General features: G+C 70.5%; 56 protein-coding genes and 1 pseudogene. 38 read left to right on the forward strand and 19 right to left on the reverse strand.

What is annotated here, in order from left to right; translation table 11 throughout:
- The first annotated feature begins 1150 nt into the window (after nt 1–1150).
- The 3 genes from ASF41_RS11420 to glmS are packed head-to-tail and all read left to right on the forward strand — an operon-like array spanning nt 1151 to nt 4722.
- Nucleotides 1151–1927 carry a sugar phosphate nucleotidyltransferase gene (locus tag ASF41_RS11420; protein ID WP_244479630.1) on the forward strand — a complete coding sequence of 259 codons (777 nt, stop codon included), beginning with the start codon at nt 1151–1153 and terminating at the stop codon, nt 1925–1927.
- A 4-nt stretch (nt 1928–1931) separates the two neighbouring features.
- Nucleotides 1932–2861, forward strand: coding sequence for an NAD(P)-dependent oxidoreductase (locus ASF41_RS11425; protein WP_056493324.1), 930 nt, complete (start codon nt 1932–1934; stop codon nt 2859–2861).
- Between the two features lie 34 nt (nt 2862–2895).
- On the forward strand, nt 2896–4722 hold the full coding sequence (gene glmS / locus ASF41_RS11430) for a glutamine--fructose-6-phosphate transaminase (isomerizing) (protein ID WP_056493327.1): 1827 nt from the start codon (nt 2896–2898) through the stop codon (nt 4720–4722).
- Nucleotides 4723–4908: 186 nt separating this feature from the next.
- On the opposite strand, the gene ASF41_RS11435 is transcribed toward glmS, so the two are convergent.
- The 3 genes and pseudogenes from ASF41_RS11435 to ASF41_RS11445 all read right to left on the reverse strand — a co-directional run bounded on the left by ASF41_RS11435 (nt 4909) and on the right by ASF41_RS11445 (nt 6152).
- The gene (locus ASF41_RS11435; protein WP_056493330.1) at nt 4909–5166 is read right to left on the reverse strand and encodes a hypothetical protein; all 258 of its coding nucleotides are present in this window, start codon (nt 5164–5166) and stop codon (nt 4909–4911) included.
- 35 nt (nt 5167–5201) lie between these two features.
- A pseudogene (locus ASF41_RS11440) lies at nt 5202–5787 on the reverse strand (amidohydrolase family protein); the annotation flags it as partial.
- A 116-nt stretch (nt 5788–5903) separates the two neighbouring features.
- The gene (locus ASF41_RS11445) at nt 5904–6152 is read right to left on the reverse strand and encodes a hypothetical protein (protein WP_056215611.1); all 249 of its coding nucleotides are present in this window, start codon (nt 6150–6152) and stop codon (nt 5904–5906) included.
- Between the two features lie 158 nt (nt 6153–6310).
- Here ASF41_RS11445 and ASF41_RS11450 point away from each other — a divergent pair, with 158 nt between their 5' ends.
- Both ASF41_RS11450 and ASF41_RS11455 read left to right on the forward strand, forming a co-directional pair.
- Nucleotides 6311–6523 (forward strand): hypothetical protein, encoded by a 213-nt coding sequence (locus ASF41_RS11450; RefSeq protein ID WP_056215615.1) that lies wholly within the window; start codon nt 6311–6313, stop codon nt 6521–6523.
- A 157-nt stretch (nt 6524–6680) separates the two neighbouring features.
- The gene (locus ASF41_RS11455; RefSeq protein ID WP_056493336.1) at nt 6681–8099 is read left to right on the forward strand and encodes a phosphatase PAP2 family protein; all 1419 of its coding nucleotides are present in this window, start codon (nt 6681–6683) and stop codon (nt 8097–8099) included.
- A 46-nt stretch (nt 8100–8145) separates the two neighbouring features.
- Here the strand turns inward: ASF41_RS11455 and gcvA are convergent, their stop codons facing one another.
- The gene (gcvA, locus tag ASF41_RS11460; protein ID WP_056215621.1) at nt 8146–9030 is read right to left on the reverse strand and encodes a transcriptional regulator GcvA; all 885 of its coding nucleotides are present in this window, start codon (nt 9028–9030) and stop codon (nt 8146–8148) included.
- A gap of 94 nt (nt 9031–9124) precedes the next feature.
- Here gcvA and ASF41_RS11465 point away from each other — a divergent pair, with 94 nt between their 5' ends.
- On the forward strand, nt 9125–10372 hold the full coding sequence (locus ASF41_RS11465; protein WP_082504300.1) for an MFS transporter: 1248 nt from the start codon (nt 9125–9127) through the stop codon (nt 10370–10372).
- A gap of 47 nt (nt 10373–10419) precedes the next feature.
- Here the strand turns inward: ASF41_RS11465 and ASF41_RS11470 are convergent, their stop codons facing one another.
- Nucleotides 10420–10926, reverse strand: coding sequence for an ureidoglycolate lyase (locus ASF41_RS11470; protein WP_056215630.1), 507 nt, complete (start codon nt 10924–10926; stop codon nt 10420–10422).
- A complete protein-coding gene (locus ASF41_RS11475) occupies nt 10923–11162 on the reverse strand; it encodes a hypothetical protein (RefSeq protein ID WP_056493339.1) in 240 nt (79 codons plus the stop codon). Before ASF41_RS11475 ends, ASF41_RS11470 begins: the two co-directional genes overlap by 4 nt.
- Nucleotides 11163–11698: 536 nt before the next feature.
- Here ASF41_RS11475 and ASF41_RS11480 point away from each other — a divergent pair.
- The 7 genes from ASF41_RS11480 to ASF41_RS11505 all read left to right on the forward strand — a co-directional run bounded on the left by ASF41_RS11480 (nt 11699) and on the right by ASF41_RS11505 (nt 18354).
- Complete coding sequence (locus ASF41_RS11480; RefSeq protein WP_056270072.1) at nt 11699–12379, forward strand: cysteine hydrolase family protein; 681 nt, start codon at nt 11699–11701, stop codon at nt 12377–12379.
- Nucleotides 12380–12465: 86 nt separating this feature from the next.
- Nucleotides 12466–13479, forward strand: coding sequence for an isopenicillin N synthase family oxygenase (locus ASF41_RS11485; RefSeq protein ID WP_056493342.1), 1014 nt, complete (start codon nt 12466–12468; stop codon nt 13477–13479).
- Nucleotides 13480–13653: 174 nt separating this feature from the next.
- Nucleotides 13654–14739: a BMP family ABC transporter substrate-binding protein gene (locus tag ASF41_RS11490; protein ID WP_056215646.1), complete on the forward strand. Its 1086-nt coding sequence runs from the start codon at nt 13654–13656 to the stop codon at nt 14737–14739.
- Between the two features lie 62 nt (nt 14740–14801).
- Nucleotides 14802–15248: an ATP-binding cassette domain-containing protein gene (locus ASF41_RS25600; protein WP_200941268.1), complete on the forward strand. Its 447-nt coding sequence runs from the start codon at nt 14802–14804 to the stop codon at nt 15246–15248.
- A complete protein-coding gene (locus ASF41_RS11495) occupies nt 15218–16294 on the forward strand; it encodes an ATP-binding cassette domain-containing protein (protein ID WP_200941269.1) in 1077 nt (358 codons plus the stop codon). Before ASF41_RS25600 ends, ASF41_RS11495 begins: the two co-directional genes overlap by 31 nt.
- Nucleotides 16295–16304: 10 nt before the next feature.
- Nucleotides 16305–17426: an ABC transporter permease gene (locus ASF41_RS11500; protein WP_156653270.1), complete on the forward strand. Its 1122-nt coding sequence runs from the start codon at nt 16305–16307 to the stop codon at nt 17424–17426.
- Nucleotides 17419–18354 carry an ABC transporter permease gene (locus tag ASF41_RS11505; RefSeq protein WP_056215652.1) on the forward strand — a complete coding sequence of 312 codons (936 nt, stop codon included), beginning with the start codon at nt 17419–17421 and terminating at the stop codon, nt 18352–18354. Before ASF41_RS11500 ends, ASF41_RS11505 begins: the two co-directional genes overlap by 8 nt.
- Nucleotides 18355–18492: 138 nt before the next feature.
- On the opposite strand, the gene ASF41_RS24785 is transcribed toward ASF41_RS11505, so the two are convergent.
- A complete protein-coding gene (locus ASF41_RS24785) occupies nt 18493–18648 on the reverse strand; it encodes a hypothetical protein (RefSeq protein ID WP_210166981.1) in 156 nt (51 codons plus the stop codon).
- Nucleotides 18649–18898: 250 nt separating this feature from the next.
- A complete protein-coding gene (locus ASF41_RS11510) occupies nt 18899–19270 on the reverse strand; it encodes a transposase (protein ID WP_056215731.1) in 372 nt (123 codons plus the stop codon).
- A gap of 250 nt (nt 19271–19520) precedes the next feature.
- Between ASF41_RS11510 and ASF41_RS11515 the strand changes: the two genes are divergently transcribed.
- From ASF41_RS11515 to ASF41_RS11540, 6 genes are read left to right on the forward strand one after another with little or no spacing between them, the layout of a single operon-like run.
- Nucleotides 19521–20747 (forward strand): transporter substrate-binding protein, encoded by a 1227-nt coding sequence (locus ASF41_RS11515; RefSeq protein ID WP_056493348.1) that lies wholly within the window; start codon nt 19521–19523, stop codon nt 20745–20747.
- Nucleotides 20740–22380 carry an urea ABC transporter permease subunit UrtB gene (gene urtB / locus ASF41_RS11520; RefSeq protein ID WP_056493352.1) on the forward strand — a complete coding sequence of 547 codons (1641 nt, stop codon included), beginning with the start codon at nt 20740–20742 and terminating at the stop codon, nt 22378–22380. Before ASF41_RS11515 ends, urtB begins: the two co-directional genes overlap by 8 nt.
- Nucleotides 22377–23492, forward strand: coding sequence for an urea ABC transporter permease subunit UrtC (gene urtC / locus ASF41_RS11525; protein WP_082501113.1), 1116 nt, complete (start codon nt 22377–22379; stop codon nt 23490–23492). Before urtB ends, urtC begins: the two co-directional genes overlap by 4 nt.
- On the forward strand, nt 23489–24199 hold the full coding sequence (locus ASF41_RS11530) for an ABC transporter ATP-binding protein (protein ID WP_082504302.1): 711 nt from the start codon (nt 23489–23491) through the stop codon (nt 24197–24199). The genes urtC and ASF41_RS11530 overlap by 4 nt, the downstream gene beginning before the upstream one ends.
- On the forward strand, nt 24196–24924 hold the full coding sequence (locus tag ASF41_RS11535; protein ID WP_056493355.1) for an ATP-binding cassette domain-containing protein: 729 nt from the start codon (nt 24196–24198) through the stop codon (nt 24922–24924). Before ASF41_RS11530 ends, ASF41_RS11535 begins: the two co-directional genes overlap by 4 nt.
- A gap of 23 nt (nt 24925–24947) precedes the next feature.
- Entirely contained in the window at nt 24948–25904 is a 957-nt protein-coding gene (locus ASF41_RS11540; protein ID WP_056349096.1) for an acetamidase/formamidase family protein, read from the forward strand.
- Between the two features lie 87 nt (nt 25905–25991).
- On the opposite strand, the gene ASF41_RS11545 is transcribed toward ASF41_RS11540, so the two are convergent.
- The 3 genes from ASF41_RS11545 to ASF41_RS11555 form a co-directional block, all read right to left on the reverse strand.
- On the reverse strand, nt 25992–27188 hold the full coding sequence (locus tag ASF41_RS11545) for an FAD-dependent monooxygenase (protein ID WP_056270041.1): 1197 nt from the start codon (nt 27186–27188) through the stop codon (nt 25992–25994).
- A 413-nt stretch (nt 27189–27601) separates the two neighbouring features.
- Nucleotides 27602–28477 (reverse strand): trypsin-like peptidase domain-containing protein, encoded by an 876-nt coding sequence (locus tag ASF41_RS11550; protein WP_056270037.1) that lies wholly within the window; start codon nt 28475–28477, stop codon nt 27602–27604.
- Between the two features lie 43 nt (nt 28478–28520).
- Complete coding sequence (locus tag ASF41_RS11555) at nt 28521–28820, reverse strand: hypothetical protein (protein ID WP_244476291.1); 300 nt, start codon at nt 28818–28820, stop codon at nt 28521–28523.
- Nucleotides 28821–29203: 383 nt separating this feature from the next.
- Here ASF41_RS11555 and ASF41_RS11560 point away from each other — a divergent pair, with 383 nt between their 5' ends.
- The 14 genes from ASF41_RS11560 to ASF41_RS11625 all read left to right on the forward strand — a co-directional run bounded on the left by ASF41_RS11560 (nt 29204) and on the right by ASF41_RS11625 (nt 41723).
- Entirely contained in the window at nt 29204–31087 is a 1884-nt protein-coding gene (locus tag ASF41_RS11560; RefSeq protein WP_056215682.1) for a methanol/ethanol family PQQ-dependent dehydrogenase, read from the forward strand.
- 317 nt (nt 31088–31404) lie between these two features.
- Entirely contained in the window at nt 31405–32271 is an 867-nt protein-coding gene (gene moxJ, locus ASF41_RS11565) for a methanol oxidation system protein MoxJ (protein ID WP_056270035.1), read from the forward strand.
- Nucleotides 32272–32435: 164 nt separating this feature from the next.
- Nucleotides 32436–33029, forward strand: coding sequence for a cytochrome c(L), periplasmic (moxG, locus tag ASF41_RS11570; protein ID WP_056217638.1), 594 nt, complete (start codon nt 32436–32438; stop codon nt 33027–33029).
- Nucleotides 33030–33124: 95 nt separating this feature from the next.
- Nucleotides 33125–33415 carry a methanol dehydrogenase [cytochrome c] subunit gene (locus ASF41_RS11575; RefSeq protein WP_056349100.1) on the forward strand — a complete coding sequence of 97 codons (291 nt, stop codon included), beginning with the start codon at nt 33125–33127 and terminating at the stop codon, nt 33413–33415.
- 171 nt (nt 33416–33586) lie between these two features.
- Entirely contained in the window at nt 33587–34618 is a 1032-nt protein-coding gene (locus tag ASF41_RS11580; RefSeq protein WP_056493415.1) for a MoxR family ATPase, read from the forward strand.
- Nucleotides 34615–35469, forward strand: coding sequence for a DUF58 domain-containing protein (locus ASF41_RS11585; protein WP_056493357.1), 855 nt, complete (start codon nt 34615–34617; stop codon nt 35467–35469). Before ASF41_RS11580 ends, ASF41_RS11585 begins: the two co-directional genes overlap by 4 nt.
- An 8-nt stretch (nt 35470–35477) precedes the next feature.
- Nucleotides 35478–36404: a hypothetical protein gene (locus ASF41_RS11590; RefSeq protein WP_056493361.1), complete on the forward strand. Its 927-nt coding sequence runs from the start codon at nt 35478–35480 to the stop codon at nt 36402–36404.
- Nucleotides 36401–37456 carry a vWA domain-containing protein gene (locus tag ASF41_RS11595; protein WP_056493364.1) on the forward strand — a complete coding sequence of 352 codons (1056 nt, stop codon included), beginning with the start codon at nt 36401–36403 and terminating at the stop codon, nt 37454–37456. The genes ASF41_RS11590 and ASF41_RS11595 overlap by 4 nt, the downstream gene beginning before the upstream one ends.
- A complete protein-coding gene (locus ASF41_RS11600) occupies nt 37453–38097 on the forward strand; it encodes an MxaK protein (protein ID WP_244476290.1) in 645 nt (214 codons plus the stop codon). Before ASF41_RS11595 ends, ASF41_RS11600 begins: the two co-directional genes overlap by 4 nt.
- On the forward strand, nt 38094–39083 hold the full coding sequence (locus ASF41_RS11605) for a VWA domain-containing protein (RefSeq protein ID WP_056217657.1): 990 nt from the start codon (nt 38094–38096) through the stop codon (nt 39081–39083). The genes ASF41_RS11600 and ASF41_RS11605 overlap by 4 nt, the downstream gene beginning before the upstream one ends.
- Nucleotides 39084–39086: 3 nt before the next feature.
- On the forward strand, nt 39087–39620 hold the full coding sequence (locus ASF41_RS11610) for an SRPBCC family protein (protein WP_056217662.1): 534 nt from the start codon (nt 39087–39089) through the stop codon (nt 39618–39620).
- Complete coding sequence (locus tag ASF41_RS11615) at nt 39617–40591, forward strand: YncE family protein (RefSeq protein ID WP_056493368.1); 975 nt, start codon at nt 39617–39619, stop codon at nt 40589–40591. The genes ASF41_RS11610 and ASF41_RS11615 overlap by 4 nt, the downstream gene beginning before the upstream one ends.
- Nucleotides 40588–41088, forward strand: coding sequence for a hypothetical protein (locus ASF41_RS11620; protein ID WP_056493372.1), 501 nt, complete (start codon nt 40588–40590; stop codon nt 41086–41088). Before ASF41_RS11615 ends, ASF41_RS11620 begins: the two co-directional genes overlap by 4 nt.
- Nucleotides 41085–41723, forward strand: coding sequence for a response regulator transcription factor (locus ASF41_RS11625; protein ID WP_056493375.1), 639 nt, complete (start codon nt 41085–41087; stop codon nt 41721–41723). Before ASF41_RS11620 ends, ASF41_RS11625 begins: the two co-directional genes overlap by 4 nt.
- A gap of 539 nt (nt 41724–42262) precedes the next feature.
- Here ASF41_RS11625 and ASF41_RS26060 read toward each other — a convergent pair.
- From ASF41_RS26060 to ASF41_RS11655, 7 genes are all read right to left on the reverse strand, one after another.
- On the reverse strand, nt 42263–42526 hold the full coding sequence (locus ASF41_RS26060; protein WP_056493379.1) for a hypothetical protein: 264 nt from the start codon (nt 42524–42526) through the stop codon (nt 42263–42265).
- 12 nt (nt 42527–42538) lie between these two features.
- Nucleotides 42539–42835 (reverse strand): alpha/beta hydrolase, encoded by a 297-nt coding sequence (locus ASF41_RS26065; protein WP_244479632.1) that lies wholly within the window; start codon nt 42833–42835, stop codon nt 42539–42541.
- Nucleotides 42781–43674 (reverse strand): ABC transporter substrate-binding protein, encoded by an 894-nt coding sequence (locus ASF41_RS26070; RefSeq protein ID WP_244479631.1) that lies wholly within the window; start codon nt 43672–43674, stop codon nt 42781–42783. The genes ASF41_RS26065 and ASF41_RS26070 overlap by 55 nt, the downstream gene beginning before the upstream one ends.
- Before the next feature lie 121 nt (nt 43675–43795).
- Nucleotides 43796–45334 carry an amidohydrolase family protein gene (locus ASF41_RS11640; protein WP_056493381.1) on the reverse strand — a complete coding sequence of 513 codons (1539 nt, stop codon included), beginning with the start codon at nt 45332–45334 and terminating at the stop codon, nt 43796–43798.
- 49 nt (nt 45335–45383) lie between these two features.
- Nucleotides 45384–46199, reverse strand: a complete 816-nt coding sequence (locus ASF41_RS11645) for an ABC transporter ATP-binding protein (RefSeq protein WP_056493384.1) — start codon at nt 46197–46199, stop codon at nt 45384–45386.
- Nucleotides 46196–47125, reverse strand: a complete 930-nt coding sequence (locus ASF41_RS11650) for an ABC transporter permease (RefSeq protein WP_056493387.1) — start codon at nt 47123–47125, stop codon at nt 46196–46198. Before ASF41_RS11650 ends, ASF41_RS11645 begins: the two co-directional genes overlap by 4 nt.
- A 51-nt stretch (nt 47126–47176) precedes the next feature.
- Complete coding sequence (locus tag ASF41_RS11655) at nt 47177–48232, reverse strand: ABC transporter substrate-binding protein (RefSeq protein WP_056349145.1); 1056 nt, start codon at nt 48230–48232, stop codon at nt 47177–47179.
- Between the two features lie 534 nt (nt 48233–48766).
- On the opposite strand from ASF41_RS11655, the gene solA reads away from it, so the two are divergent.
- The 5 genes from solA (at nt 48767) to ASF41_RS11680 (ending at nt 53315) form a co-directional block, all read left to right on the forward strand.
- Nucleotides 48767–49936, forward strand: coding sequence for an N-methyl-L-tryptophan oxidase (solA, locus tag ASF41_RS11660; RefSeq protein ID WP_056493390.1), 1170 nt, complete (start codon nt 48767–48769; stop codon nt 49934–49936).
- A gap of 131 nt (nt 49937–50067) precedes the next feature.
- A complete protein-coding gene (locus ASF41_RS11665; RefSeq protein ID WP_056493396.1) occupies nt 50068–50898 on the forward strand; it encodes a transporter substrate-binding domain-containing protein in 831 nt (276 codons plus the stop codon).
- Between the two features lie 40 nt (nt 50899–50938).
- On the forward strand, nt 50939–51685 hold the full coding sequence (locus ASF41_RS11670; protein ID WP_056493399.1) for an amino acid ABC transporter permease: 747 nt from the start codon (nt 50939–50941) through the stop codon (nt 51683–51685).
- Nucleotides 51682–52533 (forward strand): amino acid ABC transporter permease, encoded by an 852-nt coding sequence (locus tag ASF41_RS11675; protein ID WP_056493402.1) that lies wholly within the window; start codon nt 51682–51684, stop codon nt 52531–52533. The genes ASF41_RS11670 and ASF41_RS11675 overlap by 4 nt, the downstream gene beginning before the upstream one ends.
- Before the next feature lie 29 nt (nt 52534–52562).
- The gene (locus ASF41_RS11680; RefSeq protein ID WP_056493405.1) at nt 52563–53315 is read left to right on the forward strand and encodes an amino acid ABC transporter ATP-binding protein; all 753 of its coding nucleotides are present in this window, start codon (nt 52563–52565) and stop codon (nt 53313–53315) included.
- A 364-nt stretch (nt 53316–53679) separates the two neighbouring features.
- Here ASF41_RS11680 and ASF41_RS11685 read toward each other — a convergent pair whose 3' ends face one another.
- On the reverse strand, nt 53680–54126 hold the full coding sequence (locus ASF41_RS11685; RefSeq protein WP_056493407.1) for an ABC transporter permease: 447 nt from the start codon (nt 54124–54126) through the stop codon (nt 53680–53682).
- Between the last annotated feature and the right edge of the window lie 347 nt (nt 54127–54473).

Here is a 54473-nt window from a genome sequence, read left to right on the forward strand (position 1 = left end):
AGAGCGTGAAGGAGATGCCACTGCGCATCCCGCCAGACTCGCAGGACAGGCCTCAAACCGAAACCCCACGCGGACTCAACCGTCAGACCTTAACCACTAGCCGTCGGATCGAACGCCGGACGGTCGGCCCTGGCCGGCGGCGGATCGCGGATGGGTCGCCGGGCTGGTCGCCCGCGGCCGGCCGTAGGGCGCGAGCGCCGCCGCGCATGCGGCGGACCGGCGGGCCGGCATCCGCGCCGCGCCGCCGGCGGAAGGTCTCGGGCCCGGCCTGCGCGATGCGCCGCTCGTCGCGGCCGTCGAGGGCGCGGCAGGCGTCCGAGAGCGCCGTGAAGGCGAGCGTCCCCGCCGATGAGACGCGGCTGTGGGCCTCGAAGCGCAGGCCGTTGCGAGCCTCCTCGGTCTCGGCCTCGTGCAGGAAGCGCGTGTCCAGTTCCTCTGCGAAGGCCAGGAGGAGGCCGGTGGTGCGCGGCGCGCCGATCAGGGCGACGATCTCGTCGTACGACCATCTCGTTTTCGATGCGGCGATCGACGAGGCCGGATTCCGCGACCGCCTGGTCGGCGGGCGGCATCGCCCCTGCCCCCGACGACAGCCATTTGTCGACCATCCGGTCGAGGGCGGCCCGGTCGAACGGCTTGCCGATAGGGTCGTCCATCCCGGCCTCCCAGAACATCCGGATCTGCTCGGGCAGGACGTTGGCCGTCATGGCGATGATCGGCGCCGCCAGGCGTTCGGCTTCGTTGGATGTGATCGGCGACCTGCGCGCGAGCCGGCCTGGAGCGGAGCCGTGACCGGGCAGGCCACGCATCAACCTCGTCGACGAATGTCGGTCCATGCGACGTTGCGGGAGGGGCGTCCCGGCGGCACGTGGGAGCCCGGAGCGATGTCCGGGCTTCACGCTTTGGAGGGGCTCCCCCCAACTGCCCTACACCGTAGCGAAATCGGGTTAGTGCGCGCGTCCCTTGGATGCGGCCGCTAAGCCCACCATGGCGGTTGCTATGAAGTCTTAAAAATCCGTTAATCATTTCTGCGGGGACAATATTCGAGAGCCACAAATTCAATTTCAATCGGAAAATTTAGGAGGGCGCAATGCTTGAAGTCGTTCCAGACCGGGCAGATCATCATCTGAGATCTTCGGAATCTGCGCATGCGTTGCATCTCTACGACGCGGCATCCGAGCGCCTGACGCCGCAGATCACCTCGACGCCGGCGATCAAGCAGGCAGTGGTGATGGCCGGCGGCAAGGGGACGCGGCTCCATCCCTACTCGGCGCTGTTCCCCAAGCCCCTGATGCCGCTCAACGACATGCCGGTCCTGGAGCTGCTGCTGCGCCAGATGAAATGCGCGGGCATCACCGACGTGATCCTGGCGGTGAACCACCTCAGTCACCTGCTGGAGGCGTTCTTCCGGGACGGCGAGCGTCTGGGCCTCAACATCCGCTACCGGCTGGAGGACCAGCCCCTCGGCACCGCCGGCGCCCTCGGCGCCATGCTGGACGACCTCGACGAGGCCTTCTTCGTCACCAACGGCGACCTTCTCACGACCCTCAACCTCAAGAACATGATGGCGGCCCATCGGGAGGCCGGGGCCGACATCTCGATCGGCGTGTTCGAGCGCGAGGTGAAGATCGATTTCGGCTTGATCGAGATCGACGAGCGCAGCCGCATGACGGCCTATCGCGAGAAGCCGAAGAGCACGCACTTCGTCAGCATGGGCGTCTACGCCCTGTCGCGGGAGGCGGTGCGCCAGCACCTCGTGCCCAACACCTTCCTCGACATGCCCAACCTCATCGCCCAGGTGAAGGCGGCCGGCGGCGACGTGGCCTGCTTCCACGAGGATTGCGTCTGGCTCGACATCGGGCGTCCCGACGACTTCGCCCTCGCCCAGCAGATGTTCGTCTCGGATCGCAGCCTGTTCCTGGCCTCGTGACCCGATGTCGTCGCACCAGCCGGGTGGCGGCATCCTGATCAGCGGCGCGGGGGGCTTCATCGGCCGGGCCCTCGCCACGCATCTCGACGGGCGCGGACTGCCCGTCGCGTCGGTCGGCACCCGGCGGGATGTCCGGGCCGAGCACTGGACCGTGGCGCCCGGGCACTGGAGCGTCGCGACCTGGGGGAAGGCCCTCGACCATTTCCGGCCCGCCACGGTGTTCCACCTCGCCGGCGCGACGCAGGGGACGCCCGAGGGGTTGCAGGCGGTCAATCTCGGCCTGGCCCAGGCGCTCTTCGCCGCCCTGCGCCGCACCGGGCTGCGCCCGACCGTCATCCTGGCGGGAAGCGCCGCCGAATACGGCGAGGCCGTGGTCGACGGGGTTCCGGTGCGGGAAGACGCGCCCTGCGCACCGCTCACGGCCTACGGCCGGAGCAAGCTCGCCCAGACCCGGGCCGCCCTCACCTTCGCGGCCGAGACCGGAATCCGCGTGCTCGTGGCGCGGATCTTCAACCCGATCGGGCGGGGATTGCCCGGCCATCTCGCGCTGGGCGACTTCGCCCGCCAGATCGACGCGTTCGGTGCCGGCGGCGGAACCCTCGTCACCGGCGACATCGAGGTCTGCCGTGACATGCTCCTCGTCGAGGATGTCGCCTGGGCCCTCGCCGAGCTCGCCGCCAATCCGGCGGCCTCCGGGGTGGTCAACCTGTGCACCGGCGTCCCCACCCGCATCGGCGACCTCCTGGAGGGCATGATCCTGGCCTCCGGCAAGCCGATCACGATCGCCCATGACCCGGCCCGGCTGCGCCGCGGCGAGCGCCGGGTCATCGTCGGCTCGCCCGACGCCCTGGCCGCCCTCGGCGCGAAGCCGCCGCGGCGCGACCTGCGCCAAGCCGCCGGTACGATGCTGACGGCGCCCCTGCGCGCCGCCTGAGCCTGCCGTCCTCCCAGCCTTCAGGAGTCCACCCATGTGCGGAATCGTCGGAATCGTCGGCCGCGAGGCGGTTGCGGGGGCCGTGGTCGAGGCGCTGCGGCGCCTGGAGTACCGGGGTTATGATTCCGCCGGAATGGCGACCCTGGAGGCGGGCCGGCTGGAGCGGCGCCGGGCCGAGGGCAAGCTCGTCAACCTCCAGCTCAAGCTGATCCAGTCGCCGCTCACCGGCCCCATCGGGATCGGCCACACCCGGTGGGCGACCCACGGGCGGCCCAACGAGACCAACGCCCATCCGCATGCCACCGCGCGCCTGGCGGTGGTCCATAACGGCATCATCGAGAACTTCCGCACGCTCAAGCGGCGGCTGGAGGCCGACGGCGTCGCCTTCGAGACCGAAACCGACACCGAGGTCGTGGCCCAGCTGGTGAGCTGGCACATGGAGCGCGGCCTGGACCCGGTGGAGGCGGTGGCCACCACCCTGCCCCAGCTGCGCGGCGCCTTCGCCCTCGCCTTCCTCTTCGCCGGCGAGACCGACCTGCTGATCGGGGCCCGCCACGGCGCTCCCCTTGCTGTGGGGTTCGGCGCGGGCGAGACCTATCTCGGGTCGGACGCCCTGGCGCTGGCCCCGCTGACCGATTCGATCACCTACCTGGAGGACGGCGACTGGGCCGTGCTGACGCGCCAGGGGGCCGAGATCCGGGATGCCGCGGGGGCGCCAGCCTCCCGGGCGCGCCAGACCATCGTGACGCAGAACTACCTGGTCGACCGCGGCAACCACCGCCACTTCATGGCCAAGGAGATCCACGAGCAGCCCGAGGTGGTGGGCCGGACCCTGGCCCATTACATCGACCTCGCGGCGAGCCGCGTCCGGCTTCCCGTGACGCTTCCCTTCGACTTCGCCGACCTGACGCGCCTGTCCATCACCGCCTGCGGCACGGCCTACTATGCCGGCCTCGTGGCCAAGTACTGGTTCGAGAGCCTGGCGCGCCTGCCGGTCGAGATCGACGTCGCCTCCGAGTTCCGCTACCGCGAGGCCCCGCTGAGCCGGGGCGAGGCCGCCCTGGTGATCTCGCAATCGGGCGAGACCGCCGACACCCTCGCCTCCCTGCGCTACGCCCGCGCCCAGGGTCAGCACATCCTGGCGGTCCTCAACGTGCCGACCTCCACCATGGCGCGGGAATCCGATGTGGTGCTGCCGACCTTCGCCGGACCCGAGATCGGGGTCGCCTCCACCAAGGCCTTCACCTGCCAGCTGACGACGCTCCTGTGCCTCGCCATCGCGGCGGGCCGGGCCCGCGGGCATCTCGACGCCGACGCGGAGCGCCGGCTCGTCGACGCGCTGATCGCCATGCCCGGCCTCCTGGCGCAGGCCCTGCGCCAGGAGGCCGAGATCCAGGGCCTGGCCCAGGAGATCGCGAAGGCCCGCGACGTGCTCTATCTCGGCCGCGGCACCCCCTATCCGCTCGCCCTCGAAGGGGCCCTGAAACTGAAGGAGATCTCCTACATCCACGCCGAGGGCTACGCGGCGGGCGAGCTCAAGCACGGCCCGATCGCCCTGATCGACGAGGCGATGCCGGTCATCGTGATCGCGCCCCACGACGCGGTGTTCGAGAAGACGGTGTCGAACATGCAGGAGGTCGCCGCGCGCGGGGGACGGATCGTCCTCATCGGCGATGCCACCGGGGCGGCCGCGCACGGCCTGGATACCCTGGCGACGGTGATGATGCCGGAGGTCGAACCGGTGGTGGCTCCGATCCTCTACGCCGTCCCGATCCAGCTCCTGGCCTACCACGCGGCCGTGACCATGGGGAAGGACGTCGACCAGCCCCGCAACCTCGCCAAGTCCGTTACCGTGGAGTGACCGTCACGGGGTCGGCCCCCAGGGAAACGGCCCGTCCCGGGGCTTGCGCCGTTCTGGCATACCAGACCCGCGCCCGGCGAAGTGGTGCCGGCCGGAGGACCCGTTAGGAAGGACGGACGCTTTCCTCCCAGAGGCGAACACCTCCACCCGCCCGGCTCCGGCCGCGGCGGGTTTCTTGTGCGGGCGTCAGGATTTCGGAACCGGTTTGTCGACCTTGGGGTGGCGCGGCTTGACCCTGGCGTAACGGGTCGCGAGGGACCGTGAGCCCGCGGGCTGCAGGCGCATGTCGCCGTAATAGTCGTTTCCGCTCGGGCCGAACGATCCGCCGGTCACCACGCCGGGGGTGTCGGGCGCACCCATCAGGTGATCGAGCGGTCCGGCCGCCACGGTCGCGGCGTGGAGCGAGACGCAGAGGAGCAGGCCGGCGGCCGAGATGTAGCGCATGACCGGACCCTAATCCGCCTCCCCTGCACGGAGCCTTAACGAAGCCCTGGCGGGAAGCCGTAGAGCCGGTGCGGATCGTCGACGAAGTACTTCCGCCGCCGCTCCGGGTCCGGAACCCAGTCCGCCACCAAATCGAGCAGCTCACCGATGGCGGGCATCGGGCCCCAGGTCGCCACGTGCGGCCGGTCCGAGCCCCAGAAGGGAGCGATCCGGCGTGGCCTCGTTCAGGGCCCGCGCGAACGGGACCGTGTCGGCGTAGGGCGGCCCCGCCGTGGAGGTGTGGGACGCGCCCTGGAACTTCAGCCAGGCGCCGTCGCGCACGAGGTCGACGAGGGTGCGGAAGCCCGGATCCGCGAGGCCCGCGGAGGTGGGGACATGGCCCATGGGATCGCCCATGGGATCGCCCATGTGATCGATGACCACCGGCACCGGCAGGTCGCGCGCGTCGAGGAGGACCTGAAGGTGCCAGCCCATCTCGCGGGCGAGCTGCCCGTAGGCCTCGACGTCGGCGAGACCGACGCCGCCGCCGACGAGGACGTTGAGGCGGAGCGCCGTCACGCCGGCCTCCTGGAGCGCGGCGAGCGCCCGGTGGGGCAGGCCGAGGGGAATCAAGTCTTGCCCGACCTCCTGTCGATCCGCGCAGGCCTTCTCGATGACGCCCGGCCCGGAGAAGCCCGGCCGGCTCCTCCGGGCCCACCCGCGTTCAGGGCCGCCGCCGCGGCTGGAGGTTCAGGGCTTCAGTTCTGTTGCGGCGGCTGCTGAGCCCCGCTCGGCTGCTTGTCTTTCTTGTTCGCCTTGCTGTGCCCGACGGCGCAGCCGGCGGCGGCGCCCATCTTTCCATGCCCGGCCATGTGTCCGGCGACGCCGCCGACGACCGCCCCCTTGATGCAGCCCTTGGCCTCCGCCTGGCCCGCGAGGGCGATGAGACCCAGGGCGAGGCCGGCCGTCCAGGCGAGACTGGTTTTCACGGATGACGCCTTGTTCATGGATGATTCCTCCGATTGCCGTGAGCGTCCAACCGGATGCGGGATCGGCGTGTTCCAGCGGGGAACGGAGACGGGACGGATCGGCGACGGCGCGAAAGGCTGTGGTCCGGGCCGGCCGCGCCCATTGCCGGCAACCGTTCGTCCGCCACATGAGGCGTATGGCCAGCGATCTTGAGCACGAACGGCATCGCCGTCCCGATGAGATTTCCCTGCCGACCCTGAACGAGGCCACCCGGCTCCGTCTCGGCCGTCAGCTGCAAGCCCTCTACGAGCCCGTCATCGACGAGCCCCTCGACCCGCGGCTCGCCGAGCTGATGGTCCAGCTCGACGCGGACCGGGACGCCTCCATCGGCCCCGGTCGATCCGCCTGACCCGTCGACCGCATCCGGCACGGTCCCGACGTCCGGCCGTCACATACAACTTCTATGACCCGATCCGAGCTTCCCGATCCCGTCCGGTCCGGGCCCGGGATTCCCGGGGCCCGGAGCCTCTGGACCGGGAGCGGCACCGGGCACCGGAGACGACACCATGGCGAAGACGCTGAGATCCTGGACGACGGCCCTGTGCCTCCTGTCGCCCCTCCCGGCCGCGGCGCAGTCGGCGCAGACCCTCGCCGCCCTGAAGGGGCTCGCGCCCGTCAGCGCCCTGGGCGCGAGCGAGACGGGACGGGCCGCCCTCGACGCCAACCTGACGGTCACGGGCGCGATTCAGGCCGGGACCGGCGCGGTGCCCTTCCTGTTGCCGCTCCGCGATCAGCGTCAGCTCGCCCTGCGCGATTCCTTCATCACCGACGGAAACGCGACGGAACTCGCCGACGGGCTCGGCAGCAGGCTCGGCGGCGTCTACCAGGCCAAGGCCCGCTACGCCGCCGACGAGACCTTCACCAACGTGGCGCCGTCCGTCGCCGACCTCCTCGGCTACACCAACCACGTCGCCAAGTCCGACTCGAACGCGGGCAAGTACTTCTTCGCGAACGCCACCACCAACGGCAAGGCGCCGGTCTCGGAGGCCGCCGCCGTCCTCCTGACGGAGCGCGGCGGCACGACGGACGTGTTCGGCAAGGCCTATGGCCGACCCGCCGGGACGCCGGGGAGCGATGCCCACGGCGATGCCCGTCCGTTGCAGACCCTGCCGAGCCTGTTCGCCTATCGCGGCACCGACTACTTCGGCCGGCCGTCCCACAGCCTGGACTGGCTGCGCGGCCCGCGCATGAACCTGCTCGACAGCCCTTCGTATCCGAGCGGGCACACCACCTACGGCTACACCGAATCCGTCGTGCTCGCGATCCTGGTGCCGGAGCGCTACCAGCAGATGATCACCCGCGCCGCCGAGTACGGCACCAACCGCATCGTCGTCGGGGCGCATTACGCCATGGATGTGCTGGGCGGACGGGCGGTCGCCCTGCACGCGGTCGCCCATCTCCTGGCCAACGATCCCGCCTATGTGGGCCAGATGCGTCGCAACCCGGCGGTGGTCGCCGAGATGGGCCGCGAGACCCGCGCGGCCGTGACGATCCCCGATTATCGGGCGGCCGTCGAAGCCGCCCGCACGGACCTGACCGCCTTCCTGAAAGACGCCTGCGGCGGCACCGTCGCAGCCTGCGCGAGCGCCGATACCGGACGCTTCCGCGAGGCCGCCGCCAACGCGGCCCTCTACGACGCGACCCAGACCTACGGCCTGCCCGTCGTGCATCCGCAGCGGGTGGGCACGACGGACGATGTCGGCCGGCTCGCGCCGGAGGCCGGACACCTGCTCACGGCCGCCTTCCCGGTACTCAGCCTCGCGGAGGCCAACGCGATCCTGACGGAGACCCAGGGACCGGGCGGCGGGTTCCTGGACGACGGATCGGCCTTCGGCATCTATGCGCGTCTCGATCTCTACGCTGCCGCCGGCAAGGCGGCCGCCCTGGCCGCCGCCAAGCAGGCCCCGTCTCCGGCCCCCCGGTGAGACCGGCGGACGGGGCTCGCCGGGGGACCGGCGACGGCCCCGGGCCTCAAGGGTCGGCCGCGGCGACCAGCCAGGCACAGAACGCGCGGACCGAGGGGTCGTCCGCGCGGGCCTCCGGCACGTAGGTGAAGTAGCTTCGGGCCGGCAGGGAGGGGCCGGCGAAGGGGCAGGTCAGCCGGCCGGCTGCGACGTCGTCGGCGATCAGCCGCTCGGGCCCCATCGCCACGCCGAGGCCGTCGAGGGCGGCCTGGAGCGTGAGGTAGAAATGCTCCAGCGTCACCGAGGCCCGCGGCTCCAGGCCCGGCACCCCGGCGGCCTCCAGCCATTGCGGCCAGACCTGGGGCAGCGTCGCCGCGTGCAGCAGCGTGTGACCCCGGAGCTGTCCCGCCTCCGTGAGCGGCAGGCGCCGCAGCAGGGTGGGACTGCAGACGGGGATGCGGCGCTCGGTGAGGAAGGGGCGCCCGATATGGCCCGTCCGCCGGTCGGGGCCACCTCGGATGGCGACGTCGAAGGGCTCGGCCAGGTTGGCCAGGGGCACGTTCGAGGTGGTCAGGCGCACCTCCACGGCGGGATTGGCGCGCTGGAACCCGGAGAGCCGCGGGATCAGCCAGCGCAGGGTGAAGGTCGCCAGCGCGTTCACGCGGAGCAGGCGTGGCCGTCCGCGCTCCACCTGTCGCGTCGTCGCGAGGGCGATGCGGTCCAGGGCGGCGCCGATCTCGGCGAGGTAGCTCGCGCCTGCCTCCGTCAGGACCACGCGGCGGTTGTGCCGCTCGAAGAGGGGCTGGCCGAGCCAGGCTTCGAGCGCCTGGACGTGCCGGCTCACCGCCCCGTGGGTGACGCGCAACTCCTCGGCGGCCCGGGTGAAGCTGGCATGGCGCCCGGCGGCCTCGAAGGCCTTCAGCGCGTTCAGGGGCGGCAGGCGACGCAGCACGGGTCAGGTTTCCTCACGCGAGCGTCAGCATAAGGCGTTTGTCAGCCGCGGACGAGCGGGTGATCCTGCGTCGTCAAACCAGGATCAGTCCCGCATGTCGTCCGCACAGGACCTGAGCGCTCCGTTTCGAACGTCCGTCGTCGGCGCCCCGCCCTGCCCGGGGGCGCGGCGGACGCTGGCGGCCGTCGGCCTCAACCACGCCCTGCACGACGGCTACACGGACCTGATCTACGTGCTCCTGCCGGTCTGGCAGGCGGAGTTCGCCCTCGGCTACGCCGCCCTCGCCCTGCTGCGCAGCCTGTACAACGGTGCCCTCGCCGCCCTGCAGATGCCGTCGGCCCGGCTTGCGGCCCGGTTCGGCGCGCGGCGGGTGCTGGTGCTCGGGACCCTGCTGAGCGCCGGCGGCTATGCCCTGGCCGGCCTCTCGGGGAGCCTGGCCGGCCTCTGCCTGGCCCTGACCCTCGGGGGCATCGGCAGCAGCACCCAGCATCCCCTGGCCTCCGCGGTGATCGCCCGCGCCTACGGCCGCTCGGCCCGCGGCCCGCTCGGCACCTACAACTTCACGGGCGACCTCGGAAAGGCCAGCGTGCCGCCCCTGCTCGGCCTGCTGCTGTCGCTGATGGACTGGCGCTCGGCGCTCTGGCTCATCGCCGCCCTGGGCCTCGCGGTGGCGCTCGGCCTCCTGCGCCTGCTGCCGCGTGATCCCGCGTCACGGGACGGGGGGGCGGCCGGATCGCCGCGGGCCGCTGCGCCCGGCGGGACCGGAGGCGCCGGCTTCCGGCTGCTCGTGGCCATCGGCACCCTCGACAACGCCGCGCGCCCGGCCTTCCTCCTCTACCTGCCCTTCCTGCTTCAGGAGAAGGGCGCCGGCCTGACCCTGGTGGGCTTCGCCCTCTCGGCGGTGTTCATCGGAGGCGCCCTCGGCAAGGCCGTCTGCGGGCGGTTCGGCGAGCGCTTCGGCGTGACCCGGACCGTCATCCTGACCGAGACGGGCACGGCGCTGGCGATCCTGGCCGTGACCGTGCTCCCGCTCTGGCCGGTCCTGGCACTCCTGCCGGTCCTCGGCATCATGCTGAACGGGACCTCTTCCGTGCTCTACGGCACGGTGCCGGAGCTGGCGCCGGGGGGGCAGGTCGAGAGGGCCTTCGCGGTCTTCTACACCTGGACCCTGGGCGGCAGCGCCCTGGCGGCCCCCCTGCTCTACGGGCCGCTGGGTGATGCGGCCGGGCCCCGCGTCGCGATGCTCGCCGCCGCCGCGACGGCGCTGGCCGTCGTACCGCTCATGGTCGTCCTGTCGCCCCGCCTCGCCGCCGGCGCCTCCCCGGCCGCGGAGCCGCGCTGACGGGCGGGCGCGGTCCCGCCTTGTCCGGTCCGGGGGCTCGAGACCGCTCAGGGCGCCGGGGGCGCCTGGATCGTCCAGGGTTGGTCGAACACGTATTCCTCCAGGTTCGTGCCCAGCCCGCCGCGGTCGACCACGAGAAAGTCCTGGGGGGCGCCGACGGGGGTGAGCACCCCGTGCCACGTCCCGATGGCGTAGCAGACGCCCTGCCCCGACGCCGTGACGAAGGCCCGCGGCCGGCCGGGGCGGCCGCCCTCGTCGGGGCAGACCACCACGAGGAACGGCGCCCCATTCAGGGGCAGGAAGGCCTGTGCGCCCAGCGGATGGCGCTCCACGAGGCTGACGGCGAGGGGCAGGCCGTAGGGGTCGGCCTCGACGTAGCCGATCACCACGTGCCCGTCCGCGCCCGCCACATGCACCTGTGCGAGGTCGTGGAAGCGGCGGGCCTTGCCGGCATTCATCGGACGCGGCGCGACGGCGTCCTTGTCGATGACCGTGCCGAACGGGGCGAAGGCCTCCGCCGTCAGCGGCGCGGCGACGATGCGACGGTCGCTCATGGGTTTCCCCGGAGGGGTGCGAGGGATGGATGCCGGTCGACGTCCTTGTGGAGGCGGGACTGGGCGAAGGTCTCGGAGAAGCCCGAGAGGGGGCGGGCCAGCATCCAGGCCTGGGTGTGCTCCCAGAAGGGCAGGACGGAGGTGACGATGTCGCTCATCACGCCCCGGGGGATGACGGCGTAGGCCTCGGTGAACCGTGCCGGGCAGGTGTGACGAACTTCGCCGGAGCGCGTCAAGACGCCGGGACGCGGACCACGGGCCGTGGCGTTTCGACGGTCCCGTTTCCCAGGGGATGGGAAGCCCTGCCGAGCGCGCCGCGACGGCGTCGGGGCGGGAGCCCCCTGGCGTCCGGTCACCGGACCGCTGCAGCAAGACGTTGCGGCACGACTTGCCTATTAGTCAATCAGTTTGCCTATTGCCCTAGAAATTCAAATTTTTATATTGCTTAAACTGCCAATAGGATGTCGATATTCTGGTCCAAGAAATCACTCAGCTGATATGTTCATTGTCTCGTCGTCCGGCCTTGCGCCGCGAAACGCCGAGAAGGGTCCAGATAGAAAAATCGATGCATCCGGCGAGAGGGCAGCCAAAGGCTCACCCCTTCGTCTCCGGGGTTGCTGGGCTTCTGAGCTTGGTTGGGGGGCTCTGTGCATGCCCCTTCCTCTCAATGCCCGGACATACGGTCCCGTGTTCAAGGCCGTGTGGATCGCTTGAAAAGTCTGTGTCGGAACACGGCGCCGGTCCTTCGGTGCCGGAGCGGGGAGCGGTACCCATGCGAAGCTACGTCGACGGCGAAATGCGGGATCTCGGAGCGGCCTTCGCTCCGTATTTCGATCCGAAATCCACGGCGATCGTATCGATCGACCTGCACCGCGGCCATCTCGACGATGATCCCGCCTGCCCCTGTCCGGCACCGCGCGCCCGCGCCATCGTGCCGGCGGTCGATGCGTTTCACGACTCCGCGCGGGCGGCCGGCATCCGGATCATCCACGTCCGGAGCAAGCTGCGTCGGGGCGGAGTCGACGACGTCAACGGCCTCAAGGCGGCCTGGCGCCTCGTTTTCCCCCTGCATGTGGGCGAAATCCCGAACGCCGACGAGCATGCGATCGAGGGGACGCGCTGGAACGCGTTCGTCACCCAGGTGACGGACGACGACCTGATCGTCGAAACCAAGAAGAGGCTCTCGGCCTTCTACCCGACAGACCTCGACTTTCTTCTGCGGAACCTCGGCATCCGCACGGTTGTCTTCGACGGCTGCCTGACCGACTGCTGCGTTCTCAACTCCGCCTTCGATGCGTCGAACCTCGGCTACCACGTCGTGGTGGCCGCCGACCTCGTGGCCGGCACCAGTGCGGCGCTGGAGGACGCGGCCTTGCGCATCGTCGCGACGCATCTCGGCCTCGTCACGGAGGCCGCCGAGATCCTGGCGGCCTGGCGCGCCCGGGCGGCGTGAGGACGCGGCCGGTGACGCCGGGTCCAGGCTTGGCACGGTCGTTGCCATGGCATGTCGGACCAGGTGGTCAAACTTTGGATGCCGCCATGCCTCTGCTTCAGGTTCCCGTCATCGATCTCAGCCCCTACCGCTCGGGTACGCCGGAGGGCAAAGCCGCCGTCGCCGCCCAGGTCGACCAGGCTTGCCGCGACATCGGCTTCCTCGTCGTCTCCGGCCACAGCATTTCGGAAGCGCTGATCGCGCGCACCCACGCGGTGTCGCGCCAGTTCTTCGACCGGCCGCATGCGGAGAAGCTCGCTGTCGACCGGCCCGCCCCGGATCAGGTCCGGGGCTACAGCGCCGTGGGCGGGGAAGGCCTGTCCTTCAGCCTGGACGAGCCGACACCGCCGGACATCAAGGAGTCGCTGTCCATCGGCCCCGTCGACGTGCCGGCGGGCGACCCCTACTACACCAGCGAAGCGGCCGGTCCGCATTTTGCGCCGAACGTCTGGCCCGCCGAGCCTGCCGATCTGAAGGAGGTCTGGAGCGCGTATTTCCGCGCCGTCGACACGCTCGCCCGTGACCTGATGCGCATCTTCGCGCTGGGACTGAAGCTCGACGAGACCCACTTCGACCCGACCATCGACAAGAACATCTCGATGATGCGCGTGCTGCGCTACCCGGCCCAGACCAGCGCGCCGCTGCCCGGTCAGCTCCGCGCCGGTGCCCATTCCGACTATGGCAGCATGACGATCCTGCGCAAGGAACTCGGTGACAAGAGCCTGCAGGTCAAGAACAAGCTCGGCGCGTGGGTCGACGTGCCGGTCATTCCCGGCACCTTCATCGTCAACATCGGCGACCTGATGCAGCAATGGACCAACGATACCTGGTCCTCGACGGTGCACCGGGTGGTCAATCCCGCGTTCGGATCGGAGGACAACGTCGACCGCCTGTCGATCGTGTTCTTCCACCAGCCGAATTACGACGCCGACGTCGCCTGCCTGCCCACCTGCCAGGACGCCGAGCATCCGGCGAAGTATGCCCCGGTGTCCTCCGGGGATCACCTGCGCGCGAAGTTCGTCAAGCAGACGACCTTCGGCAAGGTCGACAAGGCGGCCTGACGTGCTGCCCGACCGCGACGGGGACCACCCCGTCCCGCGCGACCCCGAAGGCGACGCCTTCCGGATCGACACCGTGCCGTGACCACACCCGCGCGCGCCACGCAGACGGCGGCGCGCGCACGACCTTCCCTGTGCCCGCCGATTGCGGCCGCTCATCCCGGAGAACTCGACGCCATGATCCGACCGTTCCTGAAATCGCTGCTGGCCGTAGGCCTCGCGGCCCTCCCCACCCTGCCGGCCGTGGCCGCGCCCTTCAAGCTGAAGGACGAACCCAAGGTCGCCATGGTGATCTTCGGGCAGAAGAACGACGGCGGCTGGTCGCAGGCCGCCGATGAGGCCCGCGTGAAGATGGAAGCGGCGCTGGACATGAAGATCCCGGCGGTGGACGGGGTGAAGGAGAACGCCACGGCGATCCGGCCCGTGGTCGAGCTCTTCATCAAGCGCGGCTACAACATCATCATCGGCACCGCCTTCGGCTATTCCGACACCTTCAAGGAACTGTCCGAGAAGTATCCCGACGTCGCCTTCCTCAACCTGTCGGGCACCACCAACGGGCCGAACCTCGAATCGGTCTACGGGCGCACCTACGAGAGCCAGTATCTCTGCGGCATGGCCGCGGGCGCCGTGTCCAAGACCGGCAAGCTCGGGTTCGTGGCGGCCAATCCCTTCGGCGTCGTGAACTGGACGATCAACGCCTACGAGCTCGGCGCCCGGAAGATGAACCCCAACGCCACGCTCAACGTGGTCTATACCGGCATCTGGAACGATCCGGTGAAGGAGCGCGCCGCGGCCGAGGCCCTGGTCGATCAGGGCGCCGACGTGCTCGGCCAGCACGTGGACACGCCCGCGACCCAGATCGTCGCGCAGGAGCGCGGGATCTACGGCACCGGCCACCACCGCGACATGCGGGAATTCGCCCCCAAGGCGACGATCTGCTCCTCGGTCTGGACCTGGGACAAGGCCCTGGTGCCCGAGATTCGGAAAATCATGGCCGGCACCTGGGTGCCGGCGCCCAACGGGGCCTTCATGAGCATGGCCAAGGGGGGCACCGACATCGCCTGCTGCGGCGCGGCCGTGCCTCCGGCGGCGGTCAAGGAGATCCTGGCCGAGCGCAAGGCGATCATCGAGGGCAAGCAGATCTATGCCGGCCCCCTCGACGATCGCGACGGCAAGCTGCGCGTGCCGGCCGGACAGGTCCTGAGCGATGCCGACCTCTGGAAGATGGACTGGTTCGTGAAGGGCGTGACCACCCAGAAATGACCGCGCTTCGGCCGGGTCTCGCACCCGGCCGGCCGCGCGGATCCGGCGGACCGATCAACCCCATGGACGGTGCAGCGATGGGCATGGCCCTCGAACTCCTCGGCGTCTCGAAGACCTTCGACGGTTTCCAGGCGCTCGCCAAGGCCGACTTCGCGGTGGAATCCGGCGAGGTTCACGCCCTGCTGGGCGAGAACGGCGCCGGCAAATCCACCCTGATGAACGTGGCGGCGGGGCTCTACCGGCCCGACCAGGGCCGCATCCGCGTGCGGGGCCGCGAGGTCGCGTTGACCGGCCCCGTTGAGGCCCGGCGGCTCGGGATCGGCATGGTCCACCAGCACTACAAGCTCGTCAAAGCCTTCACCGCCGTGGAGAACATCCTGCTGGCGCAGGGGGCCGCCCGCTACGGCGCCGGTCTCGCCGAGGTCGAGGCGGCGATCCGCGCGCAGAGCGAGGCGGTGGGCTTCGCCGTCGATCTCCGGTGGCCGAGCAGCAGCGCGTGGAGATCCTGAAGGTGCTGGTGGCCGGCGCCGGCATCCTCATCCTCGACGAGCCCACCGCCGTGCTCACCGACCGCGAGGCGGAGGCGCTGCTCACGACCATGCGGGCCCTGGCGCGCCAGGGCGCGGCCGTCGTCCTCGTCACCCACAAGCTCGGCGAGGTGCAGCGCCATGCCGACCGCGTCACCGTGATGCGCGGCGGCCGCATCGTGGCGAGTGCCGATCCGGCGAGCCTCTCGGCGGCCGAGCTCACCACCCTGGTGGTCGGCGCCACGGCGAACCCGGTGCACTGCCCCGCCACCCGGATCGAAGGCCCGGTGCTCGCGGTCGAGGGTCTCGCGGGCACCCGGTCCGACGGGCTGCAGACCCTGTACGGCCTGAACCTCACGATCCGCGCGGGGGAGATCTACGGCCTCGCCGGCGTCGGCGGGAACGGTCAGACCGAGCTCGCCGAGATCCTCATGGGGGTCCGGCGCGCCGGGACCGGGCGCATCGCGCTCGCGGGCGACGACGTCACCGGCGCCGGTCCCAAGCTGCGCCGGGCGCGGGGACTGGCCGCGATCCCGGCGGACCGGCAGGTCTACGGCCTGGCCGGCGACCTCTCGGTCGCCGAGAACTATGCGGTGGGCGGCCTGGCCTCCGGGCGCTTCGGCGGCTGGCTGCGGGTCGATCGCGCCGCGATCCGGGCCGCGACCGAGGCCGCCATCGCGGCCTTCGACATCCGGGGCGCCCGCAGCCCCCGCCAGAAGGCCGGCCTGCTTTCGGGCGGCAATGCGCAGAAGCTCGTCATCGCCCGCGAATTCGCCGGCCGGCCCCGCGTCGTCCTCGCCCACTCTCCGGCGCGCGGCCTCGACGTGCGGGCGACGGCCGACATCCACCGGCGCCTGCGCGAGGCCCGCGACGCGGGCGCGGGCGTGCTCCTGATCAGCGAGGATCTCGACGAGGTGATGCTGATGTCGGATCGGATCGGCGTGATGAGCCGGGGCCGGATCGTTCGCGAGTTCGACGCGCCCGCCGACCGGCAGGCCATCGGCGCCGCCATGGTGCACCATGCCTGAGGCTCGTCCCATGCCCCTCCTGTCCACCGCCCCCCAGCGGCCGGGCCCCAGGCTGTCCGGGCGCGGCCGCATCACGGTCGAGATCCGGCAGCACGTCCCTCGCTGGTATCAGGGCGTGGTCCTGGCCTGCGGCCTCGTCGTCGGGATGGGGCTCGCGACCGCCATCCTGGTCGCCTCCGGCGTCGGCCTCTCGGATCTCCTCCAGGAATTCGTGATCGCGATGGTGACCAGCCGGGGCAGCCTGACGGCGGTGCTGGTCCAGGCGGGCCCCCTCGCCATCGTCGGGCTCGCGGCGGCCGTCGCCTTTCGCGTCCGGTTCTGGAACATCGGCATCGAGGGGCAGATGATCCTGGGCGCCATCGCGGCGACCGCGATCGCGATCCACGACGTCGGGCCGGCCCCCGTGCGGCTCGGCCTCATGATGCTGGCGGCGGCCCTGGCCGGGATGGCCTGGGTCCTGATCCCGGCCGTGCTGAAGATCCGCATCGGACTGAACGAGGTCATCTCGACGCTGCTGCTGAACTACGTCGCGTTCAACGGGCTGCTGCAGCTGCTCTACGGACCCTGGCAGGACCCGGTGAGCAGCTTCCCCAATTCCAAGCAGTACGACCTCGCCGAGCGGCTGGGCAGTCTCGGCTGGGGGGACCTGACCTGGGCCCTGCCGCTGGCGGGCTTCCTCACCCTCCTGTGCTGGTGGCTCCTGAACGTCAGCCGCTTCGGGTTCCTCTCCCGGGTGGCCGAAGCCAATCCGCGCCTCGGCGAAGGCCAGGGCCTGCCGATGACGCGGGTGATGCTGGCCGCCGCCCTGCTCTCGGGGGCGCTGGCGGGCTTGGCCGGCTTCAGCATCTGCGCGGGCGTCGAGTACCGGCTGACCCAGTCGTTCTTCAACGGCTACGGCTTCTCCGGCATCCTCATCGCGTTCCTGGCCCGCAACAATCCCCTCGCCACCTTCGTGACCGCGGTGCTGGTCGGCGTGCTCTACGTGGCCGGGCAGAGCCTGCAGGTGTTCTACGGCATCCCCAGCGCGATGGTGCAGCTCATCCAGGCGGTGATCGTGATCGGCGTCGCCGCCTCCGACTTCTTTTTGCGGCACCGCGTGCGGTGGGTGCCGGGAAGGCGCCCCGATGTTTGATTTCCTCGTCAACTGGCTGGCCAACGTGCCGACCTTCGCGTTGCCCTACGCGCTGGCCGCGCTCGGGCTCATCATCACCGAGAAGGCGGGCGTGCTCTCCCTGGGCGCGGAGGGCTTCCTGCTCATCGGCGCCATGAGCGGCATCGGCGTTCTGCTCGGGGTCGGGGACTACCCCCTCCTCGCGCTCACCGTGGCCGCGCTCGCGGCGGCGGCGCTCTCGCTGGTCTACGCGCTCCTCGTGGTGACGCTGCGGGTCAACCAGGTCATCGGCGGCCTCGCCCTGGTCTTCCTGGCGCAGGGCATGACGGGGGTGATCGCGACGCGCGCGGGCTGGACCAGCCGGCCCGTGGAGGGCCTGCACACCGTTCCCCTGGGATCGCTCGCCGACATCCCGGTGCTGGGGCCGATCCTGTTCCAGCACGATCCCCTGGTCTTCGCCACGGTGCCCCTCGTCGCCCTCGTCGCCTACGTCCTCGACCGCACGATGTTCGGGCTGCGGCTGCGGGCCGTCGGCGACGGCCCCGACGCGGCCGATGCCGCCGGCATCCGCGTCGCCCTGACCCGGTACGGGGCCATCGCCCTCGGCTCGGCGCTGGTCGGCCTCGCGGGCGGCTATCTCTCGGTGGGCGTCGCCAAGATCTGGGTCGAGGGCATGAGCGGCGGGCGCGGCTGGATCGCCGTCGCCCTCGTCATCTTCGCCCGCTGGCAGCCCTGGCGGGCGCTCGGGGGCGCCCTCCTGTTCGGGGGCATTGAGGCGCTGATCCCCCGCATCGCCGCCATCGGCGTCGCCCTGCCGCAATATCTCGTCCTGATGACGCCCTACCTCGCCACCCTCGCGGTGATGATCTGGATCTGCCTGCGCCAGGACGGCCGCAGCCTGGAGCCGCGGGCCCTCGGCGTCGCCCACCTGCGCGAGGAGCGCCGCTGAGAGGGCTCGCCGATTCCGACCCGGCCGGCCTTCCGGGACCGAGCCCGGCGCGCGGCGATCGCGGGGTGGCGGCCCCGGGGCGCCGGACAGGCCGATCCGGGACGGTGACGGGTCGACACGGGCCGGTCGTGCGCCGCCTCAGATCGCCACGCCATCGCCGCCGCGCCGCGGCTGATGGGCTGCCGTGATCGTCGTCATCAGCCGGATCAGGGTCTCCCCCTCGTGGCCCGCGAGCGGTTCGAGGGGCGCGTCGTGGGCCTGGCGCGCGGCCTCTTCCATGGGCGAGGAGGCCAACACGATCATCCGGGCGGCGATGGAGGGCGGCCTGCGGGTCGATGTCGGGCATGGAAGCCCCTTCTCCCACCGGGTCTTCGCCGCCCGCCGCCTGTTCTGCCCCCGCCACCGGGCCTGGTTCACCCTGCCGGGCGGTGCCGCCTCCCCGGGATGGCCCGTGCGGGATCTGCCCACCGATCCCGTCCGCCACGATCGCCGTCCGCATCGGCGCGGCCCGGTAGAGCCGGCCCCGTTTCCCGCCGTTCGGGTGTCAGGTCGCGGTCCTGAGGCCGGCATAGCGTCCGACCGAGGCGTGGCCGCCCCGGAAGCCGGTCGACGGAACGGCCGATCCGGGCATCGGGGTCCCGCGTGGCGGGGGGCCATGGTCCCGCCCGGCCGACGCCGATGCGCGGAGCGCCTGCCGCAACGCGGTGATCTCGCTCCGCAGGCGCGCGTTCTCGCGCTCGACGTCCCCGAGGCGGGTGACGCCGGCCGGCGACAGGCCGCCGAAGCGTCGGCGCCAGCGGTAGAACGTGCCGACGGAGACGTGCGCGGCCGTGCAGATGGCCGCGATGGCGGTGCCATTCGCGGCCTCCCGCAGGAGGAACGCGATCTCTTGATCGGTATGTCGGGATCGACGCATGCGCATCAGCCAATCGAGTCGGTATCCGAGGAGGCGGTCCAGCAAGAAACGCACCGTTGGCCGAGGGGCGCGGACAGACGTGCCGCGCGGTGCGGCGTGCGAATTTTGACGTTTGATCTGCAGCGGCGCACGCGTCGTGGGCGGAACGCCGTGGTTTTACGCAAGCCGCAGCCGCTCTGCAGCCTATTTGGCCTTCCTCCCCGGACGCTCAACTCGGACAATCCGCCGGTCACGGAACGAGGCGAGAGCGATGGTCGGATTCACGAGACGCGGCTTCCTGGGAACGGCGGCGACCCTGTCCGCCCCGGCCCTCATCCGCCCGGCCTGGGCCGTCGACACGGTCAAGCTCGGCTGCCTGTTCTCGTCCTCGGGCACCATGGCGAACATCGAGGGCCGCCTGAACCACGTGGTGCGGATGGCCGCCGACGGCCTCAACGCGAAGGGCGGCGTCAACGGGCGTCGCATCGAGGTGGTGACCTCGGACCCCGCCTCCGACTGGCCGCTCTATGCGCAGATCGGCCGACAGATGCTGCAGCAGGAGAAGGTCGCCGCCCTGTTCGGCTGCTGGACCTCGGTCTCCCGCAAATCCGTGCTGCCGGTGGTCGAGCAGAATGACGGGCTGCTGTTCTATCCGCTCCACTTCGAGGGCGACGAGAACTCGAAGAACGTCGTCTACGTGAACTCGCCCCCGGCGAGCTCGGTGCTGCCGGCGGTCGATTACCTCATGGGTGCGGAGGGCGTCGGGGCCAAGCGGTTCTTCATGGTCGGCTCGGACTACGTCTGGCCGCGGACCATCAACAAGCAGCTCAAGGCCTACTGGACCTCCAAGGGCGTGCCCGAGACCGCGTGGCGCGAGGAATACGTGCCCCTGGGCTTCTCCAACTTCCAGACCCTGGTGAACCAGATCCGCAGCTTCGCCGCCCAGCCCGGCGGCCAGCCCATCGTGGTCCTCACCGTGGTCGGCTCCTCGATTCCCGACTTCCTGCGCGAATTCGCCAATCAGGGCATCCGCGCCACCGACGTGCCGATCCTCGGCCTCGACATGGTGGAGGCGGACCTCGAGGGCCTCGACACCGCGCCCCTCGTCGGCCACCTCAACTGCTGGGCCTATCTCCAGGCCGCCAAGGCCGAGGCGAACACGACGTTCCTGTCCGAGTGGGCGGCCTACGTGAAGGCCAAGGGCGTGCCCTTCAGCGCCGACACGGTCATCGACCCCATGGTCTCGGCCTATGACAGCGTCCAGCTCTGGGCGCTCGCCGCCGCCAAGGCCGGCAGCTTCGACGTCCCGGAGGTGCGCAAGGCCTTCCCCGGCCTCCGCTTCGCCGACCCCTCCGGCTACACCCTGACCATGGGCGGCGAGAACAACTACGTCGCCCGGGGCGTCTTCATCGGCTCGGTCAACGAGAAGCAGGGCTTCGACATCCTCTGGCAATCGCCCGATGCCCCCAAGCCTGTGCCGTTCAGCCCGTATGGTTGAGGGTCCGGGACGGTTCGGCCTGGTCGCCCTCCTGCTGTGGGCCGCGAGCCTGGTGGCGTCGCCGGCCCTCGCGGCCGGAGCGCCCCTCGATCGGGGCGCCTTCACCACCGCCCTCTGCGGCGACGGCGCGGCACAGGGCACGGCGGTGGAGGGGGTCCTGCACGCCTCGGCGGAGGCGGAGTCCGGCGACATCGCCTGGGCCGGCATGGTCCTGCGCGCCCTCCTCGAGCGGCGTCTGACCTGCCTGGGCGGGTCCGCCCTGCTCCTCGACCGGGCCGGTGCCGCCGACGGCCGCGACGCGGCCACCGGGGCGGTGCGCCCGGTCGCGGGCGGCCGCGCGCCGGTGCTCGGCCTGCGCCAGCGCGCCCTCGCGGAGACCGCCTCCGGAGCGGCGTCGCTGCTGACCGGGTCGGGCGTCGCGGCACGCCGGGCCGGCCTCGCCACCCTGGAGCGCCGGATCACCAGCGTGCCGGAAGCCCTCCTCCTGCGCGCGGCCTCCGCCGAGACGGATCCCGGCCTCAAGGTAAGCCTCGCGGCGCTCGCGCAATCCGCCGCCCTGTCCTCCGCCGATCCGGCGCGCCGCCTCGGGGCGATCCGGGCCGTCTCGGAATCGCCCTCGGGCGCCGCCCTCTCCCGCCTGTCCGCCCTCAAGGCCGATCCCGCCTACGGCAGCGATCCCGCCTTTCGCGGCACCCTCGACGCCGCCCTGGCCCGCGTCACGCGGGCGGTGTCGATCGGGGACGGTCTGGCGGTGCTCTACAACGGCCTGAGCTTCGCCAGCATCCTGTTCATGGCGGCGGCGGGCCTGGCGATCATCTTCGGGCTGATGGGCGTCATCAACCTCGCCCAGGGCGAGTTCATCATGATCGGCGCCTACGCGACCTACGGCGTGCAGGAAGCCTTCCGGCGGCTCGCGCCGCCCGCCTGGCTCGACGCCTACCTCCTCGCCGCGATTCCCATCGCGTTCCTGGCCGCGGCGGGGGTCGGCATCGCCATCGAGGCCCTGATCCTGCGCCACCTCTACCGGCGCCCGCTGATGAGCCTGCTCGCCACCTGGGCGGTGAGTCTGCTCCTCATCAACGGGGTCCGGGTCGCGGTGGGATCGCAGAACCTGCAATTCGCGATGCCGCCCTACGTCAGCGGCGGCGTGCCCCTCTATGCCGACTTCGTGGTCACCTGGAACCGCCTGTTCGCCATCGCCTTCGCGGCCGTCACCCTGGTGCTGACCCTCGTCATCCTGAAGCGGACGCCGCTCGGGCTCGACATCCGCGCGGTGACGCAGAACCGCGACATGGCCGCCTGCCTCGGCATCCGCACCCGGCGGGTCGACCGGCTCGCCTTCGGCTTCGGCTCGGGGCTCGCCGGCCTCGCCGGCGTGGCCCTCTGCCCGATCTACAGCGTGAATCCCGGGATGGGCGCCACCTTCATCGTCGACAGCTTCATGGTGGTGGTGCTCGGCGGCGTCGGCACCGTGGTGGGCACCCTGGTCGCGGCGCTGGGCATCGGGGGCGCCAACGTCCTCATCGAGCCCCTCTACGGGGCCGTGGCCGCCAAGGTCATCGTGCTCGCCGGCATCATCCTGTTCCTGCAGCGCCGCCCCGAGGGCCTGTTCGCCGTGCGGCGTCGGCGATGAGCGGCGCCCTCGACCTGTCGCCCGGCGTGCCGGCGGCCCGACGGCTCGGCCCGAGCCTCGGGGGCGACCCGCTGCTCGCGGGCCTCGTCGGCCTCGTCCTGGCGGCGGCCCTCGCCCTCGTGCTGCTCCAGCCCGCCCCCTACCTCGTCAACCTGGTCGGGCAACTGGCGGCCTTCGCGATCCTCGCCGTCTCCCTCGACCTCGTCTGGGGCTATCTCGGCATCCTCAGCCTCGGGCACGGACTGTTCTTCGCCATCGGCGGCTACGTCTGCGCGATGCACCTCCTGGCCCATGCCTACGCGGTCACGGGCACACCCCCGGACCTGATGCAGTTCATGGGCTGGAAGAGCCTGCCGGCCTACTGGACCGGGCTGACCAGCGCGCCCTACGCCCTCGCCCTGGCGCTGGGACTGGCGGCGGCCGTCGCCTTCGTGTTCGGCCTCGCCTCGTTCCGCTCGCGGGTGAACGGCGTCTACTTCTCGATCATCAGCCAGGCCCTGGTCTACGTCGCCATGCTGCTGATGTTTCGCAACGATACCGGTCTGGGCGGCAACAACGGCATGACGGGGTTCTCGCGGCTGTTCGGCTGGCCCATGGGCGCGCCCGGGGTCGTCACCGGTCTCGCCGTCGCGACGCTCCTGTGCCTCGCGGCCGTGCTCGTCGGGGCGCGGGTCCTGGTGGCGAGCCCGCTGGGGCGCCGCATGCTGGCCTGCCGGGACGACGAGGCGCGGCTGCGCACCCTCGGCTACGGCACCACGCGCCTCAAGCTCGGGATCTGGTGCCTCTCGGCCGTCATCGCGGCGCTGGCCGGCCTCCTCTACGTGCCCCAGGTCGGCATCATCAATCCACGGGTGCTCAGCCCCGACCTCTCCATCGAGATCGCGGTCTGGGTCGCCATCGGCGGGCTGGGCCGGCTCGGGGGCGCCGTGATCGGCGCGGTGGCGGTCAACGCCCTCAAGTTCTGGCTCAGCGCGGCGATGCCGGAGGCCTGGCCCTTCATCCTCTCCGGCCTCGTCCTCGTGGTGGTCCTCGGGTTGCCCAACGGCCTCCTCGACCTCGCCGCGCTCCGGCTGACGCCGACCTGGCTCCGGCGCGCGGGATCGCGGCCGTGAGCGCCCTCGTCATCGACAGCCTCACGGTCGTGTTCGGCGCCTTCCGGGCCCTGGACGGCCTCTCCCTCGCCGTCGATCCGGGCGAGGTCCGCGCGGTGATCGGCCCCAACGGGGCCGGCAAGACCACGCTGCTCGATGCGATCACGGGGATCACCCGACCGCGTTCCGGGCGCATCCGCCTCGGCGACGGGCGCGACCTGACCCGAGCGTCGGAGGCCGAGATCGCCCGGGCAGGGGTGCGCCGCAAGTTTCAGAAGCCCAGCGTCTTCCCGGCCCTGACGGTGCGCGAGAACCTCGCCCTCGGCTGCGGCCCCGATTGCCCGGCGCGGGAGCGGCCGGCCCGCCTCGCCCGGGCCCTGGCGGAGACCGGCCTCGAAGCGCGCGCCGCCGTGCCGGCCGGCGCCCTCGCCCACGGCGAGAAGCAATGGCTCGAGATCGGCATGGTGCTGGCCTCCGAACCCCGGGTCCTCCTCCTCGACGAGCCGGTGGCGGGACTGTCCGACGACGAGACGGCGCGCACCGCCGACCTCATCGGCGCCCTGCGCCGGCCCGACCGGGCCATCCTGGTGATCGAGCACGACATGGCCTTCGTCGAGGCGGTGGCCGACCGGGTCACGGTGCTGCACGAGGGCCGGACCCTGTTCGAGGGGGCCATGGCGGGCGCCCGTGCCGATGCCCGCGTAATCGAGGTGTTCCTCGGCCGATGACGCCAGCCCTCAACCCATCCCCCGCTCCTCCGGCCGGCCTGACGGTGTCGGGGCTCGACCAGCATTACGGCAGCGCCCAGGTGCTCCGGACCGTCGGATTCCATGTCGCGCCCGGCACCTGCCTCGCCGTGCTCGGCCGCAACGGGGCCGGCAAGACCACCCTGCTGCGCTGCCTCGCCGGCCTGATCCCGGCGACGCGGGGGACGGTCGCCCTCGATGGCGTGGACCTCACGCGGTGGTCCCCCGACCGGCGGGCGCGCTCCGGCCTCGCCCTCGTGCCGCAGGGCCGGGAGATCTTCGCCGACCTCAGCGTCGCGGAGAACCTCCGGGCCGCCGCCCGGGCGCACGGCCTGGATCGGAGCGGCGCCGTCGACGAGGCCGTCGCGCTGTTCCCGGCCCTGCGCGAGCTCTGGCACCGCCCGGGCGGCAACCTCTCCGGCGGCCAGCAGCAGCAGCTCGCCATGGCCCGGGCCCTGGCGACGCGGCCCCGCATCCTGCTCCTCGACGAACCGACCGAGGGCATCCAGCCCTCGATCGTCGCCGCCATCGAGGCCGTGATCGCGGGGCTCCAGGGCCGCATCACCGTCGTCCTGGTGGAGCAGTACCTCGCCTTCGCGATCCGCCTCGCCGACGCCTTCGTGGTTCTCTCCCGCGGCGCCGTGGTGGAGCAGGGCCTGCGCCAGGGCCTGAACCACGACGCCGTTTCCCGGCACATCGCCGTCTGACCCCCCCCGACCCAGGAGCCCGCATGTCGATGCATCACGAGATTCCCGCGACCCCCGAGAGCATGGTGCTGGGCTACTTCGACGCCACCCTGCCCCCCGTGCTGGAGGTGGCCTCCGGCGATACCGTGACGCTGCACTCGTTCCCGGCCGGCGGACGGGAATCGCTCCATCCCGATCCCGCCCGCGTGCCCGCGGATTACCGGCTCGCCCTCGACACCCTGGCGCAGGGCCCCGGCCCCCACTTCGTCACCGGACCCGTCCACGTGCGCGGTGCCGAGCCCGGCGACGTGCTCCAGGTCGACATCCTGGACCTGAAGGTCCGCATGGACTGGGGCTTCGTGGCGATCCTGCCGCTCCTCGGCACCCTGCCGGACGAGTTCACGGACTACGAGACCATCCACCCCGACATCGACCTCGCCCGCGGCGTCGCCGTGCTGCCCTGGGGCACGGAACTCCCCCTCGATCCGTTCTTCGGCATCATGGGCACGGCGCCCCCCGCCGCCTGGGGGCGGGTCGGAACCCCGGTCCCGCGCGGGTTCGGCGGGAACATGGACAACAAGGAGCTCCGGGTCGGCACCACCCTCTACCTGCCGGTCTATAACCCGGGCGCCGGCTTCTACGCGGGCGACGGACACGGCGTGCAGGGCGACGGCGAGGTCTGCATCACGGCCCTGGAGACCGGCCTCACCGGCACGGTCCGCCTCACCGTGCGCAAGGATCTCGGCTACGCGTGGCCCTTCGCCGAGACGCCCACGGACCTGATGTCGATCGGCCTGCACGAGAGCCTGGACGAGGCGATGCGCCAGGCCGTGCGCGAGATGGTGCGCCACGTCTGCGACCGCACGGACCTGACCCGCAACCAGGCCTACATGCTCTGCTCGCTGGCCGGGAACCTGCGCATCACCCAGACGGTGGACGGCAACAAGGGCGTGCACATGCTGATGCCGAAGCGCGCTCTGAAGCCGAAGCGCGCGCTCTGACGTCGAAGCGCGCGTCCCGAAGGCGGCCCTGCCTCGGCCGTCAGACACCGGAGGCGCGGGCTGGAATGGGACCGTCCGGTTGGGGCCTCAACGCACCGGACGGTCGTACGCCGAGAGATCGGGCGCCTTCGGGGGACGCGCGAACAGCGTTCCCGAAGCCCGACGAACCCAGCGCGTGCTGGCCACGCGCAGGGCGCCATGGAGCAGCCGGATCCCGAGCCGGCTCTGCGGGTTGGCCAACCGGGGCGCGATCTTCGGAACGCCCTGGCCCGCCTCGACCATCGGACGCATGGCCCGCTCGTAGGCGGCCAAGCCGGCCCGGACATCGGAGGTCCGCGACAGCTCCTGGGCGAGGACGAAGGCGCCGGTAATGGCCAGGGTGGTGCCGATGCCGGCGAGCGGCGTGGCGCACCAAGCGGCGTCCCCCGTCAGGGCGATGCGGCCCTTCGACCAACGCGGCATTCGCACTTGCCGCAGGACATCGAAGTAGAAGTCCTCGGTGGTGTCCAGGCCCGCCAGGACCCGCCGGGCCTGCCAGCCGGCATCGGCGAACCGCTCATGCAGGAAGGCCTTTTGTCGGCCGACATCCCAGGCCTGCTCGCCCGCGGGCGGCTGCTGGAGGGACAGCATCGCCCGCGTGGTGCCTTTCCGGTCGGGGCGCAGCGACACGCTCCGGCCCCCGGGCGCATTGTACCAGCGCCACAACCGATCATCGTCGGCGACCCGCGGAACGGTGAAGTAGGCGATGGTCAGATCCATCCAGCGCGGGTCGTTCTCCCCGGGGAAGACGAGTTCGCGCGTCGCCGAGCCCACGCCCTCCGCGACCACGACGGCGTCGTACCGCTCCGTGAGGCCGCTGGCGAACGTCACGGTCGCGGCGTCGCCGTCCTCGTGGAGGCCCGTGATGCTGTCGCCGAAACGGACGCTTACGGTGTCCCGCGCCGCGTCGAACAGGAGACGCGCCAGGTCCCCGCGGAGGATCTCCATCTCGGCCGTCGGCCCGTCGCCGCCGAGGTCGTCGGTCATGAACGTCGCGACGATCCGGCCGTCGCCGTCGACCCAAGCCGTCCCCGTTTCTCCCGTGCCCTGTTCGAGGGCGGTCTCGTCCAGTCCCATCCGGCGCAACACCGCGCGGCCGACGCCACGCACGTCGATGTTCTGACCCCCGTCCCGGAACGCGGGCGCGCGCTCCACCACCGTGACCTCGTTTCCCAGACGCGCGAGCCACCAGGCGAGGGCTGAACCGGCAACGCTGGCGCCGGTGACCAGGATACGATGGGTCATGGATCCTTCCGGGCGCGGAAAACGGCCGCGACCTCCGCCTATATGCGTCGCCGTCTGGCAGCGGACCAGGGCACGTCCAGCCCATCCGGTCATCGAGCGGACCGGCGGGGCCCGACCCCGCCGTGGGTGGCCAAACCGGGGCGTCTCGAACGTGGTCGTTCGGCGATGGGCGTCGTCTGGGTCGGAGCGCCTCCCGGTTCCGTATCGGGCCTTGCGTCGCGTGCCTCAATGGCCGGTGCGGTGGGATACGCGGCCGGGAACCGGGTGGCGGTCGAGCGAAGCGCGGCATGGAACCCCGGGGGCATGGAAACCCGGGGGCATGGAACCCCGGCGGCATGGCGGTGCGGGAAGAAACCGGTGCCGGCGCGGAACGCGACCTCAGCGGCCGCCGCGCCCTCCGCTCCGCCCGCCGGTCAGCGGACCGTCGGATCGGCGGCGAGGCGCGCCCGGATGGCATCCGTGAGCCCGCCCTCGAACAGCAGGGCCGAGCCGTAATGGTACTCGATGTCGAAGGCCCGGCGCGAGTTCATGGACAGGGAGGCGCTGTGCAGGGCGAGGAGGCGGCCCTCGGCGTCGAACAGGCCCGAACCGGAGCCGCCATAGCCGTTGTTGCAATCGTGCCGGACGCGCCGGATCGCGTCCTCGCTCGGCGGGTCGATCCGGTGGATCGTGCAGGGCTCGAGGCTGCTCTGGCCGGGATAGTTCGCGTGGCCGCCGGGGGAGACCATGACGACCGGGACCGGCACGGACCCGGTCGGCAGGTCGGGGAAGGCCGGCACCGGCTGCGGGCGCACGCCCTCGGCCGGCTCCGCCAGCTCGACCAGGGCCCAGTCGTCCGTGATGTGGAGCGACATCGCCCCCGGCACGGTGCCGAGGCGCAGGGTCCCCGGGGCGAAGGCGTAGTTCCGGCCCCCGATCTGGAAGAAGCAGTCGGCGACGTCGCGCGTGGGCTCCAGGTGCCGGCTGCGGAAGTTGTGGGCGTTCAGGACCACGAGGCGCGGGCTGCCGATCAGCCAGGCGGCGGCCGCCTTCCGGGGAATGCCGTCCGACCGGCAGTAGAGCACGCCGGCGCCGGGATAGCGGGCGTAGTCCGCCCCCGCCAGTTCGCGCCGGTCGTCCTGCGGATAGAGCGCCGCCCATCGCTGCGGACCCTCCGCCCGACCCGCACCGCTCCCGCCGAGGTGCAGGAGCCCGGCGCCCACGAGCCCGGCACCGGCGAGCGCGAGGCGCCAGAGCGCCCTGCCCCCTGGGACCCGGGTCCGCGTGAGTCTGGCCCGACCCGACCGCACCGGTCCGCCGCTCCCCTGACCTAAGGGTACCTGGCCCAAGCGCCTACTCGTCGGCGGTCTGGTGGACGGAGACGCAGATCTTCACCGCCTGCTCCAGCTTGGTCTCGCGCGGATTGCCGATGTTGGCCGTCTCTTCGAGGCAGCGGACGAAGTAGTCCCGGTCGAGCTGGGGCGAGAGGCTCGAGAACGCCTTGCCCATCCGGGTCGCGAAATCGACCCGGTCGGCGGTCGGGGTGCGCGACCAGATCGCCACCGGATCGTCGAGCGTCAGGCGCGCGGCCTCGGCGGTCGACGCCGCACCGACAGCACAACATAATAATATACTAAGACGGCGGATCATCATCGCAAGTCTCTCTCTGGGCGCCCAAGCCTACCGCTGGGCGGCACCATCATTCCACTGGGGATGCCGTGTCAATTGTCTTGCCGAAATTCATCGGATTGCCGGATCAAAGCTTTCTCAATACCGGATTTCAACCGAATGATTGCCGATTGATCCCGATAAAAAAGTGCCAACTGGCCGCAGACAGCGGGAAAGACAAATGCTTTTATGAATAGCCAGCCGATCAGTAATAAAACTTTCATAAGAAGCTCTATATCTCAAGATAGTCTTATGAATGCGACGGGCTCCTGGGATCAATACAGGAGCTTGTCCTGATCCGGCGAAATCAAAGGCTGTGCCGGACCGGACGGTCGACGGACGCGGCCATCAGGGTAGGAGACGTTGGGATGAACAGGTTTCTGGCTTCGGTCTCGGTGATGGCGCTGGGCGCCCTGGCGCCGATGGGTCTGCCGAGCATGGCCGCCGCGAACGACAAGCTCGTCGAGATGGCGAAGGACGACGCCAACTGGGTGATGCCCGGCAAGAACTACGACTCGGACAATTACAGCCCGCTCAAGCAGATCAACACCAGCAACGTGAAGGACCTGAAGGTGTCCTGGACGTTCTCCACCGGCCTGCTCAACGGCCACGAGGGCGCCCCGGTGGTGGTGGACGGGAAGATGTACGTCCACACCTCCTTCCCCAACAACACCTTCGCGCTGGGCCTCGACGATCCGGGCAGGATCCTCTGGCAGGACAAGCCCAAGCAGAACCCGGCCGCCCGCGCGGTGGCCTGCTGCGATCTCGTGAACCGCGGCCTCGCCTACTGGCCCGGCGACGGCAAGACCCCGGCGCTCATCCTCAAGACGCTCCTCGACGGCAACGTCATGGCCCTCAACGCCGAGACCGGCGAGACGGTCTGGAAGGTCGAGAACTCCGACATCAAGGTCGGCTCGACGCTGACGATCGCGCCCTACGTGGTCAAGGACAAGGTCATCATCGGCTCCTCCGGCGCCGAGCTCGGCGTGCGCGGCTACCTCACCGCCTACGACGTGAAGACCGGCGCCCAGGTCTGGCGCGCCTACGCCACCGGCCCGGACAAGGACCTGCTGCTGGCCGACGACTTCAACATCCGCAACGCCCATTACGGCCAGAAGGGGCTCGGCACCTCCACCTGGGAGGGCGATGCCTGGAAGATCGGCGGCGGCACGAACTGGGGCTGGTACGCCTACGATCCCGGCACCAACCTGATCTACTTCGGCACCGGCAACCCGGCGCCGTGGAACGAGACCATGCGTCCGGGCGACAACAAGTGGACGATGACGATCTTCGGCCGCGACGTCGACACGGGCGAGGCCAAGTTCGGCTACCAGAAGACCCCGCACGACGAGTGGGACTACGCGGGCGTCAACGTGATGATGCTCTCCAACCAGAAGGACAAGGACGGCAAGGACCGCAAGCTCCTGACCCATCCGGACCGGAACGGCATCGTCTACACCCTGGACCGCACGGACGGTTCGCTGGTCTCGGCCAACAAGATCGACGACACCGTCAACGTCTTCAAGTCGGTGGACCTGAAGACCGGCCAGCCGGTGCGCGACCCGGAATACGGCACCCGGATGGACCATCTCGGCAAGGACATCTGTCCCTCGGCGATGGGCTACCACAACCAGGGCCACGATTCCTACGATCCGGAGCGCAAGGCGTTCTTCATGGGCATCAACCACATCTGCATGGATTGGGAGCCCTTCATGCTGCCCTACCGCGCGGGTCAGTTCTTCGTCGGCGCGACGCTGAACATGTATCCGGGTCCGAAGGGCGACCGGCAGAACTACGAGGGCCTCGGCCAGATCAAGAGCTACAACGCCATCACGGGCGCGTTCCAGTGGGAGAAGATGGAGCGCTTCGCGGTCTGGGGCGGCACGACGGCCACCGCCGGCGGGCTGGTGTTCTACGGAACCCTCGACGGCTACATCAAGGCGCGCAACTCGGACACCGGAGACCTCCTCTGGAAGTTCAAGATGCCCTCCGGCGCCATCGGCTACCCGATCACCTACACCCACAAGGGTGAGCAGTACGTGGCGATCTACTACGGCGTCGGCGGCTGGCCGGGCGTCGGCCTGGTCTTCGACCTGCAGGACCCGACCGCCGGCCTCGGCGCGGTGGGCGCCTTCAAGAAGCTCGCCAACTACACCCAGATGGGCGGCGGCGTGATGGTGTTCTCGCTGGGCGGCAAGGGCCCCTACGACGACCCGAACGTCGGCGAGTACCAGACGGCGGCCGCGAAGTAGGCGGCACGACGAGGCCGCGCCCGCAGCGTGCGCGTGTCCCCCTCCCCCCCCTGTGGGGAGGGGTCAGGGGTTGGGGGTGGCTCCGCTGGCCTTCGTCCGTCGCGGGGCCTCCGGCCACCCCCACCGCCAACGCCTCCCCGCGCGAGTTGGGTGATCGCATCCGCGATCTGCCTGTCGGCGGCTCTGGATTCCGGGCTCGCCGTCGGCGACCCGGAATGACGGTGTGCCTCATCTGTGATCGCCCTGCCGCAACGGGCCGGGGAGCCGCGTCCCGGTCCCACAAGACTCCGACCAACGAGAACAACGGAAACGCTCCCATGTCCTTCGCCACAGGATGCTCCTTCGCCGCAGGATGCCTGTCCGCTGCGGTTCTTCTCGCCCTCGGCGGGGCCGCGCTCGCGCAAGGCGACACGAAATCCGCCCCCGACGACAGGACCCTGCGGGTCTGCGCCGCGAACCAGCCGCCGCTCTCGCTGAAGGACGGCAGCGGCCTCGAGAACCGCATCGCCGCGGCGATCGCCGACGCCATGGGGCGCAAGGCCGAGTTCGTCTGGTCGGACAAGGCGGCGATCTACCTGGTGCGCGACAGCCTCGACAAGAAGCTCTGCGACGTGGTCGTGGGCCTCGACAGCGACGACCAGCGCGTGCTGACCACGAAGCCCTATTACCGAAGCGGCTACGTGTTCGTGACCCGCGCCGACCGCGACCTCGACGTGAAGTCCTGGGCCGACCCGCGGCTCAAGACCGTCGACCACATGGTGGTCGGCTTCGGCACGCCCGGCGAGGTCATGCTGAAGGATATCGGCCGCTACGAGGAGGACATGGCCTACCTCTACTCGCTGGTGAACTTCCGCGCCGCCCGCAACACCTACACGCAGATCGATCCGGCCCGGATGATCAGCGAGGTCGCCACCGGCAAGGCCGACGTGGCGGTCGCCTTCGGCCCGGACGTCGCCCGCTACGTGAAGGACTCGGCCCAGCCCCTGCGCATGACCCTGGTGCCCGACGACACCACCCGCAGCGACGGCCGCAAGATGCCGCAGAGCTTCGACCAGTCCATGGGCGTGCGCCGGGACGACACCGCCCTGAAGGCCGCCCTCGATGCGGCCATCGTCAAGGCGAAGCCGAAGATCGAGGCGATCCTGAAGCAGGACGGCGTGCCCCTGGTCCCCGTCACCAACTGATCCGGTTCCGCCCCGCGCGGCCCCGGTCCGACATCCCCGCTTCCGAGGCGGAGCCCGACGCGGGCGCGCCGGGCTCCGCCCCAAACCCCTCGCCGGCGCCCCGATGGGCGCCCGGTCCAGCCCCGCCCGGCCGGTCAGCCGTCCGGCGTCATCAGGTCGAATTCATGCGTGATTCCCATGGCATCCTGGCCATCTGTTTCAGCCTCGCCGCCGTCCTCGGTGGCGTCGCCGCCCTGGCGCAGCCCGCCGCCGGCCCCCAGACCGGCTTCGTCTTCCGCAACACGGTCACGGGCGAGCAGCTCGACGTCGCCGAAGGCAAGGCGGGCGGCCGCGACACCCCGGCGGTGAAGCAGTTCTTCCAGACGGGCAAGAACAGCTACATCGACGACAAGTCCTGCCTGCGCAACGGCGAGTCCCTCTTCGCGACCTCGTGTTCCGGCTGTCACGGCCACCTGGCCGAGGGCAAGCTCGGGCCGGGCCTCAACGACAACTACTGGACCTATCCCTCGAACACCGAGGACACCGGCCTGTTCGCCACGATCTTCGGCGGCGCCAACGGCATGATGGGCCCGCACAACGAGAACCTGACCCCCGACGAGATGCTCCAGGTCATCGCCTGGATCCGGCACCTCTATACTGGTCCGGTCCAGGACGCCGTCTGGCTCAACGACGCGCAGAAGAAGAATTACACGCCCTACAAGCAGGGCGAGACCTTCCCCAAGGACGTCAAGGGCCAGTGCCCGCCGCTGGAAGACTGACGCCCGAGGAAGTCACGGCGCCATCCGTGAGGCACCACCGCGCGCGAGCCGCGACGCCGATCCACAGACAAGAACGATCAACAGAGGAGACGACCATGCGGACTTTCATCACAGCCCTGGCGATCGGTGCGGGCGCGCTGCTCGCGGTTCCGGCGATGGCCTATGACGGCACCAAGTGCAAGGCGGCCGGCAATTGCTGGGAGCCGAAGCCCGGCTTCCCCGAGAAGATCGCCGGCACGAAGTACGACCCGAAGCACGACCCCAAGGAACTCAACAAGCAGTCCGAGTCGATCAGGGCGATGGAAGAGCGCAACAAGAAGCGCATCGAGGCCGCCAAGAAGACCGGCAAGTTCGAGTACGACGTCACCAAGCTGTCGTCGAACTGATCCCGCCGTCCTGATCCTGGCGGATCGGGGTCGCCCGCCGCGCGGCGGGCGCGCCCCGATGGCGCCGCGACCCGGCGGGGCGACCTCCGGACGCTCCGTCCCGGGTCGCGGCCGTCGGTGGCGCCGGGCCTTCCGGTCCCCCGGGTCTCCGTTTCCTCAAGGCTGAGCATGATGAACCAGGTCCGCTCCGGCGATGCGATGCTCACCGACTGGCGCGCGGCGGCCACCCGCTTCGAGGCGACGGTGGGCGCGGCCGTGCTCGGACAGGCCCGGGCGATCCGGCTCCTCACCATCGCGCTCTTCGCCCGCGGCCACGTGCTGCTGGAGGGCGATGTCGGCGTCGGCAAGACGACCCTGCTGCGCGCCGTGGCGCGGGCGGTCGGCGGCGCCTACGCGCGCGTCGAGGGCACCGTCGACATGATGCCCACTGACCTCGTCTACCACACCTACCTCGCCGAGGACGGCCGCCCCCGGGTCGAGCCGGGGCCGGTGCTGCGGCAATCCGAGGACCTGTCGATCTTCTTCTTCAACGAGATCAACCGGGCCCGGCCCCAGGTCCACGCCCTGCTCCTGCGCCTGATGGCCGAGCGCACGCTCACGGCCTTCGACCGGGAGTACCGGTTTCCCAACCTGCAGGTCTTCGCCGACCGCAACCGGGTCGAGCGGGAGGAGACCTTCGAACTGCCCGCCGCCGCCCGCGACCGCTTCCTCATGGAGATCGGGCTGGAGGCGCCCCAGGACGCCGCGAGCCGGCGCGCCCTGGTCTTCGATCCCCGCTTCCACGACACCGACGCGCTGATCGCCGGCCTCGACGGCGGCGTCCTCGACCACGCCGCCCTCCCGGGCATCGCCGCCGCGATCCAGCACGGCATCCAGGCGAGCCCGGCCATCGAGTCCTACGTGATCGGGCTCTGGGCCGCGCTGGTGCGGCCGGGGGAGGCCGGCATCCGCCTGCCCGGCCTCGACATGGAGGCCCTGGTCCAGGGCGGGGCCTCCCCCCGCGGCGTCGCCTTCCTGGTCCGCGCCGCCCGCGTCCGCGCCTGGCTGGAGGGCCGCGACTGGATGGTGCCGGAGGACGTCCGGGCGGTCTTCCCCGAGGTCATGGCCCACCGGGTCTTCCTGGAGCCGATCTACGAACTGCGCCGGGCCGCCATCATGCCCGACCTCTGCCGGGCCGTGTTCGAGACCGTGCCGGCGCCATGACGGAGACGGCGCAACCCGACATCGTCTACCGCCCGCGCGGGCGCCTGCCCGGGACCCGCCCCGGCGCCCATCGCGGCCGCGAGGCCGGTGGCCTCGGCACGTTCCGCGATCAGGTGCCGTTCCTGCGGATGCCCGATGCCCGGCGCATCGACGTCCGCGCCACCCTGCGCGACCCCTTCGAGGGCACCGTCGTGCGCCGCTTCGAGGCGCGGACCCCGATCGAGGTCTGGGCGCTCCTCGACCTCTCGGCCTCCATGCGCTTTGCCGGCGCGGCCGACCGCATGGCCCTGGCCTGCGCCTTCTGCACCGGCCTCGCCGCCTCGGCCACCCGGATCGGCGATCCCTTCGGCCTGATCGGCTGCGACGAGGACCTGCGGGACGACGTGTTCCTGGCGCCCAGCCGCGCGCCCACCCGGGCCGCCGAGGTGGCGCGGCGCCTCGCGGCCGCCGACTGTTCCGGCCGGGGCGCCGGAGGCATGGCGGCGGCGGCCCGCCGCCTCGCCGGGCGCCCGAAGATCGTGTTCCTGCTCTCCGACTTCCGCTGGCCGGAGGCGCAGATCGCCGAGGTCTTCGCGGCCCTGAGCCGGCACGACCTCGTCCCGGTGCTCCTCGGCGACGCCGCCGAGGCGGAGGGCCTGCCGGACTGGGGGCTGCTCGAGCTCGACGATCTTGAAGGCGCCGGGCGCCGGCTGGTCTTCATGCGCCCCGCCCTGCGCCGGCGCTGGATCGCCCGCGAGGCCGCCCGGATCGAGACCCTCCGGCGCCTCGCGACGGCTCATGGCCGCCCGCCCTTCCGCCTCGCCGGCCGCTTCGATCCCGACGCGGTCAGCCGCCACCTCCTCGGCGCCTGAGGCGGCTCATGCGCATCCGCTTCCTCGCCCCCCTCCTCGCCGGCCTCCTTCTGTCGGGCCCGGCCGGGGCCCAGGTCCGCTCCGTCGAGATCCGCACGCCGCGCCCCTTCGGGTACTTCCTCGGGGACCTCGTCCGGGCCGAGGTCGACCTCGTGGTCGAGCCGGGCTTCCGGCTCCAGGCCGCGTCGCTGCCGCAGCCGGGGGCGCTCACCTACTGGCTCGACCTGCGCGACCTCGACGCGACCGCGTCGGTATACGGCGACGCCCGGCGCGTGCGTCTCGCCCTCACCTACCAGACCTTCTACGCCGCCCTCGATGCCCGGGCCCTGGAGATTCCGGGCTTCACCGTCACCTTCGTGAGCGAGAGCGATCACGGCGCCACCACCGTGAAGGCCGAGGTGCCGGCCTGGTCGTTCAACGTCTCGCCGCTGCGCGAAATCCAGCCGCCCGCCCGGGACGACCCCCGCGACTACATGCGCCCCGACGGGCAGGTCGGCCCCGGCGATCCGCGGCCCCTGCTCCTCGGTGCCGCCGGCTCGGCCAGCCTCGCCCTCCTGGCGCTGGCGGGCCTCGCCCGGGACCGGAGCTGGTGGCCGTTCCGGGCCCGGCGCGGCCGTCCCTTCGGCCGCGCGGCCCGTCGGATCCGCGCCCTGGCGCGCCGACCGGACCCGATGCTCCACCACCGCGACGCGCTGCTGGCGCTCCACGACGCCCTCGACACGGTGGCCGGCCGCCGGCTGTTCGCCGACGATCGCGGTGATTTCCTGAAGACCCACCCGGCCTACGCGACCGAGGGGCCGGACCTCGCCCGGTTCTTCGAGGCGTCCCGCCGGACCTTCTTCGGGCCCGGCCCGGAGGACGGCCTCGCCGTGCTCGACCTCCCCGCCCTCGCCGCCCTCGCGCGGCGCCTCGCCCACGTGGAGCGCGCCGCATGATCGATGCACTCGCCCGCCTCTCCGCCGACCATCCGGCCCTGCTCTGGCTCCTGCCCCTCGCCCTGCTGCCGCTCCTGGCCTCGGCCCAGCGCAGGGTTCCCGTGGCCGCCATCGCGGCGGCCCCGGCGGACGGCCCGTCGCGGGCGATCGGCGCCCTCCTGCGCACCGCCGGGATCGTCGCCGTCGCGGGCCTGATCCTGGCCCTGGCCGGCCCCTACCGTCGGGGCGAGACCCTGACGCGCACCGGGATCGGCGCCCAGGTCTCGATCCTGATCGACCGCTCCGGCAGCATGAACGAGACCTTCGCCGGGCGGCAGCCCTCCGGCCTCGAGGAATCGAAGGCCGCCGCCTCCCGGCGGCTGCTCGCCGCCTTCGTGGGGAGTCGGGCGCACGATCAGTTCGCCGTCACGGCCTTCTCGACGGCCCCCATGCTGGTGGTCCCCATGACCGACCGGCATGCGGCGGTCCGGGCCGCCATCGCGGCGATCGACCGGCCCGGCCTCGACTACACCAACATCGCGCGGGGCCTCGCCATGGGTCTGGCCCAGTTCGGGCCCGCGAGCCCCACCACGTCCCGAGCGCTCCTCCTCGTCTCGGACGGAGCGGCCGTGATCGATCCGCGCGTGCAGGACACGCTGCGCGCCGCGTTCACCCGCCTGCGGCCGAACCTGTACTGGCTCTTCCTGCGCACGAAGGGCTCTCCCTCCATCGCCGACCGGCCGGCGGGCGAGGACACCCCGCAGGCGGCGCCCGAGCGCCACCTCGACCTGTTCTTCCGGAGCTTGCGGACACCCTACCGCGCCTTCGAGGCCGAGGGAGCGGAGGCGGTGGCCGAGGCGATCGCCCAGATCGAGCGGCTGGAGCGCGATCCGATCCCCTACACCGAGCAGCGCCCGCGCCGGGACCTCGCCGGGCTCGCCTATGCCGCCAGCCTTGTCGGGCTCGTGATCCTCGTCGCGGCCAAGCTCGGAGAGGCGGATCTGTCCCGGAGCGGCCTCTCGGCCGCCCGGTCCCGGGCCACCGCGTCCGACCCCGCGAGGCGCGCCGCATGACGACGACCGTGATCCGGCCCGGGCGTACGGCGCCCCGTTCGGCCACCGACCGAGCCCGGTCGCGTGGCACGGGCCTGCGCGTGGGATGGCGGCGGGCCCGGCCGCGCCTCCTCATCCTGTTGCCGATCCTGCTCCTCGGCGCCGCCCTGGGCTGTGCCTCCGGCGCCTGGCGAATCGCCCGCGACACTGCCACGATCCAGGCTCTCGCCGCGGGCCGGGACGTCGCGGTTCCGGTCGATGCCGCTCCGTCCCTCCTGCTCGCCCGCGTCCAGCACCTCGCCCGGCGCGGCGCCGTGGAGGCGATCGAGCCGCTGATCGCGGCACTCGAAGCGCAGGGCGCGCGCGACCGGGCCGCCCGCGCCCGCTTCGCCCTGGCCAACGCCCATCTGCGACAGGCTTTCGACCACCTGGAGCGCGGCGACCTCGACCCGGCCGGACCCCGCATCACCCTGGCGCGCCAGGAGTACCGGCGCGCGCTCCAGGGCCGTCCGGACTACTGGGATGCCAAGTTCAACCTCGACGTGGCGTCACGCCTGTTGCGCGACTTTCCCGACTTCGATCGCAAATCCGGCGATGCCCTCGCGGCGGAGCCGAAGACGATCTGGACCGACATTCCCGGCCAGCCGCGGGGCGAGCCGTGACGCCCCGCGGCCTGATCCTGCGGAACCTGACGGACGGACGCCTGCGCCTCCTCGCCGGGGCCCTCGGGCTGGTGGCGCTGGCCCTCGTGATGCGCCCGTTCCCGCTCACCCGCCACGGCGTCGCCATCCTGGCGATCGTCGACATCACCGGCAGCATGAACGTCCGCGACTACGTCGGCGCCGACGGGATGCCGGCGAGCCGTCTCGACACCGCGAAGGCGGCTTTGCGCGACCTCGTCGCCGGCCTGCCCTGCGGATCGCGGGTCGCTTTAGGCCTCTTCACGGAGCGACGGCCCTTCCTCCTGTTCACCCCCATCGAGACCTGCGCGGGCTTCGCGCCCATCGACGGGGCGCTGGCGGCCCTCGACTGGCGCATGGCCTGGGAAGGCGACAGCCGGATCTCCGCCGGGCTGTTCCGCAGCCTCGCCATGGCGGAGGAACTGGGCACCGACCTCGTGTTCATCACCGACGGGCAGGAGGCCCCGCCCCTGCCGAGCCGTGGCGGACCGTCTTTCGAGGGCAGGCCCGGTGCCGTGCGGGGCCTCATCGTGGGGGCCGGGGCACCTGGCCTGTCGCCGATTCCGCGCTACGACGACCGGGGACGCGAGACCGGCTTCTACGCCGCGGGCGACGTCCAGCAGGAGAACCGCTTCGGACCGCCCCCGGCCGATGCCGAGCACCGCGAGGGCTATAACCCGCGCAACGCGCCCTTCGGCGCGGCCGCCGCCCGTGGCACCGAGCACCTGTCCTCGGTGCGCGAAGCCTACCTACGCACCCTCGCCGGCGAGACCGGCCTCACCTACGCCCCTCTCGAAGGATCGGCCAGGCTCGGCGCGGCGCTCGAGGGCGCCGCGACGCCACGCCCGGTCCCGGGCCGCTTCGACCCGCGCCCCATACTCGGCGCGTCTGCGCTGCTGCTCCTGCTCGCGACCTTCCTCGCACCCCTGCTCCGCGCCCGCGGAATCCCGACTTGGAAAAAGGCCTGATCGATGCGTCTCGGTGTTCCCGCCCTCGTCCTGATCCTCCTCTCCGGGGCGGCCCTCGCCCACGGCCCGACGCCGCAGAAGGTCGACCAGAGCATCGTCATCGCGGCCAAGCCCGATGCCGTCTGGAAGGTGGTCGGCGAGTTCGCCGGTATCGGGACCTGGCACCCGGATGTCGCCAGAAGCGAGGGCAGCGGCGGCAACGCGTCCGGGGGGCAGCGGAAGGTCACGCTCAAGGCGGGCGGTACCCTGAACGAGGGACTCGACGAGATGAACGCCGCCGGGCGGAGCTATTCGTACCGCCTGTCCGACCCCGACCTGAAGGCGCTTCCGGTCTCGTCCTACTCGGCGACCCTCACGGTCTCCCCCGAGGGCGATGGCGCCAGGGTCGAGTGGTTCGGTCGATTCTATCGGGGGGATACCGGCAACGAGCCGCCGGACGACCTCAGCGACGAGGCCGGCCGCACCGCCATGAATCGCTACTTCGCGGAGGGTCTCAAAGGCCTGAAGGCGAAGGTCGAGGGGAAAGCCGCGCCATGACGGGCGGCCCGGTGACCGGACGCTTCGTCCTGGCCGCGCTGCTCGTCGGACTCGGACCGGCCCTCGGACCCGGCCCCGGTGCGGCCGCCGCGCGGACCGTGTACGTGGCGAGCCAGGGGGCCGGGACCCTGGTCGCCCTGGCGGCCGATGCGACGGAGGCCGGCGCGCCCCTCCCGGTCGGACGCAGCCCCGCCCAGGTCGTGGCTGGTCCCGAAGGGCGGCTCTATTTCACCCATCCCGATACGGGGACCATCACGGTCGTCGGTGGCGCCGACGGATCAATCCGGCAGACCTATTCGGTACCCGGTCAGCCGTTCGGGATCGCGACCTCTCCCGACGGTGCGCACCTCTATGTCGGGGACTGGGCGGGCCACCGAGTGATGCGCCTATCCGCCAGGACCGGCGCCCTCGAGGGGGCGGTGGCCGTCGGCCGCGAACCGGCCGGCCTCGTCCTCGACCGGAACGGAACGCTCTACGTGGCCGACCGGGAGAGCCGACAGGTCAGCGTCGTCGACACCCGGACCATGACCCGGAAAGCCACGATCGCGGTGGGGACGGGGCCCTTCGCCCTGGCGCTGAACCCGGCCCGGGACCGTCTCTACGTTGCCAACGTGCGCAGCGGCGACGTGAGCGTCATCGACACGGTCGCGCGCCGGGTCGTCGCAACCTTCACGGTGGGTGGCATGCCCTACGGGGTCGCCGTGAGTCCGGATGGCGGCCGGATCTGCGTCACCGACCAGCGCGGCGGCAATCTCGTCGTTCTCGATGCGGAGGACGGCGCGCTGCGCGCGACCGTGCCGGTCGGCCGCTATCCGGAGGGCGTCGCGATCACCGGGCAACAGGCCTACGTCGCCAACTGGTTCTCGGATTCCGTCTCCGTCGTCGACCTCCGAAGCCTTCGCGAGACGGCTCGTATCGCCGTGCCCGACGGCCCCCGCAGCCTCGCGGTCGTGCCCGAGGGAGAGCGATGAGGTTCCGCACCGCGCCGACGCTCGCTCTCCTTCTGGTTCTGGGGGCCTGCGATGGCGGCGAGCCCGCTCAGGACACGGCCGTCGTGGCCACGAAGTCCGATGCCGAGGTCCCGACATGGCTCTCGCCGACGGACGGGATGGAGCCGGCGGTTTGGCTTGCGCGGCGCGAACCCGGCCAGCCCGTGGCGCGCGCCGCCGCGCGCAGCGATCACCTGCGCCACAGCCTCTCTCGGGCGAAAGAGATCTTCATCGAAGATCCGCGCATGATCGCCAATCGAACGGTACAGCTCGGACAGATGCTGGCCGAGGCCGGCGAGCCCGAGAGCTACACCGATCTCCTCGAGGGCCTCGAAGGCGCGGCCTCCCCGACCCATCGCAAGCAGCTCTACGGCGAGCTGTGCCAGCATTACTACAACAGCCGGCAGCAGGGGCTGGACCGCGCGCAGGCCCTTGCCCGCCTCACCGAACGCTCTGCCGCGCCGGATGTCGCCCCATGACATCCGGCGCGACGAGCATCCTCATCGCGGACGACCACCCGGTGATCCTGAGGGGGTTCCGGACCCTCATGGAGGATGCGGGGATGACGGCGATCCACGAGGCGACGACCATCGTGGAGGCCTATCGGGCCTTCTACCGGCAACGCCCGGGCATGGTCATTGCCGATCTCACGTTCGGCGATCAGGGCTTGAGCGGGCTCTCCTTGATCCAGCGCATCCGGACCCTGGAGCGCAAGACCCGGATTCTCGCCTTCAGCATGCACGACGATCCGACGATCATCGCGCGTGCTCTGGCGAACGGAGCGACCGGCTATGTGCTCAAGGATGCGCCGGCCACGGCGTTCCTCGCGGCTTTCGACCAGGTCCGCCGCGGAAAAAGCTACCTCGATCACGACATCGCTCTGCGTGTGGCCATGCTCAACGCGACCAGCGAACGGTCGTCGACCGTGAATTTTTCGGAGCGGGAACGACAGGTCCTCTCGCTGATCAAGGACGGAAACTCCTATCAAGCCATCGCTGAAAAGCTGTCGATGAAGTACAAGACCGTTGTAAACGTCATCTCGGCGATTCGACGAAAATCGGGAACCCATAGTCTTGCCGAGTTGATCAATTTCTCGATGTCGATCGATATTTGAGTCTCATCGGACAACAATCGTTGTTCAGGCTGACGAACGGTCGACGGGCCGACGGAGCTCGCAGTCGCGCAGGCCCGGCCCCGATCCGCTGACCTCCGGGGCGCCGGCCTCCCCGAGGCCGAGGACACGGGCAACGAGGCGTCCGTCGCCGATGCCCTGCCCTGGGGGGCGCCTCGAGGTTCGAGTGATGCAGGGCGCGGCGCGATCAGGGCGTGAGGCCCGGACAGGGGCGGTCGCTCGCGACGCGTCCACCGGTCAGTTGGTGTCGGCTGCAGGGCCGTCGATGCGGATGGTCGCGCGCGCCGGGTCCGGTCCGCCGGACTGCCGGCAGCTCTGCGCGATCGGGAAAACGGTGCCCTCGTGCGGGACGATGCGGGCCCGGCACTCCCCGGCCTTGGAACTCCCGAGGCCCCGTGGCGCAGCGGAAGTGCGTCGGCGCGGGCCTGGCCGGCGACCAGAACCGAAGCGCATGCGGTCATCGTTCGTGGAAGCGAGCGACGCATCGTCCTTCTCCGACCGGGGCGGCCCATGCCCGTTCGTCAGGCCGGGACGCCGACCGTGGAGAGCCAAGCCGCGTACCGGACGGGCCAGTGCGCGCTCGGGGTCCCCGGCCTCCCCATGCCGAAGCCGTGGCCGCCGCGCGCGAGCGTATGGGGCTCCGCTCGGATGCCGGCCAGTGCGCACGCCTCGGCCAAGATGCGGGTGTTGGCGATGTCCGAGATCGGGTCGCCCTGCGCCTGCGCCAGGAAGACCGGCGGGCCGTGGGATCGCACATGGGTCTCGACCGACCAGGCCGCGCTCATCTCCCGGTCCGGCTATCGGCCGACCATCTGAAGGCGCGTGGAGGTCTGGTCGTGGGGCAGCTCGAGGGTGATGATCGGGTAGATCAGCGCCGCCGCGACCGGATGGGCCGGCAGATCGTCGGTCGCGTCGACCGAGCGATAGAAGGCGAACGCCCAGCGCGTCGCGGCCAGGCCGAGAAGATGGCCGCCGGCCGAGAATCCGAGGACGCCGATCCGGCTCGGATCGATGCCGTACGCGACCGCCCGCTTCCGGATCAGGCGCAGGGCGCGCTGCGCATCCTGAAGCGGTGCCGGGGGCCGTCGCGCCAGCCCTCGCGGGGGAGGCGGTAGCTCAAGACGAAGGCGGTGTCCTTGGCGCCGATGTTGTAGAACCACGGCCAGACATGCGGGTAGGAGCCCGTCGTGACGGTGAAGCCCGCTGCCTTCAGCGAGGGAATCCCGTCGGCGGCCGGAACCTCAATCCAGTCGACCTGTCCCGAGCGCAGGGCGGCGAACCGGGTATTCGCCTCCGGGATCGGCATCAGCCGGATCCGGTCGACCTTCGCCTTGCGAGCGGCGTCCCAGTAGCCGTCGAACCGCGCCAGATCGATGGCCTCGCGGGGACTGACCCGCGTGATTCGGAACGGTCCCGTCCCGGCGGCCGGCAGCATCGCGGTCCCGGCCCAGGTGCGGCCGCCCTTCTCGAACGAGGACGGCGCGGTGAACAGCAGGTCGACCATCATGTGGGGGAAGTACGAGGCCGCGACGGTCGTCGTGACCGCAACCGTGCGATCATCGACCTTGCGATAGCCGGCGATGATCGGCACCCGCGTCCTCGTGATGCCGGCGGCGGCCACCTCGTATTGCGGGCTGTCGGCCTTGAAGTAGCGGTCGAGATTCCACAGCACCGCATCGGCGTTGAAAGGCGTGCCGTCGTGGAATGCGACGCCGTCGCGCAGATGGAAGAGCCACGTCCGCTTGTCCTCGGGCATTTGCTCCCAGCGCTCGGCCAATCCGGGCTTGAGGGTCGCGGGCCGGTCGCTGCGCGTGAGGTCCCACTGCACCAGCGGCTCGAAGACCGGATAGCCGAGAAAACGCAGGCCTTCGAACCCGTTGTTCGGCATCCCGGTGGTGGTGGGAATGTCGGTTGCCGTCATGGCGATACGCAATGAGCTCTCGGCCTGCGCGACCGATGTGCAAGCCCCGATCCCCACGGCGATGAGCGCCGCCCGCTTTCGACTCGTCATCGTGTCGGACCTCGTGTTTCCGTGGAGGATCGTGGGCTGATCTTCAGCTGCGCGAGGACGGCGCGTAGAAGGGCTGGCGCGGGGTGTCGGGCAGATAGCCGTCGTAGAAGGCCTTGACGTAGGGCGTGACGGCGAGCCCGAGCTCCCGCCGGGCGACCTCCTCGGGGGTCCGCGGCCGGCCGAGGCTTTCGGCTATCTCGGCGAGCACGGCATCCCGGTCGACCTGGGTGAAGCGGCCATCGGCGTAGACGATTTGCCCGTCGACGAAGACCGCATCGACGGCCCCCGTCTTGGAGCGCTGCATCAGCGCGTCGAGGATCGGGATGTCGGTGTCCTGGTAGGGATAGGTCGCCTTGTCGTAGTCGATCAGCACCGCGTCGAAGAATCGGCCCGGATCGAGGCGGCCGATGCTCTGGCCGAAGGCGGTGGTCTTGGCGCCGTGCTCGGTCGCCATCCGCAGGACCTGCGGGCAGGTGGGTACGTCGTCGTCCATGCCGGGGGTGCGGTGAGCCCGCAGGACGAGGCGCAGCTCCTGGAGCATATCCCGATCCTCGTTGAGGCCCGCCTCGTCGAGGCCCATCCCGACGGTCATGCCCTTGGCCTCGTAGAGGTTGAGAGGCGCCACGCCGGAGCGCAGGCGGAAGTTCGACGAGCAGTTGTGGCAGATGCAGGTGCCGGTCTCGGCGGCGATGTCGGCATCCTCCGCCGTCAGCCAGACGCCGTGCCCGAGGGTCAGATGCGGCCCGAGCACGCCGAGGTCGTGCAGATGATGCACGGCGGTCTTGCCGGTACGGCGCCGGGCATATTCCTTCTGATAGGCGGTCTCGAGAAGGTGCATGTGCATGGGCACGCCGTGCTTGCGTGCGGTGGCATTGAGGGTCTGCAGCGCCTCGTCGCTGCACCAGTGCAGGTTGGCCGGGGCGAGCTGGATCCGGGTGAGCCGCTCGCCCTCGTTCTCCGCCTTCAGGGTCTCGAACAGAGTCATGAAATCCGCGAACGGCATCGACTGCGCCTTGAGATGCGCCATCAACTGCCCGGCGATGGGCTGGGGCAGGCGCTCGCAGAAGGCTTCGTCGGCCTCGTAGACGAGGCGGTTCTGCTCGCGCACGGCGTAGCAGTAGGAGGCACGCATCCCGATTTTGCGATAGGCGCCGAGCACCTGCGAGGCCGCGCCGTGGACCTGCTCGTAGCCGCCCGCCATCCAGCCGTGGATGTGCTGCACGGTGGTGACGCCGGAGGCGAGCATCTCGAAGGCGGAATAGAGGGTGTCGAGTTCGTGGTCGACGCGCTTGGCGGCGATGCGCGTGGCGAACCAGAGTTCCAGGGCGTGGTCGGGCGAGCCGAGTTGCAGGGGGGTGAGCCCGACATGGTGATGGCTGTTGACGAAGCCCGGCAGCATCACGTGGCGCGGGTAGCGATGCACGGTCGCGTCCGGTGCCTTGGCGCGCAAGGCCGCCGGATCGCCCACCTCGACGATGATGCCGTCCCGCACCAGCACGGCGGCGTTGTCGTGGATGATCGGGGTATGCCGGTCCTGCACGCCCGTGATGATGGTGCGGGCCTCGACGATGATCTCGGTCATGCTGATCCTTGAGACGATTGAGAACGATGACGGCGGACGAGGGCGGCGCTCAGCGCGCCTCCTGCTCCGCGAAGGCCCGGTCGACCTCGTCGGCGAGGAGTTCGCCGAAGCGGTCGCGCAGGTCGTGGAACCGTGGGTCGCGGGGATTGCGCGGGCGGGGTAGATCCACCGGCACGATGGTCTTCACCCGGCCGGGACGGGCGGTGAACACGACGACCCGATCGGCCAGCGCCACCGCCTCGTCGATCGAATGCGTGACGAGGACGATGGAGGCGCCGCTGTCGCGCCAGATCTGGAGCAGGAAATTCTGCATCTTGGCACGGGTCTGGACGTCGAGGGCCGCGAAGGGCTCGTCCATCATGAGGACCTTCGGGCGCATGGCGAGCGCCCGGGCGCAGGCGGCGCGCTGGCGCATGCCCCCGGAGAGCTCGTCCGGCTTCTTGTCCATCATGTCGGCGAGGCCAACCCGCCGCAGCATCTCGGCGGCAATCTCCCGGCGCTTCAGCTTCTGGACCGCGCCGATGGAGAGGCCGAAGGCGACGTTGTCGAGGATCGTCAGCCAGGGGAACAGCGAGGCGTCCTGGAAGATGAGGCCGCGCTCGGCCGACGGCCCCGCGATCGGCAGGCCGTCCGCCTCCATCGTGCCGGCGCTCGCCGGCTCAAGCCCGGCGATCATGTAGAGCAGCGTCGACTTCCCGCAGCCGGAGGGGCCGAGGAAGACCACGAACTCGCCGGGGGCGATGTCGAGGTCGATGTCGCGCAGGGCCTGGACGGGGCTGCGGCCGGCGGGCGACCAGGTCTTGCCGACACCCGACAGGTGCACGGCGGGGCGGCGGAGCGAAGGGCTTGGGACCGGAGCGTTCATCGACCGCCTCCCTGGGGGGCGATCCACCACAGCATCCGGGCCTGGACTTGGCGCAAAGCCCAGTCGAAGCCGAAGCCGAGCAGGCCGATGATCGCCATGGTGAAGAAACTGAGGCGGGCGTTGAAGGTCGAGCGGGCGAGCGAGACGATCTGCCCGAGGCCGCTGCCGACGCCCACCGCCTCCGCGATCAGCACCACCATCCAGGCGGCGAACAGGTTGAGGCGCAGGGTCATGAACAGCCCCGGCAGGATCGCCGGCAGCACCACGCGGAAGAAGGTCTGGCGGGTATCCGCCCCCATGATGCGGGCGACGTTGAGGTAGGTGACCGGCACCGCTGCGATCTGGGTGCTCGTCGTCAGCGCGATGGCGAAGAACAGGGTGATGAAGACGAGAAAGATCGCCGGCACGTCACCGATTCCGAAGACGAAGATCGCCACCGGCAGCCAAGCCACCGGCGAGATCGGCGCCAGCAGGAGCACGGTGGGCAGGACGAGGTTGCGGAACAGCCGGACATAGTGGAGCAGCGCGCCCACCAGGACGCCGCCGACGAAGCCGAGGACGAGCCCGACCGTGACCCGCATGGTCGTCCACCCGATGGTGGCGAGGAGCGGCATCACGCCTCCGCCCTCGCTGCGGCTGCCGATCCGGTTGGACCGGTCGAAATACTTCAGGGTCGCGGGCAGGTCGGCAAGGAACAGGTGCGGGGGCGGCAGGAGCAGCGGGTTCAGGAACCCGAGGGCCCAGAGAGCCTCCCACAGGCCGGCGAACAGGCCGAGCGAGGCGAGGCTCCAGCCGAGGGTCGCCAGCCCCGCGTGCAGGCGCGGGTATCGCGGGGGAGCGAAGGGCCGCCCCTGTCCCGGGGCCGCCTGCGCGGATTGTACAGAAACCGGCGCCACTGCGCCGAGTGGAACGTCCGTCGCGGCCATGAGGCTGCCTTTCGGAAGATCGGGAATCGGGTCCGGGAGACGCGGGGTCCGTCAGGCCGATTTCAGCTTCAGCCCGTCATAGAGCGGCCGGTTCTCGGCGATGACCTGCTCCATCAGGCTCCAGTCGAAGGCATCGGGTCCGGGCGCCTTCTTGACGTAGCCCATCTCCTTCATCGACTGCCCGCGGGCGATGATGAAGTCGGTCTGGTTGCGCTGATCCGTGCAGACGGGTTGCTTGGCGGAGGCATCGACCGCGGCTTCCATGGTGGTCTTGTAGTAGTTGCCGACGGTGTCCTTCAGCGCCGCAGTGCGATCGGATTCGATTTGAGACTGCGCGGTGAACAGAGCCTTGATCACCGCCCGTACGGTGGCGGGGCTCTTCTCGATCAGCGGTGTCCGGGCCGCCAGGACGCAATCGGAATAGCCGGCGCCGTAGACGTCGGTTCCGTCCGAGAGGAGCGTGGCGCCCTTGCGCGACTGCAGGCACTGCGTGGCGTAGGGCTCGATATGGCAGATCGCATCGACCGCGCCGGCGATGAAGGCCTGGGCCAGCTCCGGTGAGGTATCGAGGTAGCGTACGTCGAGGTCTTGGAAGGTCAGTCCGGCCTTCTTGAGATAGTCGAACGGCAAGACCTCGAGGGTGTCCGCCTGGAAGGTGCCGAGGGTCTTGCCCTTCAGGTCGGCCGCGGACCGGATACCTTCCCGGGCCACGATCATGCAGCCCTGGACACCCCCGCCGGCGACGATCTTCACCGGGGCACCGGCGTCGTACAGGGTCATGAAGTTCGAGTAGGGGATCATCGACATGTCGACGAGCCCGGCACCGAACATGGTCGTGATCTCGGCGTTCGAGGGCGTCACCACGAAATCCAGGCTGACCCCGTCGCCCTCCGTCAGTTTGCGCTCATGGGCGAGGAACATGCCGAGATTGCAGAAGCCGGACCCGTGGGTCGCCTTGACGGTGGTCATCGCGCCCGCCGCGGCGGCCGGTGCGACCAGGGCCGCGAGATGGGCCGGCAGCGCGATGGCAGCGCCGGCCGATCCCGCTGCGCGCAGAAGGCCACGCCGGGAGAAGCGTTGAAAGAACAGACCGTCACGTTCGCACATGATGCTCTCCGATCCCGCAGAGGGCGATGACACCGCGACCGTTCGGTCTGCCGGACGCAGGGCTGCATCGAGGAGGGCATGATGCAGTCGGACCGGGCAGCACCGTCCAGGACGGGCATCGTCGGATGGGCACGCCAACCCATGAGAGCCGATGGCTCTGCGCTGCGCGCCAACTCATGCAAGGCACGCGCCAAGCCGCCTGCGCAGGCCGTTCACCGTCCTATCCGCTCGCCCCATGGAAGATCAATCACGAGAAAACCAATCCAGCTGGGTCTAAGATGCGCGTATCATGCGAGCATTCGCGTTTTTAATCTGGCCAATATTGGAAGACATCGACATCTTGCGCGTCGATTTCGGTTGCCGGCGACCGCCGGCTCCGCGATCGCAGCGGGGTCCGGCGACGGAGCGAGCCGGCGTCGGCGCCGTCCCATCGGCACGCCGGGCATGGCATCCCGCCAGGCGCATTGCCTCGCCATCGATTTTTCCGCAAGCGAACGGCATTCTCCTCGAGGGCGGACCGGAGCGCATCCACCGATGGAAGACCGTTTTGAGATTGCCGTCGTCGGCCTCGGCGCCATGGGCAGCGCGGCCCTCTACCAGTTGGGCTTGCGCGGGGCGAAGGCGGTCGGCCTCGATCGCTTCGCCCCGCCGCATAGCTCGGGGTCGAGCCACGGCGAGAGCCGCATCACCCGGCAGGCCGTCGGCGAGGGCCGCGACTACGTCCCCTTCGTCCTGGCCTCGCACCGGATCTGGCGGAGCCTGGAAGCGGAGACCGGCGAAACGCTGCTGACGGCCTGCGGCGCTCTCGTGATGGGGCCAGGCAGCGGTGTTTCCTCGCATCACGGGAAGCCGGATTTCGTCGGGCGCTCCATCGATGCCGCGCGGGCTTTCGCGATCCCGCACGAAGTTCTCGACGGGCGCGAGGTGGCGCGCCGCTTCCCCCAGTTCCGCAATCTCGGCGGCGACGAGAAGGCCTATTACGAGCCGGGCGGCGGCTACGTCCGGCCCGAGCGCTGCATCGCCGCGCAGCTCCACCGGGCCGGCGCGCTCGGGGCCGAGATCCGCACCGGGACGACGGTGCGATCGATCCTCCAGCAGCCGAGCGGGGTCCGAATCGAGACCGATCGGGGCGTCGTCCATGCCGATCAGGTGGTGGTCTCCGCCGGGGCCTGGACCGCGCCCCTGCTCGGCGCGCCCTTCACGGACCTGCTCACCGTCAACCGCCAGCTGCTGCACTGGTACGCCCTCGACGACGCCTCGGCCTACGGGTCCGATGCGCCGGTCTTCATCTGGATGCACGGTTCCGGCGACACGGACTACCTCTACGGCTTCCCGCCCCTGCCGGGAGAGACCGAGGTGAAGGTCGCCACCGAGCAGTACGAGACATCGACGCAGGCCGAGGCCCTCGAGCGCGTCGTGAGCCCCGCGGAATCCGCCGCGATGCACCGACACCACGTGGCGGGCCGGCTCGCCGGCGCGTCGGCGCGGGTGACCCGGGCCGCCGCCTGCCTCTACACCGTGACGCCCGACCGGGGCTTCATTATCGACCGCCACCCGCGGATGGACCGGGTCCTCGTCGTGTCGGCCTGCTCCGGGCACGGCTTCAAGCACTCGGCCGGCATCGGCGAGGCCGTGGCCGAGGAGATGCTGCAGGGCGGCGGGCGCATCGATCTCGCACCTTATTCGCTCGCGCGGTTCGGCTGATCCCCACAGCGATGGCCTGTCGATTGCTTGACCCGATCGGACCCGAGAGGGCAGTCTCCCCGAAGAGCGCGCGTCGAGCCCCGGTCTCGTCTCCGGTCGAGCCGGATGTGCTCAGCATAAGGTATCCTTCCATGCGCAAGCCGACTTCGACGTTTCTCGGCTCTGGTCTGCTCGCGGCGGCCATCGTGCTGTCCGCTTCCCTGGCGACGGCGGCGGATGGGATCGAGGCGATCAAGCAGCGCGGGACCCTCATCGTCGGCGTGAAGGCGGATTACCGGCCCTTCGGCTTCCGCGATCCGAGCGGGGCGATCATCGGGCTCGAACCGGACCTGGCTGCCGACGTCGCCAAGCGCCTCGGCGTGAAGCTCGAGCTCGTGCCGGTGGTCTCCTCCAACCGCATCGAGTTCCTGCAGCAGGGCAAGGTCGACCTCCTCATCGCCACGCTCTCAGACAAGCCGGAGCGCCGCCGCGTGGTGCAGGCCATCGACCCGCAATACTATTCCGACTTCGTCAACGTGATGCTGCCCAAGAAAGCCGGCATCACGGATTGGGCGCAGCTAAAGGGCAAGCCCCTCTGCGCCACCTCGGGCGCCTGGTACAACAAGGACGTGGCCCGGACCTACGGTGCGGAGATCGTCGCCTTCGACGGCTCCGAGAAGCCGCTCTTCGCGCTCAAGCAGGGCAATTGTCTCGGCTACGTCTACGACCAAAGCATGCTTCAGGGGAAACTCCTCGACGCCGACTGGAAGGCGGATTACGGGCTGCCGCTGAAGGGCATCCTCGACGCCCCCTGGATGATGGCGGTGGCGCTCGGCAACGGCGCGCTGCAGGGCCTCCTGGAGACGACGACCAAGGAGTGGATGAAGTCCGGCTTCATCGTCGAGGAGGAGAAGAAGTGGGGCATCGAGCCGACGGAATACTCGAAGGCGATGCACGAAAAGTACAAGAACGCGACCAACTGAACCGCGCCGGGCCGAACGACCGGCCATCTCGAGGAGCACGATGGACGCCGTTCCGAACTGGTTCCGGGGCCTCTACGAGACCACGGGCTACAACTTCACGGTCTTCTACGACCCCTATGACTGGGACCGCTACGTCAACGGCTTGAAGACCACCCTGCTGCTCGCGGTGACGACGATCCTGGCGAGCCTCGTCATCGGCGCCGTGGGAGCGCTTCTGCAGGGCGGTCCCTCCCGGCTCCTGCGCGGCCTCGTCAACGGCTTCGTCGTCGTGTTCCGCAATACGCCGCCGCTGGTCCAGATCTTCTTCTTCTACTTCGGGCTCGGCACCCTGCTGCCGGCTACCCAGACCGCCGACGGCCTGCGCATGCCGCTCCTCGACAACGTGCAATGGGCCATCGTCTCGCTGGCCCTGTTCGCCGGGGCCTTCAACGTCGAGATCTTCCGCTCGGGCATCGAGGCGGTGCCGCGCACCACCGTCGAGGCGGCCGAGTCCCTCGGCTACACCCGGCTCAAGGCCTACCTCTACGTCGTGCTGCCGCTCGCCCTCCGGGTCTGCCTGCCGGCCCTGAACAACAACCTGATCAACCTCCTGAAGACCACCACCCTGGCCTACGCCATCGCGGTGCCGGAGACGCTCTACGCGGTGAAGCAGATCTGGTCGGAATCGCAGAACGTGCTGGAGATGATGGTCGTCCTGCTGGCGACCTATGCCGTCCTCGTCGGCATCCTGGTCTGGCTGATGCATCGCTGGGAGCGGGCCCTGCGGATCCCGGGCTACAGCCGATGAGGCCACTGCCGTCGACTGGGAGCGACCTGCCGGTCCTGCTGCCGTTCCGGGTCTTGCGCACCCAGGCCCGGTTCACCCTCCGCCCGGTGCAGGCTTGGCTCCTCGGAGCGTGGCTCGCCGGCCTCGTCCTCGTGATGCCGGCCTTTGCGCAGGGGCCCGACGCGGTGCTGTCGCCGCTTCAGGTGATCCTGCGCTGGGCACCGCTGCTGCTCACGGGCTTTGCCTTCAACGTTGCCATCTCCCTCGTGGCCATGCTCCTCGGGACGGGAGCGGGCGTCGCTCTGGGCCTCGCCCTGGTCAGCGAGGGGCCGATTCTGCGCCGCGTCGCCTGGGGCCTGACGCAGGTCTTCCGCAACGTGCCCTGGCTGGTGCTGCTGTTCTTCGTCATGTTCCTGGTGCCGTTCCAGGTCACGGTGTTCGGCCTGCGCGTGCCGCTGCCCGACTGGGTCAAGGCGACGGTCGGATTCGCGCTGCCAGTGATGGCCAACGTCGCCGAGATCGTGCGCGGCGCCGTGCGCTCCGTGCCGGCCACCCAGTGGGAAGCGGCCGAATCCCTGGCCTTCACCCGGCCCCAGACGCTGTTCCGCATCATCCTGCCGCAATGCCTGAAGCGGATGCTGCCCCCGTGGATGAACGTCTATGCCCTGATCGCCATGGCCACCGTCCAGGCCTCGATCGTGGGCGTCACCGAGATGCTGACGCTGACGGCGCAGGTGCACGCGGCGGAAGGGGGCCGGCCCGAGCTGTTCGCGCCCCTCTACGGCTTCGCCCTGCTGTGCTTCTTCCTCTACTGCTACCCGATCGACCGGCTGACCGCGCGCCTGGAGCGGCGGTTCGAGACGGCGTGAGGCCTACCCTGTCCGATGGTGCGTTCCCGATGTCGCATGTCCCGCCCGCCGATCGCCCGATCGTGCAGTTGCTCGACGTGCACAAGGCCTTCGGCGAGGCCGAGGTCCTCAAGGGCATCAGCTTCGACGTGCGCCGGGGCGAGGTCGTCTGCATCATCGGGCCGTCGGGCTCGGGCAAGTCGACGCTGATCCGCTGCATCAACGCCCTTGTGCCGGTCACCTCCGGCACCATCCGGGTCGACGGGATCGAGGTGGTCGATCCGAAGCTCGACAAGCTGGCCCTGCGCCGCAAGGTCGGTATGGTGTTCCAGCAGTACAACCTGTTTCCGCACAAGACGGCGCTGCAGAACGTCATGATGGCGCCCATCCACGTGCTCGGCCAGGACAAGCGGGAGGTCGAGGCCCGGGCACGCGCGCTCCTCGCCAAGGTGCGGCTCGCGGGCAAGGAGGCTGCCTATCCCGGCGAGATGTCGGGCGGGCAGCAGCAGCGGGTCGCCATCGCCCGCTCGCTGGCGATGCGGCCGGACGTGATGCTGTTCGACGAGGTCACCGCCGCGCTCGATCCCGAGACGGTCAAGGAGGTGCTGGTCACCATCCGAGACCTCGCCGAGGAGGGCATGACCTGCCTCCTCGTCACCCACGAGATGAACTTCGCCCGCGAGGTCGCCGACCACGTCTACTTCACCGATCGCGGCGTCATCGTCGAGCACGGTCCCCCCGGGACCCTGTTCTCGTCCGCCGCCGATCCGCGTACCCGACGATTTCTATCCCAGGTTCTCTAAGGACCCCTCCGGGCGCATCCAGGCAAGCTCGGAGCATCGCCTCCTTGCCCCCTCGGAAAGCGACCGGTTGCTTGCGACCGAGACTGTCGACGACAACGGGGTCGAGCGGGGTCGCGCTCAGCGCCCCTGATTCCTCCTTGGCGCTCCAGCTCGCGGATCTGAGGGCTACCCGATCTCCGTCGAGCGCGTCAGTGCTACGGAGCCCACCTCGCCCAGGGTTCCCGCGGCGAGAGTGGTGTGAGGCCGAACCCCGACCGCGCCCACCTGTCGTCGATCCGGCGCTGGCGCAGCGAGCCGCCGCCGGCGGTGGGAACGGTGAGGATGGGTGACGAAACCGACCTGTTGGATTGTTCAAGAAGGGAGTTTAGCGTTTGGGCAGTGACCAAGGTGCCGCGAGAGGCTGAACTTCCGGAACAAGCTGGAATAGGCTGAGGCTGATGACAATGAGGAGCCTGAGACCGGCGAAGGCCGCCGGAATGCGGAACATGGACGTCGAGTAAGCAATGAAGAAGCCGAGGCCCCGGTCGGCCGCCACCAGTTCTGCCACGACGGCGCCGACGATCGCCAGCGTCATCGAGGCCCTTAGAGCCGAGAAGATACAGGGCATCGCGAAGGGCAGGCGGATCTGCGTCACCTCCCGATACCGGCCAGCTCTTAGGTAGCGCGACAACTCGACGAGTTCCTCCGGTGTCGCGAGGAGGCCGGTGATCGTCACTACCACAATCGGGAAGAAAGCGATCAGGAACGTGATGAGGATGCGGGCGCCGTCGTTCGGTCCCATCGTAAAGGCCGCGTGCGAGATCAGCGACATGGTTGGCCCCCGTGCGTCCGTGTGAGACGCACGGATCGTGCGCAATTCGCTGCTTGAGTGGAACACGCGTTCGGTCGATCCGGGAACGATATTCAGACGAAGAGGGAGTGTCCGATGACCACCGCGCTCGACCACGAGAAACTGCTTCGCATCGCTATCGCGGAGTCACGCAAAGCTCGCGAGAGCGGCGTTCATCCCTTTGCGTCGATCCTGGTTGGAGCGGAGGGCGAGGTGCTGATGACCCAGCATTGTCTGTCGTCAGATGATTTGGGACATTCAGCGGTGTTCAGGAGCGGAGGCTCTGGTCCATCTGGGGTGAGAGGTTAGGCAGCCTGCGCGTGATGGCG

It is taken from the genome of Methylobacterium sp. Leaf111 (genome assembly GCF_001423285.1).
Lineage (GTDB): Bacteria > Pseudomonadota > Alphaproteobacteria > Rhizobiales > Beijerinckiaceae > Methylobacterium.

Coding starts and splice junctions, on each gene's coding strand:
- ASF41_RS11425 (WP_056493324.1), top strand. CDS start 1,932: ATGTCGTCGCACCAGCCGGGTGGCGGCATCCTGATCAGCGGCGCGGGG.
- glmS (WP_056493327.1), top strand. CDS start 2,896: ATGTGCGGAATCGTCGGAATCGTCGGCCGCGAGGCGGTTGCGGGGGCC.
- ASF41_RS11435 (WP_056493330.1), bottom strand. CDS start 5,166: ATGCGCTACATCTCGGCCGCCGGCCTGCTCCTCTGCGTCTCGCTCCAC.
- ASF41_RS11445 (WP_056215611.1), bottom strand. CDS start 6,152: ATGAACAAGGCGTCATCCGTGAAAACCAGTCTCGCCTGGACGGCCGGC.
- ASF41_RS11450 (WP_056215615.1), top strand. CDS start 6,311: ATGGCCAGCGATCTTGAGCACGAACGGCATCGCCGTCCCGATGAGATT.
- ASF41_RS11455 (WP_056493336.1), top strand. CDS start 6,681: ATGGCGAAGACGCTGAGATCCTGGACGACGGCCCTGTGCCTCCTGTCG.
- ASF41_RS11465 (WP_082504300.1), top strand. CDS start 9,125: ATGTCGTCCGCACAGGACCTGAGCGCTCCGTTTCGAACGTCCGTCGTC.
- ASF41_RS11470 (WP_056215630.1), bottom strand. CDS start 10,926: ATGAGCGACCGTCGCATCGTCGCCGCGCCGCTGACGGCGGAGGCCTTC.
- ASF41_RS11480 (WP_056270072.1), top strand. CDS start 11,699: ATGCGAAGCTACGTCGACGGCGAAATGCGGGATCTCGGAGCGGCCTTC.
- ASF41_RS11485 (WP_056493342.1), top strand. CDS start 12,466: ATGCCTCTGCTTCAGGTTCCCGTCATCGATCTCAGCCCCTACCGCTCG.
- ASF41_RS11490 (WP_056215646.1), top strand. CDS start 13,654: ATGATCCGACCGTTCCTGAAATCGCTGCTGGCCGTAGGCCTCGCGGCC.
- ASF41_RS25600 (WP_200941268.1), top strand. CDS start 14,802: ATGGACGGTGCAGCGATGGGCATGGCCCTCGAACTCCTCGGCGTCTCG.
- ASF41_RS11500 (WP_156653270.1), top strand. CDS start 16,305: ATGCCCCTCCTGTCCACCGCCCCCCAGCGGCCGGGCCCCAGGCTGTCC.
- ASF41_RS11505 (WP_056215652.1), top strand. CDS start 17,419: ATGTTTGATTTCCTCGTCAACTGGCTGGCCAACGTGCCGACCTTCGCG.
- ASF41_RS11510 (WP_056215731.1), bottom strand. CDS start 19,270: ATGCGTCGATCCCGACATACCGATCAAGAGATCGCGTTCCTCCTGCGG.
- ASF41_RS11515 (WP_056493348.1), top strand. CDS start 19,521: ATGGTCGGATTCACGAGACGCGGCTTCCTGGGAACGGCGGCGACCCTG.
- urtB (WP_056493352.1), top strand. CDS start 20,740: ATGGTTGAGGGTCCGGGACGGTTCGGCCTGGTCGCCCTCCTGCTGTGG.
- urtC (WP_082501113.1), top strand. CDS start 22,377: ATGAGCGGCGCCCTCGACCTGTCGCCCGGCGTGCCGGCGGCCCGACGG.
- ASF41_RS11535 (WP_056493355.1), top strand. CDS start 24,196: ATGACGCCAGCCCTCAACCCATCCCCCGCTCCTCCGGCCGGCCTGACG.
- ASF41_RS11540 (WP_056349096.1), top strand. CDS start 24,948: ATGTCGATGCATCACGAGATTCCCGCGACCCCCGAGAGCATGGTGCTG.
- ASF41_RS11545 (WP_056270041.1), bottom strand. CDS start 27,188: ATGACCCATCGTATCCTGGTCACCGGCGCCAGCGTTGCCGGTTCAGCC.
- ASF41_RS11555 (WP_244476291.1), bottom strand. CDS start 28,820: ATGATGATCCGCCGTCTTAGTATATTATTATGTTGTGCTGTCGGTGCG.
- ASF41_RS11560 (WP_056215682.1), top strand. CDS start 29,204: ATGAACAGGTTTCTGGCTTCGGTCTCGGTGATGGCGCTGGGCGCCCTG.
- moxJ (WP_056270035.1), top strand. CDS start 31,405: ATGTCCTTCGCCACAGGATGCTCCTTCGCCGCAGGATGCCTGTCCGCT.
- moxG (WP_056217638.1), top strand. CDS start 32,436: ATGCGTGATTCCCATGGCATCCTGGCCATCTGTTTCAGCCTCGCCGCC.
- ASF41_RS11575 (WP_056349100.1), top strand. CDS start 33,125: ATGCGGACTTTCATCACAGCCCTGGCGATCGGTGCGGGCGCGCTGCTC.
- ASF41_RS11580 (WP_056493415.1), top strand. CDS start 33,587: ATGAACCAGGTCCGCTCCGGCGATGCGATGCTCACCGACTGGCGCGCG.
- ASF41_RS11585 (WP_056493357.1), top strand. CDS start 34,615: ATGACGGAGACGGCGCAACCCGACATCGTCTACCGCCCGCGCGGGCGC.
- ASF41_RS11590 (WP_056493361.1), top strand. CDS start 35,478: ATGCGCATCCGCTTCCTCGCCCCCCTCCTCGCCGGCCTCCTTCTGTCG.
- ASF41_RS11595 (WP_056493364.1), top strand. CDS start 36,401: ATGATCGATGCACTCGCCCGCCTCTCCGCCGACCATCCGGCCCTGCTC.
- ASF41_RS11600 (WP_244476290.1), top strand. CDS start 37,453: ATGACGACGACCGTGATCCGGCCCGGGCGTACGGCGCCCCGTTCGGCC.
- ASF41_RS11610 (WP_056217662.1), top strand. CDS start 39,087: ATGCGTCTCGGTGTTCCCGCCCTCGTCCTGATCCTCCTCTCCGGGGCG.
- ASF41_RS11615 (WP_056493368.1), top strand. CDS start 39,617: ATGACGGGCGGCCCGGTGACCGGACGCTTCGTCCTGGCCGCGCTGCTC.
- ASF41_RS11620 (WP_056493372.1), top strand. CDS start 40,588: ATGAGGTTCCGCACCGCGCCGACGCTCGCTCTCCTTCTGGTTCTGGGG.
- ASF41_RS11625 (WP_056493375.1), top strand. CDS start 41,085: ATGACATCCGGCGCGACGAGCATCCTCATCGCGGACGACCACCCGGTG.
- ASF41_RS26060 (WP_056493379.1), bottom strand. CDS start 42,526: ATGAGCGCGGCCTGGTCGGTCGAGACCCATGTGCGATCCCACGGCCCG.
- ASF41_RS11640 (WP_056493381.1), bottom strand. CDS start 45,334: ATGACCGAGATCATCGTCGAGGCCCGCACCATCATCACGGGCGTGCAG.
- ASF41_RS11645 (WP_056493384.1), bottom strand. CDS start 46,199: ATGAACGCTCCGGTCCCAAGCCCTTCGCTCCGCCGCCCCGCCGTGCAC.
- ASF41_RS11650 (WP_056493387.1), bottom strand. CDS start 47,125: ATGGCCGCGACGGACGTTCCACTCGGCGCAGTGGCGCCGGTTTCTGTA.
- ASF41_RS11655 (WP_056349145.1), bottom strand. CDS start 48,232: ATGTGCGAACGTGACGGTCTGTTCTTTCAACGCTTCTCCCGGCGTGGC.
- solA (WP_056493390.1), top strand. CDS start 48,767: ATGGAAGACCGTTTTGAGATTGCCGTCGTCGGCCTCGGCGCCATGGGC.
- ASF41_RS11665 (WP_056493396.1), top strand. CDS start 50,068: ATGCGCAAGCCGACTTCGACGTTTCTCGGCTCTGGTCTGCTCGCGGCG.
- ASF41_RS11670 (WP_056493399.1), top strand. CDS start 50,939: ATGGACGCCGTTCCGAACTGGTTCCGGGGCCTCTACGAGACCACGGGC.
- ASF41_RS11675 (WP_056493402.1), top strand. CDS start 51,682: ATGAGGCCACTGCCGTCGACTGGGAGCGACCTGCCGGTCCTGCTGCCG.
- ASF41_RS11680 (WP_056493405.1), top strand. CDS start 52,563: ATGTCGCATGTCCCGCCCGCCGATCGCCCGATCGTGCAGTTGCTCGAC.
- ASF41_RS11685 (WP_056493407.1), bottom strand. CDS start 54,126: ATGTCGCTGATCTCGCACGCGGCCTTTACGATGGGACCGAACGACGGC.